We start from the raw sequence: 57,671 nt of genomic DNA, 5'->3' as shown, positions 1-57,671 counted from the left end.
AAAGCGGCCCGCGCAGCGCGTCGCGCTTGGCCTGGGACGAACTGCGCGCCTACATTCGCGGCAAGATGCGGGACAAGCGCCAGGATCCGGGCGACGACCTGCTGACGGATCTGCTCACGGCGGTCGACCAGGGCAAGGCAACCGAGGAAGAAGCGATCGGCCTGGCGGCGGGCATGCTGGTGGCGGGGCACGAGAGCACCGTCGCGCAAATCGAATTCGGCCTGCTGGCCATGTTCCGCCATCCGCAAGAGCGCGAACGCCTGGTCGGCGATCCATCCCTGGCGGATAAGGCGGTGGAGGAAATCCTGCGCATGTACCCGCCGGGCGCGGGCTGGGACGGCATCATGCGCTATCCGAGGACCGACGTGACCATCGCGGGCGTGCATATTCCCGCGGAGAGCAAGGTGCTGGTCGGCCTGCCGGCAACGTCGTTCGATCCGCGCCATTTCGACGACCCGGAAATGTTCGACATCGGCCGCGAAGAAAAGCCGCATCTGGCGTTCTCCTACGGGCCGCACTCCTGTATCGGCGGGGCGCTGGCCAGGCTGGAACTCAAGGCGGTGTTCGGTTCGATCTTCCAGCGCTTTCCCGCGCTGCGCCTGGCCGTGGCGCCCGAAGAACTGAAGTTGCGCAAGGAGATCATCACTGGCGGGTTCGAGGAGCTCCCGGTGCTCTGGTGATGCGCGGACGCCGCCGGGGATCGCGATCTTCTCAGCGATTTGCCGGCGCGCCTGCCGTGCGCCGGTCAGACCAGCCAGCCAACAGATAACCAAGATGGACGTGCAAGAAACCACGGCAGCATGCGCCGACGCCTTCGCCGAACTGGCGTCGCCGGCGCGCATCCAGGACCCCTATCCATTCATGCGGTGGTTGCGCGAGCACGATCCGGTGCATCGCGCGGCGTCGGGCCTCTTTCTGTTGAGCCGCCACGCCGACATCTACTGGGCGCTCAAGGCAACGGGCGATGCGTTTCGGGGACCGGCGCCGGGCGAACTGGCGCGCTATTTCCCGCGTGCGGCGACCAGCCTGTCGCTCAATCTGCTGGCCTCCACGCTAGCGATGCAGGACCCACCGACGCATACGCGTCTGCGCCGGCTGATCTCACGCGATTTCACCATGGGCCAGATCGACAACCTGCGGCCGAGCATCGCGCGCATCGTCTCAGCGCGCCTGGATGGCATGGCGCCCGCGCTGGAGCGCGGGGAGGCAGTGGACCTGCATCGGGAATTCGCGCTGGCCTTGCCCATGCTGGTCTTCGCCGAACTGTTCGGCATGCCCCAGGACGACATGTTCGCCCTCGCCGCCGGCATCGGCGCCATTCTGGAAGGCCTGAGCCCGCACGCCAGCGATCCCCAGCTCGCCGCGGCGGACGCGGCCAGTGCCAGGGTGAAGGCCTACTTCGGCGGCCTCATACAGCACAAGCGCACCGATCCCCGCCACGACATCGTGTCGATGCTGGTCGGCACACACGACGATGATGCCGACATGCTGTCGGATGCGGAGTTGATCAGCATGTTGTGGGGCATGCTGCTGGGCGGCTTCGCCACCACTGCTGCGACCATCGACCATGCGGTCCTGGCGATGCTGGCGTATCCCGAACAGCGACACTGGCTGCAGGGAGACGCCGTGGGGGTGAAGGCGTTCGTCGAAGAAGTCCTGCGCTGCGACGCGCCCGCCATGTTCAGCTCCATTCCGCGTATCGCCCAGCGCGACATCGAACTGGGCGGCGTGGTGATCCCGAAGAACGCGGACGTGCGCGTGCTGATCGCGTCCGGCAATCGTGACCCGGACGCTTTCGCCGATCCCGACCGCTTCGATCCCGCGCGGTTCTACGGCACCAGTCCTGGCATGTCGACCGACGGGAAGATCATGCTGAGCTTCGGCCACGGCATCCACTTCTGCCTCGGTGCGCAACTGGCCCGGGTGCAGTTGGCCGAGAGCTTGCCGCAAATTCAGGCGCGCTTCCCCACGCTGGCATTGGCCGAGCAGCCGACGCGGGAGCCCTCCGCGTTCCTTAGGACGTTCCGCGCGCTGCCGGTGCGGCTGCGTGCGCAGGGGGCTGAGATGCGCGTCATGGTCGACCAGGATCTGTGCGGAACCAGCGGGCAGTGCGTGCTGACGCTGCCGGGCACCTTTCGCCAGCGCGAATCGGACGGCGTGGCCGAAGTGCGCGGGGCGACAGTCCCGCAGGCGCTGCACGCCGCCGTGCGGCTCGCAGCCAGCCAGTGCCCGGTCGCCGCCATTCGGGTCATCGAAAGCGATGCTGGCGGTGACGAGCGCGCCAGCGCCAACAATGCGCCTTCTCCGACGAAGGCCGAGCGGCATGCCGCGAGAGACCAACGCAATCTGGAAGGACATGATGGGACGATTTGAAGGCAAGGTGGCCGTGGTGACCGGCGCCGGCGCCGGCATCGGCAAGGCATGCGCCCTCGCCATCGCGCGCGAGGGCGGCAGAGTTGTGGTCGCCGACATCGATGGCTCGGCGGCCACCGCCTGCACCGCGCAGATTGCGACCGAAGCGGGCCACGCGCTGGCTCTCGCCATCGACATCGCTGATGCGCAGGCGGTGGCAGCGCTGTTCGAGAGGGCGGAGCGGCACTTCGGTGGGGTCGACCTATTGGTGAACAACGCGAGCGCCATGCATCTGACCCCGCGCGACCGCGCAATCCTCGACCTGGATCTGGCGGTCTGGGATCAGACCATGGCGACCAATCTGCGCGGCACGTTGCTCTGCTGCCGGCAGGCCATCTCACGCATGATCGCCCGCGGCGGTGGCGCGATCGTCAACATGTCGTCGTGCCAGGGGCTTAGCGGTGACACTGCGCAGACGTCCTACGCCGCGTCGAAGGCGGCGATGAACATGCTATCGACCTCGCTCGCCACCCAGTACGGTCATGCGCAGATCCGCTGCAACGCGGTTGCGCCGGGTCTCATCATGACCGAGCGTCTCCTCGCCAAGCTGGACGAGTGCATGCAACGGCATCTGCGCCGGCACCAGCTCCTGCCGCGCGTCGGCCGCCCCGAGGACGTGGCGGCGCTGGTGGCGTTCCTGCTCTCCGACGATGCTGCGTTCATCACCGGCCAGGTCGTGTGCATCGACGGCGGCATGCTGGCACATGTGCCGACATACGCCGACGGTGGCAACAGCCGCGCCGCGCGGCCTTCCGGCGAGACCGCCGAAGCGGCCGCCTCGCCGCGCTGCTGATGGACATGCTGCTCAACCCGCTGAACCGTCGGCATCGGCTGCGGCACGACATCCCGGTCGTGCCCGGCGCTTTCCCGCTGGTCGGGCATCTTCCCGCCATCGTCTGCGACCTGCCGCGCCTGCTGCGGCGCGCGGAACGGACGCTGGGCACCCACTTCTGGCTGGATTTCGGCCCTGCCGGACAGCTGATGACCTGTCTGGATCCGGATGCGTTCGCAGTGCTCCGGCACAAGGACGTGTCCTCGGCGCTGATCGAAGACATCGCTCCCGAATTGTTTGGCGGAACGTTGGTCGCCCAGGACGGCGGCGCGCACCGGCAGGCGCGCGATGCGATCCAGGCGCCATTCCTGCCCACGGGGCTGACCCAGGCCGGCATCGGCGAGCTGCTCGCACCTGTCATCCAGGCGCGGGTGCAGAGGTGGCGCGACCGCGGCGACGTAACCATCCTGCGCGAAACCGGCGATCTGATGCTCAAGCTCATCTTCAGCCTCATGGGAATCACTGCGCAGGATCTGCCGGGATGGCGTCGCAAGTACCGGCAACTGCTGCAGTTGATCGTCGCGCCGCCGGTCGACCTGCCCGGACTGCCCTTGCGGCGCGGCCGCGCCGCCCGCGACTGGATCGATGCGCGGTTGCGTGAGTTCGTCCGCGACGCGCGCGAACATGCCGCGCGCACCGGATTGATCACCGACATGGTGAGTGCCTTCGATCGCAGCGACGATGCGCTCTCCGACGACGTCCTGGTCGCCAATATCCGCTTGCTGTTGCTTGGTGGTCACGACACCACCGCCTCGACGATGGCTTGGATGGTGATCGAGCTGGCGCGGCAGCCTCTTCTGTGGGACGCCCTGGTGGAGGAGGCGCAACGCGTGGGCACGGTGCCGACCCGGCACGCGGACCTGGCGCAGTATCCGGTCGCCGAGGCGCTGTTCCGCGAGACGCTGCGCGTGCATCCGGCGACGCCGCTCCTGGTGCGTCGTGCAGTACGTGAATTGCAACTCGGCCAACGGCGCATTCCCGCGGGCACCGATCTGTGCATCCCGATTCTGCATTTCTCGACCTCGGCGCTGCTGCACGATGAGCCTGATCAGTTTCGCCTGGCGCGATGGCTGCAACGCACCGAGCCGATCCGGCCGGTGGACATGCTGCAGTTCGGTGCCGGCCCACACCTGTGCATCGGCTACCACCTGGCATGGCTGGAACTGGTGCAGTTCTGCATCGCCTTGGCGCTGACCATGCACGAGGCCGGGGCGCGGCCGCGGTTGCTGAGCGACGCCGAAAAAGGCCGACGCTATTACCCGACCGCACATCCATCCATGACCGTTCGCATCGGATTCTCATGAGCTGGCATCGCATGCCCCTGTGGCGAGGCAGCGGTGCCGGCGATGCGCGGCATTGCTGCACTCGGCGTGCGCGGTGTGACGCCGACAACACCGCGGCGGCTCGCCTGTCAGGCACAAGGACATGATGCCGACCGGTTCGACGCCACAGGACGACAGAACTGGTGATTCCGCGCTCGGCGGATTGGGCGCGCAGGCGCGCGGCGCATCCACCGGGCTGCTGCCCGAAATCTGGATGCAGGACGGCGCAAAGCGGGTCGAACAGGTGCTGGCGCGTCTTCTCTGCGCCGAACATGGTGGTGAGACCGAACTGATGACGGCGATGCGCTACGCCACCTTGCATGGCGGCAAGCGCACCCGCGCCTTGCTCTGTCTGGCTGCCGGCGCACTGGCCGACGCGCCGGCGCAGATGCTCGACGACGTCGGCGCCGCCATCGAGATGATGCACGCCTGTACCCTGGTCCACGACGATCTGCCCGCGATGGACGACGACGTGCTTCGCCGCGGCCTTCCGACCGTGCACGTCAAGTTCGGCGAAGCTACTGCGATCCTGGTCGGCGATGCGCTGCAGGCGCACGCCTTCCTGACCCTGGCGAGCCTGGATGCGCCGGGCGACAACCGTATCGCGCTCGTGCGCGAACTGGCGCAGGCGGTGTCCGCCGAGGGTGCGGCAGGCGGGCAGGCCATGGATCTGTCGCTGGTTGGAAAGCACGTCGAGCTGGACAGGATCGTGGCGATGCACCGGATGAAGAGCGGAGCGCTCGTGCGCGCGTCCGTTCGCATGGGCGCGCTATGCGCTGTCGTGGAAGATGCCGCGCACGCTGCGCTGTACTGTGCGCTCGATCGCTACAGCGCCTGTTTCGGCCTGGCCTTGCAGGTGATCGACGACATTCTCGACGTGACAGCGGATACCGCGACGCTGGGCAAGACCCCCGGCAAGGACGCGGCGGCGCAGAAGCCGACCTGCGCGTCGATCATGGGAGTTGAGGCCGCACGCCAGTTCGCGCTGGATCTGTTGCGCGATGCCGGGGAGGCCATCACGCCGCTGGGGCCGGGTGCGGAACGGTTGGTGCAAATCCTACAGCGGGCCCAGGCGTATCTGTTCAAGCACGCGACATGCACATGAGCGCGCCCGTCCGCATGGAGATGCCCCTGTGCCGCGGCGATCGGCTGGCGGCAGCGGTGCATGCTGCACTGTGTCCGAGTCCGCCGCGCCGATCGAAGCGGTTGCCCAGCATGGCCCTCCGGGCCCACGCGGCGCGCTGCGCGCAAGCCTATGCGGCGGACCGGTGCCAGCATCGGGCGCCTCGCCGCGCCGGAGCAGGGCGGCCGTCCGGCGCTGCCTATGCGAGGGCCCTGCGGCGACATGCGCGGCGTCTGCCCGATCCCGGCTCTCGTCAACCGTTTGCAGAAGGAACATCCCGCGTGAACGCGCTGTCCGAACAGATCCTTTCGGAATTGCGCCGCCTGCTGAGCGAAATGAGCGATGGCGGCAGGGTCGGTCCATCCGTCTACGATACGGCGCGAGCGCTGCGGTTCCACGGCAACGTCGCCGATCGGCAGGATGCATACGCGTGGCTTATCGCGCAGCAACAGGATGACGGCGGATGGGGAAGCGCGGACTTCCCGCTGTTCCGCCATGCGCCCACGTGGGCGGCGTTGCTGGCATTGCAACGTGCCGATCCTCTTCCCGGCGCCGCCGACGCGGTTAAGGCTGCAACCTGGTTCCTCCAGCGCCAGCCCGATCCCTACGCGCATGCGGTGCCGCAAGACGCGCCAATCGGCGCGGAGCTGATCCTGCCGCAGTTTTGCGACGAGGCCTCATCCTTGCGGGACGGCGCGGCGTTTCCGCGGCACTCTGCGCTGTTGCCGTTGCGGCAAGCGCGCCTCGCCAAGCTTGGGGCGGAGGCGAGGTTGCCGAGCGGCCATCCGTTGCTGCACTCCTGGGAAGCATGGGGGACGTCGCCCCGCACCGCATGCCCGGATGAGGACGGCAGCATCGGCATCAGTCCGGCGGCCACTGCAGCGTGGCGTGCGCGCGCCGTGGCACAGGGGAGTACGCCGCAGGTCGGGCGCGCCGACGCCTATCTGCAGGCGGCATCGCGGGCGACGCGCAGCGGCATCGAGGGTGTCGTTCCCAATGTCTGGCCGATCAATGTGTTCGAGCCATGCTGGTCGCTGTACACCCTGCATCTGGCCGGGCTGTTCGCGCATCCCGCGCTCGCCGAGGCGGTGCGCGTGATCGTCGCGCAGCTCGACGCCCGCCTGGGCGTGCGCGGTCTCGGCCCGGCCTTGCACTTCGCGGCCGATGCGGACGACACCGCCGTTGCGTTGTGCGTCCTGCGCCTTGCAGGCCGCGACCCGGCGGTCGATGCCTTGCGCCATTTCGAAATCGGCGAGCTGTTCGTCACCTTCCCCGGCGAGCGCAATGCCTCGGTGTCGACCAACATCCATGCCCTGCATGCGTTGCGACTGTTGGGAAAGCCCGCCGCGGGCACCAGCGCCTATGTCGAGGCCAATCGCAATCCCCACGGTCTATGGGATAACGAAAAATGGCACGTTTCGTGGCTGTATCCCACCGCGCATGCGGTCGCTGCGCTGGCGCAAGGCAAGCCCCAGTGGCGCGACGAGCGCGCGCTGGCGACGCTGCTGCAGGCGCAGCGCGTCGACGGCGGCTGGGGCGCCGGTCGCGCGTCCACATTCGAGGAAACCGCCTATGCGCTGTTCGCGTTGAATGTGATGGACGGGAGCGAAGAGCCGACAGGCCGCCGGCGCATCGCGCAGGCGGTGGCGCGTGCGCTGGAGTGGATGCTCGCCCGCCACGCGGCGCATGCATTGCCGCAGGCGCCGCTGTGGATCGGCAAGGAACTGTATTGCCCCACCCGGATCGTGCGCGTGGCCGAACTCGCCGGCTTGTGGCTGGCGCTTCGTTGGGAGCGGCGCGTCCTCGCCGAAGGAGCAGGAGCGGCGCCATGATGAAGACCGAACGCGCGCTGCAGCAGGTGCTGGAGTGGGGCCGTTCCCTGACCGGGTTCGCCGACGAGCACGCCGTGGAAGCGGTCAGGGGTGGCCAGTACATCCTGCAGCGCATCCAGTCGGGCCTGCGCGACACCAGCGCCCGCACCGGCCGCGATCCGCAGGACGAAACGCTGATCGTGACGTTCTATCGCGAGCTGGCGCTTTTGTTCTGGCTTGACGATTGCAACGACCTCGGCCTGATCGCGCCGCAGCAGCTCGCCGCGGTGGAGCAGGCACTGGGGCAGGGCGGGCCGTGCGCGCGACCCGGATTCGAGGGCTGCGCTGTGCTGCGCGCTTCGCTCGCCGCGCTCGCCTACGATCGTCGCGACTATGCTCAGCTTCTCGACGATACCCGCTCCTACTGCGCGGCGCTGCGCGCCGGACGCGCGCAGGCGGCAGGGCCGGAACGCTGGTCCTACGCCGAGTACCTCCACAACGGTATTGATTCGATCGGCTACGCGAACGTGCTCTGTTGCCTGTCGTTGCTGTGGGGGTTGGACATGGCGACCTTGCGCGCGCGTCCGGCGTTTCGCCAGGTCCTGCGGCTCATCTGCGCGATAGGGCGCCTGCAGAACGATCTGCATGGACGCGACAAGGACAGGTCGGCCGGCGAGGCTGGCAACGCGGCGAACCTGCTACCGCAGCGCTATCCGGCTATGCCAGTGATGGAGTTCCTCAACGACGAGCTGGCCGGTCATACGCGCATGCTGCACCGGGTGATGGCGGAAGAACGCTTTCCCGCGCCGTGGGGATCGTTGATCGAGGCCATGGCGGCCATCCGCGCACAATACTACCAGACCTCGACCGGCCGCTACCGCAGCGACGCTGCGGGGGAAGGCCAGTGTGCGCCGGCCTGAACGCCGGCAGGCGGCGGCATGCGCGCGCTGCCGTCTGTCCGATCCGACGCAGCGCCGTCGCCCGATGCGACGTATGGAGCGAGCATGAGCGAGACCGCCCTGAGCCGGCGCAAGGACCACCATCTGGACATCGTGCTGGATCAGAGCACGCGCCGGGCACGATCGCCGCCGGCATGGCGAAGCGACACGAGCTGACGAATGCGCAGTGGCGGGGGGGTGGCTCCTTTTGCAAGGAGAGCGGTCCCGGACGCAGTGCGGCCGACAAACGCCTGTGTGTGAATGCCTGCCTCTAAGTGCCGCGCTCGCGCCGGAAGCGCAGGAACAACTTGCCTTCGCCGACATCATTCTCGTCAACAAGGTCGACCTCGTCGATGCGGGCGGCCTCGCAACGGTCGAACGACGCATCGAAACATCAACCCATAAGAGCTGCCTCGTGGTTAGAAGACGGGCCTGTCATGACCGTGTGAAGGGCGGGACTAAGGAACCGATCCTTCAGAAGGCCATGGCGATACGACGTCTTAAAGCTGACACACGCCGCGTACTTTTCGCGGGCGGCGAGGCTCGGAAGGTTGAACGGAAGCGCGACAACGACTTCACCAATTCGGCGTGACCTTGATGCCGTTCTAAGTGTCGACATCATCGAAGATCGAACGAGAACTTGGAGTCGCGACTTCTCCGCTGCTTCGATTGTAATAGTCGCCGTAATCGGGTTCTTCCGATCCCCGGGTCTCGAGAGTAGTGATCGCCTCGTCGACGGCTGCAAGAACGCGCTCGACGCGGGAAACCACGTCCAGGTCGTCCGCCATTGCGGTTTTGAACGCCGACAGTGCGCTCCTGAACGGTTCAAAGTAGTCGCCCGGGGTCTCGCGCGAAGAATAATTGTCTTTCCAATTTTCTATGTCGATGTCGACGAACGGAAGTAGCTAATCGCGGAAATCGGCAAGAATATCCTCTATCTCCTCCTGTTTTACGAACGAGATGATGCGACGGTCGAGAAATCCCGCATCAGGTGTCTAGATAGCAAATTTTCGGACGGTTGAGGCATGCACAGGCCAATGCCGAGGCCATCAAAGAGGCACAACGCGGCGGCATCGCCCTCGCGAAGGCGACAGCAGGTGAGACGAAGTACCGGGGGCGCAAGCCCAGCTACACGCGCGATCAACTGAGCCTTGTTTCGGACATACTCAGCCGGAGCGCACGGATTGGAGAGATTGCAAGGAGCACCGGACTGAGCCGTCAGGCGATCTATCGTATCAAAGCTGATCCTGCATCGGCTGAGGCTGCTCTCACGAGCTGGGCTGGGTGACCGGCCGGTCTGCGGCTATAGTACTTTTCAGGCCAGATCAGTGTTTTCCGCGTCGGTGCATGAGGGGGGGCCATGGATGATGTAGTGAAGCTGGTGAACTTGCCGTGGGCGACACTTGTAACCCTCGCAAGCGGGTATGCTGCGTACTACATCGCCAATGTAGGCGTGAGGGATCACCACAAACCCATCGACGTGGCCTTTTCGACCCTCGTATTCGGGTTCTTCTCGGCGTTCGCGTATGCGGTCTGCCGCAGACGATACGGTGCCGACCTGTTGGCGGCTTCGGTCTTCGCCTTTGGGGCCGCTCTCGTGATCGGGGCGTCGTGGAGCCTATTCGGCAGAGCAACGTTCGAGCGCCTATTGCGAAGATCGCAGGTTAGTCTTTCGGACGATCTTCCGAGCGCTTGGATGGCGCTCTTCAGAGCAAAGACCTACGCTACGCAACTTTCGGTCAAACTCAAGGATGGCTCTTGGGTCAAATGCGAGGACCTGAACGCCTTCACCGAGTGTCCGAACGGACCGTGCGTTCTCGGCGCTAAGGGCGACGTTCTAATGTACGTCACCCACATCAAGAGCCCAAGCGACGAGGACTTCGAGCCATGCACCGGACTGATCGACAAGGAGTGGGGAGATGAGGTGACCTACATCCCCGCCGATCAGATCATGATGATTGACTTCAGACGCCGAAAGAAGTGATCACTTCTTCTTCGGGCTCGGCGGCGGTGTGCTTGGCCTCTCGTTAGTAGTCGGAATGTGGTTGCCCTGCACTTCACGTCCGGTTTGCGGAACGAAGTTCTTCTTGATCGTTTCGGAGGTGTGGTTCCTCTGTGCGGGTGACGGTGTCGGTATCTGTGGCTTCTTCTCAGTCATCGGTCAGTTTCTCGGCTGGAATGGAAAGGTGAAAATCGGATCGAACTTGCCGTCCGTCAAAAAGCCTACACGCCAGCCGGCAAACACAAGGGCTCTCGCATGCGCTGGCGGCCTCTCCAACGCGCCGCTACGAACATTGAAAGTGTAGTAGTCGCCCAAGTTCAGGTAAGCACGCATGTAGAACTCGCCGGCAGCACTGATGATTGCTCCAGGGACAGACTGGTTGTCTGCTATGCTGGAGAGATCGCCTCTCATCACGGCCCGAGGGAAGCTGACGATCAGGTCATTCGGCAAGCCACCGACCGCGAGCGATACGGGTCGGCCGTGCTTTTCAGAGGAGAATACGATCGCGCTCTTGGTGTGGCCGTCAGTGACGCACATCCCGAAGACTGGTTCACTGCGCCTCGCCATGAAGAACCCGCCGAGCGGAAGATCGTCGAAACCGCAGCCCACGCCGGGAAGGTCGATATCCATCGCAAATTACCTCAAAATGACGAGCTACAATCGCACAGGAACGGGAGCAGATCGCAACTTGGGCGGGCATACAAGGGAATTGGCGGACGTGTTCTGGTTGTCCACCGAACTCATGACTTGATCACTTCGGGCGTTTACTCAGCCGCGTCAAGAATGCGCGATTCTTGGACTATTTGGTAGCGCCGCAGCTTGCAAACCTCGGCGTACAGACCTGCGGGATCGCCGTATACTCGCTCGTCTACACGCTCGCCAGCGTGGTCGGTGATCATGCGTCGCTTTTCCTGATCCAGTCCATGCTTTCGGCTCTTTGTGCTGAAGCGATGCCGCCAGCCGTAGTTCGGTGCGACACGCTTATCGGAGACGATACCCCGCACGAACTCCCCGAGCCGGTTCTTCAATGCCCGCAGCTTACCCTGCACTTCCGCATTCTTGGCGACAGTCAGGAATAGATAGCCTTTGGCCGACGACGTAACGAACTCGATGAAGCCCAACTCGATGAGATGGGGATGCAGCGGCACCTCCCGCGCCTCCTTGTTCTTCACCGGGCCAGCCTCTGGCGTGATCATCGCCACCCAGTGATCACCCTCGCGGCGAACGTCTCGCGCCGGAGCTGTGCCATCTCGCCAATCCGAGCGCCGCCGTAAGCGCACAGCCAAGGAAGCCACCGCTTTGCCGCAGCAGTCTTTGCGTGCTCTTGCGCAGCCCCACTGAGCGCCTTGGCTTGCCTCGCTTTGGCTTCCCGAGGATCGTGGGTCCGTAGCGACACCTTGATTGTGGCGGTGCGGCCGACCTGCACCGCCGCATTTCTCATTCCCCACGGGGACGCGCAGCACCAAGCCGACCGCCTTGTCGATCAGATCAGCGGGAACGCGCTTTCGGAGGTAATGAACGGACGAGCCGTCGCGGCAGATCGGAGAGGCCATTCGCAGAAGCATTGTGTACCGTCTCTGTGTACCAGTTGAGACGGTCGATCACCCTTGAATAACAAGGACTTCAGCGAAACCAACAACATCGCGGAGCGATGGTGCCCAGGAAAGGATTGGGGGACGATCCGTCAAACTGCAGCAAAAACAGCCACTTGCCTCTGCGCCAAGTGCGACGCTTGTACCACTGGACTGTGCTCGTGTCGACCCTGCTCTGATCGCCAACCCAGACGCACGGCCGGGGCAGCGAGACTGCGCCTGAAAGAGCGGCTTGGGACAGTCTGGCCTGGCTCGGCTCACTTCGTCCGAACGGCCTTCGCGCTCGCACCCTTCAGGATCTCGGCGATCCTCTCGGAATCCTCGCCAAGGAAGTCGACCGACACCCTGAGCGACCCCTCCAACTTTCTGGTGTTCCTCCGGCTCCGGCGCGGTCTTGGCCTCGGTGCCCGCAGGACGCGTCCCGGCCGAGTTCGTGCCGCCGGCGGGCTGAACGAAAACATCGCTTCGCGGCACGCCGCACTCCCGCATTCGAAGCCTCGCGCTGCATCGATGTATTTCCGTCACCGCCATGCGATCAGTATTCGCTCCTGGCCTGCAGGAAAGGCAGGATTCCCGGCCTGGCCAACGCGTGCCGACGGCCTGTCGCACGACGACAATTGACCAGCGTCACATCGGCCAGATCGAAGAAGCCGCCGTCGCGCACGGCCTGGCAAGCCTGTGCCACCTGGATTGCGGCCGCGGCGGCCTCGGTCGAAGGCACTGCAAGGCTGCGGCCGGCGATGGTGACGGCGGCGCATCGATCGATGCGACCAGCATCGACGAGCTCCTGAAGGGGCGGGTCGAGAGGCATTTCCGGTCGGGAGTCGGGTTCGGGCCACGCCTGCTTCGGCGAGCGCGTCCCCGGAAAGCCGTGGGTGCGAATGTCGAAAATCTCCGAAGGCGTGGCGCCGAGGCCGGCATCGAGCACGAGGTTGAAGTTCGAACCCGCCGCGGCGTGCCGCGCCGCCAGTTGTCCACTCCGACGCCAAGCCCGACTCTTCGGTCGAACGTTTCGTGCCCTCGACGAATCTGCTTTCGATTATCGTTGTCCGGAAACCGCGCTTCTCCCCCCACACCGCTGCGCTGCAGGCCTTCTTGCGGCCGATCCAACCCGGCTTGGTCAGGACCTGAATGGCGACATGGCAATTTTAGATTGAGCATCACGCATTTCGCGTGTATCTTGGTTGCCTTCATTTCGTGCTAGCTGTCTTTCGAATGACGCAGAATTTTTTGAGGATTGCAGTTACGGTTTTGAGCTGAGGTGATTGAAGAGTCCGGATCGCCAATCGTGTTCGAGCGATCGCGCTCGGTTTTGATTGATCCGGCATCATCGTCCGGGTCGCGAGCGCCGGCTCGATCCATTTGAGAAAGCGCAGGTGGTGAGCCGGCGAATTTCGCCGCGCGATACGCGGCGTATGCACAGATGAATCGCGAGACGATGAATGTTCGATTTTCAGCGCGCCAGAAACATATCTGAAACGGCATCGAATCAAGTCCACGATATCCTGCCCACGCTTGCGAATGAGATACCGGAATGTCGGTATTTGCCCGTTGCAAGACTTTGTAACGAAAGGAGGTGAATAAGATGGCAGAAGCGATCAAGAGTGCGATTGATATTCTTTCCGCCAAGTCCGTCACACAAGTGATGACAGAAGCCGTCACAAGAGACGTGACAGCCTCGGCGACAAAGAGCGCGACACTGGCTTTGACATCCGTCTTGCAGACAGCGTCCGTGACACAGAGCGTTACAGCCAGCGTTACACAATCCATGACACAGGGCTTCACACAGGCGTTGACACAGGCGCTGACACAGGCGTTGGCCACAATGGCCAAGCTGCCTGAGCTGGCTCTGACACTCGCTACAGAGATGTCAAACACACTGGCGGGCATGTTGCCGACCCGCGTGTCCGAAGCCCTGACATCGGAAGCTGTGACAGCTGCGATTCGTCGCTAGTCATCTTAGCCGCGGCCGATCGATCAGCCGTTATCGACAGGCCAAGGCGCAACAGACGAGATCGATCCGAGCGCCGATGGATCGACTCAAGAACAAGTCGAACGGTGCATCACCGCGCCAAGGTTGCACCGTTATCGCCTAACAAAGGCGAACTCCACCAGTTGCGGAAGTTTCGCCGCGAAGATCAATGCTCTGGAACTATACGCCCATAGCTCAATGGAAACGAGACGAGGCAAGAACATTCGGGTCGCTTCAACAATTTGGCCAGCTTTCGATGACTGGGCCCCACCCATGCTAGCTGGGTATCGAAGTCATCGTTGAGGGAACTCGCAGCTGGCGCGGCGCAATGCTGGAAGACTCGAAGCCTATTTCGACGCCAAGTCTCCAAGAGCCACGGTCTTGTAAACCGTAGATGCGGGTTCGAGTCCCGCTGGGCGTGCCAACATCGACGTAGTTCGCCACTGGCTGTGGAGTCGACGAGGATGTCTGTCCCGAGAGTAAAGTCGAGGACGCCATATGTGGAAGCGCCGCACCCGCTCGAGATTGCGGGCTGCCGGGCACTCGTTGGAGAGACTGTTACCCTCCACGGCTTTCTCGCGGATATTAGGCGATACCCGAAGGTCACCTTCCTGTCGCTCCGCGACCGTACCGGCGCGATCCAGATCGTATGCAAGCGACAGGATTTGCTGGAAGAAGTCCACTCACTGACCCGCAACAGCGCGATTCGTGTCAACGGCATCATTAAGGCCGGGCGCGGCGAGGAGATCGAACTCGAGGCGTTAGGTATTGCGGTGCTCACCGTAGCCGAGCCATGCGCGCTCCGCGAAGCATCAGCTAGGTCTCCCGCAATGCGGTTCCTGACGATGCGTGAACCGCGTGAGCAACTTATTTGCGCGGTCCGAACCACGCTGCTCAATGTGCTGCGCGGGACGCTGCTAGAGCAGGGGTATCGCGAGATCCAAACACCGAAGATCACCGCCGCTGGAAGCGAGTCGGGAGCGGCTGTGTTCAATCTCAGTTTTTTCGGAGAACCCGCCTGCCTCGTGCAGTCCCCCCAGTTCTACATGCAAATGGCGATGGCTGCCGGGTTTGGCCGCGTGTTCGAGATCGGTCCGGTCTTCCGCGCAGAGCCGTCGCAGACAAACCGGCACGCGGCCGAATTTTCCTGTCTCGACGTCGAACTGTCCTGGATCTCCTCGCATCACGACCTGATGGACGTCGAGGAGAGCCTGCTTTGCGGACTACTGGAGGAACTCGCGCGGCTCCATGGTCACGATATCGAGCGCCAGTTCGAAATACCGGTGAGCCGCATCGATGCGCCGATTCCGCGCATCTCGTTCGAAGAGGCGCTGTCGATAGCGCGCAACGGTTCACTCGCGCTCCGCACCGATCGACTGTCGCCTCAGGACGAGCAAATCATTTGCAAGAAGCTGAGCCAGCGTACTGGCTCCGACTTCGTGTTTATCACCGATTATCCGGCGGACGACCGGCCTTTCTACACGATGCGCGACGATGGCTCGCGCAAGGCGAGCCGCAGCTTCGATCTGCTCTGGCGCGGCGTGGAGATCACCTCGGGATGTCAGCGCGAGCATCGCTTCGGCAATCTAGCGACGCAAATCGAGACTGCTGGCATCGACGAGGAAACGCGAGCCCGCTATCTGGCTCCGTTCTACCTGACGATGTTCCGGCACGGCTGCCCGCCACATGGCGGCTTTGGCGTGGGCATCGATCGTTTCCTGTTCATGCTCCTCGGCTGTTCCTCCATCGCCGATGTCTCGTTCGTCTTCCGCGGACCGGAGGGCTTGATGCCATGACGGCTCAAAGTCCGCTCGCGAACAGGAGAGGTCCGATCCAAAGGGCACTGGCCGCGCACGTGGCGGCGCGCTTCGATCTCCCGTTGGCCGTCGGTGTTGCTGCGCGATCACCCCTTGGCTGCCGCGCGATCCGCATACAGCCTGTCGCCACCACCCCAGAGCGGTCGAGACAATTGTGCCGCGAAATGCATGGCTGGCTGACCCGGCAGCACTGGATCGCCGGCGCGATTGCAGCGCCAACCTGCGTCTATGTCCGACCGGACGATGAATGGTTGCTGAGCTCGTCAGTTCTACCGGGCGACGCCGCCGCCTTCGCGGTCACCTCGTCCGCGGTGCACACCGTCCCTCCAGCATGGAGCGACGTCAGGACGTTGCACGATTGGCGCGTTCTGCATGTCGGCCGCGCGGTGCGACGCCTGGTCCCGCTCGACGTAGGCTCGAGCGGCAACTCTCCTTCCAGACCTCTCACCGTGGGGGCAGGCCGGCGCGACGACGCTGGGCTCATTGCGGTTGCACCGGTCGATGTCGAAAATGGCGCCATGAAGGCAAGCAACGCCGGCGTGGTCACGCCGGATGACGTGTTGCTTGCCATTCGATCCATCGCACGTCGCGCCGACGATGCGGGCAGCCGCACGCTCGAGCGCGAGGCGGATCTCGCGCTCGCCTTCATTGTTGGTCGCGTGCCGCGTCTGGATCACGTACGGATCAGCCTGCAGCGCATTCAGAGCGACGTCGCGGCCTGCATGTCGATCGTAAGCGCCTTGACCGGACGGGTAGACGGGCCGCCAGGGATTCAAATCCACAAGAAGGCTGGCGGCGACGATCCTGCCGAACTTGCGATCGAACTCGACCTGCTCGGGGTTGCTCTGGATCAAGCGGCGGAGCGGCTCGATCCTGCGCCCTTGCTTCGATATGTCCATGCGCTGTCGCGGCGCATGCTTGATTCCAGCCCGTTTCTCCGCCGCGACGTCGCTTCGGCGGCTCGCGCAGCGCTGCATGCAGCCCTGAGCCATGCCGGTTGCCTCGAGGCCGACGCCTCCGCTCTTTCCGCAACATCCCAACCATGGAGCTAGATGATGTCGACCGAATTTGATGCTGCCTACACGTGGACCGCGGACGTGCTCGCTTCGCTGCGTCACTCGCTCAGCCGCGGCAAGTTCGACGAGATCCTTCCCGCCATCCTGTCCGACCGTTACGAACCCGGAGCGAGGCACAGCATCGCGGTCCTTGGCGACCGAACACGGCCGCAGGTGTCCAAGGGTCCTGACGGCGTCGTCGTCCGAGGCGCGGAGTTCTACTATCTCCCGGTTAGCCATTGCGTCGAGAAGCAGCTGTCGCTGGAATACCTTGATCGCGTGTACTGCGTGGCGCCTTGCGTTCGCCTGTTGATGGCCGGTGAGGACATTTCCCGGCGGCATCTTTACAGCTTCTTCCAGGTCGAGATCGAGTGGAAGACGACTGATGCCGATGATGTCTACACCGCCATCGAGACCCTGCTGCAGGATTTCTCCACGGATCTGTTGGCACGGCGCCGCGCCCGCGGCGAATTGCCGGAGGAAGCCGAGCGCCGGATCGCCCAGCTCGGCCGGGTGCCATATGAGCGACTGCCGTTCGCCGCGGCGCGACAGCGGGTCCAACATGTCGGAGGCGCAAGCAATCCTCATGCGGCCGGCGATCTCACCCATTCCGAGGAGACCGCATTGTCCAATGCGGCCGATGCACCGTTCTGGCTGACCGAGTATCCGGAGGGTGTTCGGGACTCATTGTATCTCCGGACTCCGAACGGGCTGTTTGCCACCTACGATCTGATCCTGCCGCACGGATATGGCGAGGTCGCAACCGGTGGTCTGCGTCCGGACTCCGCGGACGCGATTCTCGCCCAGGCGCGCACTCTCGGTGAGGAACCGCATCCGCACTACGCCGACTGGAAACGTCGCACTGCCATCCAGACCGGCGGCCTCGGCTTCGGCCTCGAACGCCTCGTTCGCTACTGCGCCGGGGCTGAAAGCATTCTCGATTTGCGGGTGGCGCACGACCAGGGGCCGAACGCCAAGATCGTCCCCCGGTTTGCAGCCGCTGCGGAGTAACGGCCATGGATATCGCGCGGGCGCTCGAAGTGGCGGATTTCGAACGAGCGGCGGAGGCATTAATGGCGCCGCAGTACTGGGCGTACCTAGCCGGCGGCGCGGGCAACGGTGGCGCGGTCCGCGCCAATAGCGATGCTTTTGGCCAGGTCAGCCTCGTGCCGCGCATAGCGACGGAGGATTGCTCCTCGCCGGCAACCAGCCGCAGGCTTTTCGGCCGCATCCTAACGATGCCCGTGTTGCTGGCGCCGACCAGTCCGCAACGCCTCTTTCATGAAGACGCCGAGCTCGCCTGCGCGCGCGCTGCCAGAGCCGCCGGAACACTCATGGTCGTCAGCACCGACAGCCATTTCGGGATGGACCAGATTGCCGCGGCCGCCGGCGGCGCCTGGTGGCTCCAGCTTTACGCCTACCAATCGCGCGAACATGTCGAACGCCTCGTCAGGATGGCGGAGCAGCATGGTGCAGAAGCTCTCGTCGTCACCATGGATGCACATTTTGCCGCGCGCCGCCTCGGCACCGAACGCGCAGGATTCGTGACGCCGGCATTCGTCGACTTCGGCATCATGCGCAGCATCGGTGTCGAAGGCAAACCGGGCGCGGGCCATGCGAGGATCGCCCGATTGCCGCTGACCTGGAAGGATGTCGAGTGGCTGCGCCGCCTGACGCGGATCCCGATCCTGCTCAAGGGCGTTCTGCATCCGGACGATGCACGGCGGGCCGTCGAAACCGGCGCTGACGGCATCGTCATCTCCAATCACGGAGGACGTCAGCTCGAGGCGGCAAGCGGGACGCTGAATGCCCTCGCCGACATCGCGCCTGCGGTACCCGGCCAGTTTCTGCTCCTACTCGACGGAGGCGTCCGCTGCGGAAGCGACGTCGTGAAGGCGCTTGCGCTAGGTGCACGCGCCGTGTGCATCGGCCGCCCCTATCTGTGGGGCCTTCATCTGGCCGGCGAACAGGGTGTGGCAGCTGTGCTGGCGCTGCTTGCGGCCGAGCTCAGGGGCACCCTTCAACAGTTGAATCTGCCGGGTATTGACGCCATCGACGCGTCGATCGTGCGTCCCGCGTATTCGCCGCGCTTCTGGTCCGGCTACAGATCCATGGAGGTACATAGCTATGCGTAGTTCGGCCAGTTTGTTTCGAAACCCCGCGTCGTCGCCCATCTATTTCACGCGAGGCGTGCCGCCATCTGAGGCAATTCCTTCGGAGGAGCTCGGTGTCATCGCGCGCAGTCTCGTCGACCGGCCGCCGCAGCAGCTCTTCCAGTACGCGCCTTCGAACGGATATCTCGGCGACCGCGTGTTGCGCGCCGCCATCGGCGAGGCAAACCGGGTGAGCCCGGATGAGGTCTTCATTGGAAACGGCTCGCTCCAGGTGCTCGACCTACTCGCCGCAATACTCGTCAAGCCCGAGCGTAGCACGGTCTTGGTCGAGCAACCGACCTATGACCGTTCGATACGCATCTTCGGCCGGCACGGCGCACGGGTAGTCGGCGTTCCCCTGCAGGGCGACGGCATCGACATTGCGATGTTGGCTGAGCAGATGAAGCGCCTTCGAGCGGCAGCGCTCTACCTGATCCCGGACTTCCAGAATCCGGCCGGAATTACCACGAGTCTTGTCAAACGTCGGCAGATCTTGGACTTGGCCGCCGAGTTCGACGTTCTCGTCATCGAGGACACGCCCTATCGCGAACTGCGCTTCGAAGGTGTTGCCCAGCCGCTGTTCAAGGATATTGCGGGACGCGCCCGTGTCGTCACAATCGGCTCCCTGAGCAAGACGCTGAGCCCCGGATTGCGGATCGGCTACGCGATCGGCTCGGGGGCCCTCATGCGACAACTCGCCGAGCTGGCGACCGACACCTACCTGTCGCCCGCCCCGATCTGCCAGTCGATTGCAGCGGAGTGCTTCCGCGCCGGCTTGGTCGAACGGAATATCGTGCGGGTGTGCGACCTGATCCGGCCGAAATGGGCGGCGGCGATCGGCGGTGCCTCCGAGATCTTCGGCCGCGACTGCATGTGCCTGCCACAGGGTGGCTACTTCCTCGGCATTACCGTGAATTCCGATCTTTCGGAGCCCGCTTTCATCGCCAGTGCATCGACGGCCGGTGTGATCATGACACCAGGCTCCGCGTTCTTCCCATCCGAGGGGCAGCCGGGAAGCGGGACGCTGTTCCTGCGTCTGCCGTTTCACGCGCTCGACCCGGGCGATTTCAGATCCGGCCTCGAGATCCTGCAGAACATCCTGGCAAACGGACGGCAGCGTTCGCGAGGCGCGGACTTGGAGGCTTCCAATGGCAAGTTTACTGGGTAGCGAACTCGAGTGTCGCACAGCAGGGGCGTTGGGCGGTCACTTGGCGGTTTACTGCGAGCCGCGCGCGAACGCAGCCTCACTGCCCTTGCTGTTGCACCCATCGCTCCGCAACGCGGGTACGGCGCATGAAGCGTTCATGGAGGCGGATCCCGATCGCGATCCCAAGCGCTGGGAAAGCGGCGCCGCGGCCAGGTTGCAACGAATGCTTGGGCAATCGCAGATCGGAGAGATCGCAACCGCCTTGCAGCGCGATGATGTGATCCACCTGCGCGGGCTTCCGAGGGATCCGATATCGCCTCCGACACCTTATGAAGGCGATCCTGACATGTCGTCGCTGCGCCTGACGCTGGCCAATGTGGTCGGTGTGATGGCCGTGCTAGGTCTGCAGGCATTCTCCTACGATTGCGAGAACGACGGCCGCATCGTTCGTCACGTCTGCCCGCGTCTTGCCGCGACCGGCGAGGCAAGTTCGCAAGGTTGGGCAAAGGAGTTGCTGTGGCATGCCGATGGCGCCTATCGCGCTATCGGCGACGAGCGCAACGCCGTCAGGTCGCCGGCGCCGCGGTGGCTGTGCTGGGCCGTCATCCATGATTCGCCGTCGATCCCGATTACATTCGTAAGGCTGGTCGATGTTCTCGCGAGTCTCGATCCGGCGACAGTTGAGGCGCTACTGCAGCCGCAGTTCGTGGTGGGCGCTCCCGATTCATTCCGCGATCGAACCGAGGCCCGCTCGGTGCCAATCCTGGTGCGGGACGGCAAAGGCGGCTTCTACTCCCGCTACAACCAGGCCCTTTGTCGCGGGACAACGGCTGCCGCATGTGCATCACTGGAAGTCATGGCGCGCGCGTTGGCCGACAGGAGGCTGGTCCACCACCTCCCGATCGAGACCGGCGATATCGTCATCCTGGACAACTGGCGGACTTTGCACATGCGTCCCGATTTCCAACCGCGCTGGGACGGCCGCGACCGCTGGCTCCTGCGCATCTACGGTGCCGAAGGTGGTACGTCTGCCGTTCGTGCGCGAGAGCATTTCCCATATTGTTGGAGGTAAAGCCATGCGTGCAGAAGCTCCCGTGAAGCTACGCCTAGCATCGGTTTCGAGACTTCAGGTCACCACTCCCCAGGAATGCCCCAGCGAAAGCGCGATCCCGGCCATCAACATCCGTCTATTCGGCACCTTCAGCCTGGGCGTCGGCGGCAACCGCGTCGACATCTCGGCGCGGCTGGCGGCGATCCTGGCGTATCTGGCGCGCCGGTCGGGCAGCGAGATTCCGCGTGATCGCCTCGCGGGACTATATTGGGGACGCATGCCCGGCGAGCAGGCGCGACGCAACGTTCGCGTAGCACTGTTCCGGATCAACCAGTTGCTGCATTCCGCACACCCGGCCGTGCCTGCGAGACTGATTCAATCCTTCGGCAATTTCGTCAGCCTGCCCCGACGTTCCTTTCTGCATATCGATGCCAACGAATTTGAGACCGTCTTCGACGATTGCTGTTCGCACCCGGAGATACTCGCCGCCGACTTGCTGAGGGTGCAGCGCGTTGTCGAGCTCTACAGGGAAGATCTGTTGCCCGACCTCGACGAAAGCTGGATCATTGAGGAGCGGGAAAGCCTGCGCTCGAAATATCTGTCGGCGCTGAAGTTCCTCATCCTCGCCTGCCTCAACGAGAACGACCGCAGGAGCGCCCTCTATTGGTGCGAGCGCGCGATGAAGGTTGACATTGGCGATGAGGAGACTACGGCGCTTGCTATGAAGATCGCTTCGCAAATGGGCAACCGATCGCACGCCGTAAAGACTTTCCGCGCGCTCGCACTGGTGCTGCGCCGTGAATTCGGCATTGCACCCTCTGCCGAAATGGTCGACCTGCTGCGGGGGCTCACGTCGGATCCGCCGAATCCTATCAGCTTCGAGATTGACGTCGGCGCGATAAAGCGCAGCTTCTTCGGGTACGCCAAACGTCCGGTACGGTGAGATGTCGGGTCCAATAGATGCCGCTGAAGCGGAGTTCAATGCAATGCCGTGCCTGTCGCCATCGTCGCGAGGCATGAGCTCCCTACTTCGCTCGCTTTCACAAATCGATCGGTGCGATTCGCAGTGCTCCAATCGGTATGCCCCTTGCGCAATATGAAGTCTGCTTCGTCAGACAACCTAGCGATATCCGCCTTACGAGCATTCCGACGGATGAAACAAGGAGTACCCTGCGCACAGTCGGACTGGATCAAGCGCGTGGTTCGAAAGCGGACGGCATTGTCGCCGGGGTAATTGCTTCTTGGCGACGTCAGTTGAGAGCAACCGCAGCTGGTCAACGAAACAGAATTGCAATTTGTGCCGGCCGTCACGGATCGCGAGGACCGGCACCCCCGCTTTCGATGCCGGCACACTCGCCAGCCGGCATGCAGCTAGCTATCCGCTGCAGATTTGGCCCCGACGCCACGACCGAACGCGAGCGACGGCCGACGCATCCGCGCCTTCACAGGAGGCGTCAATCACCAGCGGCCTGAAAGGCCCAGCTCACTGCATCCTTTGCGTCGTGATCGTCGACAAATGCTGCCCGTTGGGATTCCTGTAACGATTAGCGAGGCTTTGGAATAACGAAGCCATCTCGTCCGGATCTGATCGAACGGTAAATTCTCCATAGTTAGGATCGAAAAGCGTGGTCCTTCCATTCGAGGCCGACGTCGCCACTGTGTGTGCGCCGCCTTCGGCGAAATACAAGCTGAGCAAATGATTTGATCCATCTTCGTTGATTTCGTTCACCATCCGCTTGATGTTCGAAGACTTGCCGAATGCGAATCTCTTCTCTTCTCCAGCCGGTTCCAAGCCTGCGTCCTCCAACATGGTATTTTGTGCCTGAAGGTCGGCCTGAGAAGATCCTGCTCCCCTCCTCCGCAACAAATCCTTGAGAGTTTGATATTGCTGCTGCCGTTCAGCCGCTGAGGCATGCGTTCCCGATCCGGGTGTGAGCGCACTCATTCGGGTAGATGGGCTGTTGTTAAGATGGCGGAACCATTCCGCAGTCAGCCCAACGCAGATGCCGTCCACATTCGCATCACGCAGGCCGGCCGTTCTGTACTCGAACAAGGAGGTGGCCGAACTCTCTGAAGAGGATGTACTGGGGTCGGAGGCGCTAGAAGTGTGAACGTTTGCATCCGAGGTATGTGGCTTGCTGCAGCAGGCTCCCATCTTGTCAGGCAATTCCCCCGGTTGTGAGCTCCACTGAGGCGCGAGATCTGCAACTATCTTCGTAAATCTGCCGCTATCCACCGACTGGCTCGGTTCGTCAGCTTGTCTAACGCGTGTGGATAAGCCACTGATTCGATCATACATGACGATTCACCTTTCTGTGCTGCGCTAGTATCTACGCATCAATTCGGGCTGCTTAGGCCCTGCTGCGAGGATACCCAGACAAGCTGATGGCGAGCTGACGGGCAGCTGTCGTCCGGCTTGAAAAACGTCCTTTGTCGGACTTCTGACAATGTCTGATGTGGCGCGGCGGAGCGCTGTGCCAGATCCTCCCGCGCGCAGGCTGCCAGATTCCGGAACGTCACCGACAGGCTATCGCTGCGATGCTCTCGCGGCATGCCCTGCCGGGGACGGGGACGCCATGGCGATCCTGAACAAGCTGGTGCGAGCAGCCGGACTTCAGTCGGCACTGGTTGGTCCCGGGGGGACTTTCTTACCATCTTATGGCTTTCGCCACCAATGCCGTCGCGCGTTGGCGAGACTCATGATCGCTGGATACCGGCGAGACGAACGCTCGCCGGGATTATGTCCGTTCGATCATCGATGCAGTCGATGGCGAGGCCATCAGGATCATCGGCAGCAAGGATGTCCCGCAAGCAGCCACCGCCCGCAGACAGACCGAGAATGAAAATGTTCGCGGTTTTGTGCGCAAATGGCGCGCCCGACACGATACGTGACCTTCACCTTCTGAGGGGCACTCAAACTCAGGCGGAAAAGCGCAGCGCCTCCCAAAGGCGCTGCGGCTTCTATGCAAGGGCAAAGATAAGTCTGCTCATTATCCACGCTTTAGCCCTCCAGCGACCCAATGAAAGTAACCCGCTAGGCTTCTGTTGCGACATCGTCGTACCAGTGTTGCCGGTGCTCGCTGTCCTTGTCGTATCCTTGCTCCTCGGTTGGCGCTAGGTGATTTCAAAATCCTCAACGCCAGCGCGTTGGAGCTACCGCTCTGGAACACGTAGCCCATGCGCCGGCGCGAGCGAACCGGATCGACGTTACGGACGTCCTTGCGTTCCAGCATGAGGCGGCCGCTGCGGATCGAGCAGGCGGTTGACGAGCCACAGCAAGGTGGATTTGCCGGAGCCGGATGCGCCGACGATCCCCAGGAATTCCGCCGCGGCAACATCGAGCTGGACATCGTCGACGGCCACGACGCGTTCGGCGTCATGACAGTTGGTAAAGCTCTTCCCGACATGGGCGCAAGCGGTCAGGGTGCGAGTGCCATGGTTGGACTGGACCACTGCGCTAGTGTCGCAAATCCAAAGCTCGCTTTATTCTGCGGGAAGCACCTTCGCGACTCTACGCGGATTTAGGACCCGCTGAGCGGACATACAGCCGTGGAGTATCCAGGGCGCGATTATGGCTCGCCATCGAGGCAATAGAAGGCAGCGGCCTTACAGTCATGGCGCGCCAGTTGCTCCACTCGCCAACTTTTGTAGCTGAGGATGGCGATTGCGACGGAGGCAAGGACCGCTCCGCCGACAATCTTGGTTGTGTCCGCGCCTCTGAACGAATTAGCGGCCAAAGCGACGGCCAGGGCCGACACCAAGAGATAAATACCGCGAGATTCGAACATCCTAGTCGTTCTTTTCTCCAGTACTATTGATCTAGAAAATTGAGCCATGGAGAACAGCTAGAGTCGACCTACGGCCCGGGCCATGGCAGAGAACTCAGCGTCAAAGGTGGCGATGCGCCGGTCCAGTTCCTTCCCAGCGTATGTGCATATCTCCGAGCAGGAACGTCATGCGCCGGCTCAACGTGCCGGAGCCGCAATCCAGCAGTCCGCCGAGCAAGGTGGCGTAGTCGAGCGTGGCCCTGCGCCACGATGTGCCTACGCTCTAGCAGAAGGCTCCCGATCTGGTTCGTCAATGACGTGCGTTCGGCGACCAGGCGGTCGCGCGCCCGATGCAGCGTCTGAACGTCAAGCTGCTCCTCGCGTTCAACGAAGCGCACGATGGGGCGGGTCGCAGCTTCAGCGATAGCCTCGGCATCGCGATGGTCGTTCTTCTGGGCCTTGACGTAAGGGCGCACATACTCCGGCGACAGCAGCCGAACCTTGTGCCCAACGCCGCCAGCCACCGCCCCGTATGATGGGCGCCGCAGCATGCTTCGATCGCCATTGTGCAGGCGCCAGCTTGCGGCGAACGCGATCACCCCGTCGCGACGCATCCGCCGCCGCACAACGATGGTCCCGCGCTCGTCCAACCCGACGACACTGCAGCTGTGCTTGCCCAGGTCGATGCCAAGGATCACTATGGTCCGTTCCCTCTATTTCTGAACACCGACATCCTATACCGACGTCGGCGGGAGGGGCGGGCCATCCATAAAGGGCGCGCGACCAGGCTCTGGGGCGTTCCAGAGGCGGATTAACCCACCGAGGTCCACACGCTCGCCGACGCGCGGGCGGCCACTCAGGGTGATAATCACCCCCGGTCAGCAGTGCGAAATCACCGCGGCACCCGAACTCCTCGAGGGCGTCGTGGCCCATCATGTCCTCGCCGACAAATGATGCGCTAACAGATCGTGACATTGACAAATGCAAGCGGACTTTGATACCTTTACGTTTCTTTTAGGCACTAGAAGATACGAAAACAGATCATGGAGCGGAACTCAGAAGCAATCAAACAGCTAGGACGGCTCCTCCGGGACGCAAGAAAGCAAGTGGGCCTGACCCAAGGGCAGGTGGCCGAACGCGCGGGCATTTCTCGACCGCGATACCGCGATATTGAGTTGGGCGACGCCGCTGCACGGGCGACCACGCTGATTAACGTCGCGCGCGCGCTCGGCATGGAGCTGATGCTGATCCCACAGGCGACGGTACCCGGCGTCAATGCACTCCTTCGTCCATCCGAAGACGAAGATCGGCCGGCATTCACTACCGACATGGATGATGATGATGAGCACCCGGGTCCGCGCCCCTGACACCATTCAGTCGCTGGACGTGTTCCTTCAAGAACTCAAGGTTGGAACGCTCGTGCGCACGCCGGGTGATTTCAATGCGTTCAGTCTGGATCCGACCTATCGAGCTATGGCGCGGCCCCCGATATTGAGCCTCTCGTTCCGCTCCGCTGATGGCGGCCTTCGTAAAGATCCGAAGCCCGCAGCACACATACTGCCGGCATTCTTCGCGAACATGCTGCCCGAGGACAAGCTTCGCGAGGCGATGGAAAAGCACCACGCGGGCACAGTGAGGCAAGGAAACGATTTCGACCTCCTGGCGGCGCTTGGCGAGGACCTGCCAGGCGCGGTGCGTGTCGTGCCGAGCGACGGCAGCACAACGATAGCGGTTCAAGAAAACCCACATGAGATCAAAGCTCGGTTCTCCTTAGCGGGAGTTCAGATGAAGCTTTCTGTGATGAAAAACACGGACAAGGGCCGACTGACTTTGCCCATCGGCGACGAGCAAGGTCAGTACATCGCAAAATTCCCTTCGGCCAACCTTATCGGATTGTCGGAAAACGAGTTCGCCATTTTGGCAATGTCCGAAATCCTCGGAATGGATGTGCCCGAGCGCGAGCTTGTCGATAAATCCGATTTCGAGGGAATTCCCGAAGAATTCAATACTCTGTCGACCGGCAAGGTCTTGCTGGTGAAGCGTTTCGACCGGCGGCCGGAAGGCGCCCGAATTCACATCGAAGATTTCGCTCAGGTCTTTGGCCGGCAGCCATCCAAAAAATATGATGCCGCATCATACCACGACATCGCCTCAGCGCTGAACGTGGCGGTTTCGACCGACGCCGCACTCGAATTCGTTCGTCGACTGGCCCTTGCCGCGCTCGTCGGCAATGGCGACATGCACTTGAAGAACTGGTCCACAATATACCCGGGTGACGGTTGCACCCCGGCTATCGCCCCCGTTTATGACGTCCTATCGACCACTGCTTACTTTCCGAAGGACGATATGGCCCTCTCTCTCGGAGGAGAGAAGTCTTTCAAAGCGCTTACTCCGGACTGCTGGCGCAAGTTCGCCAACCGCGCGCGTCTACCCGAACCGGCGGTCATCTCGGCTGTCGAGGAAGTCGTATCGTCGCTAAACGACCATTGGTGGAATCTCCCAGAGCGGGATGTCGTTCCGGCCGCCGTTCTCAAATTGATCGATGCTAAAATTGAAGAAATGAGCCCGATTCTAGATCCCGTCCACTTTCCAAGGCCTTCCCTATCTAACTCCTAAGCTTGGCGTTCCTCGGCTCTAGTCCGCGGGCTCGCCGATTGCGCTTCTGAACGCTCCGTGTACGTCGCGTCGGCCCGGTGGATTCTGTTGTAGTCGTCTCCGCCGGTTTGCATCTTTCACCTCGTTCTCTGAAGTCGGCGACCGCGACGGTCGTATCAAAGATGCCTTCTGTCGTATCGCCATCGCAAAAGGCAATCGCGATTGCCCGAGATATTCGTCCCGCTAGCTTCGGTATGCTTGTGTTTTGGAGTGATCCTAGTCACTCCGGCAAAGGCGCAAACTATCTGGACCTGGACCACCAACCAATAAGCTCAGCATTGAGCGTCAACAGCTTTGACCGGGATACAGGCCCAATCTCCGGCACTTGCACGAATGACCTGCCACTGCGTAGTCCCACCAATGCCGATCCTAAGACGCGCTTCGGTGTTCCGATCTGGCCAGCCGGCGTCGTCGGATCTTTGGCACACCACGATACAGTCGTAGCCGCCGCTATGGCAGCGACGAAAAGGATTGCAGCTCTCGGCATCGATATTGAGCCTAATGAACCTCTGCCGGAGAACCTGATCGAATTGATCGCCACCCGCACGTTTTCGCTCGAGCTAGTTATTTCCAAGAATGTAATCGGGTTGGCGTATTCACGGCCGAGTAAAGTGGACGGGGCCGACTACCCAATCAACCTCCGAGGGCTGAGATCGTCAATCGAAGATGGCGAAGTTGTCTTTGTTTTTGGCGGTCAGCCCTTCAGCCTTGAACCCGCAGTTGCTGACGTGGCGGCAAGGTCGATCAAGTCGCCGCGATTGGTGGACGCCTTGACAAAGACGAAGACTGCCTGCGCAGCTGCAAAACTCTGACAAGTTTGAGGCTTGTAGCATCGCTGTTCTAAGTTGACTGGAGTGCATCGGGCCCGCAAGTTCCCGACTTCGAGAAATTGATCGCGGCCGTCAGCTTTTGGTCAGGCAATGGGGTTAATCAGCCGCTGCCTGAAAGGTGCCTGGGCAGCCGCACGAAGTTCCTTCACGGGTCATGCTCGATCAGGTGGAAGGGCAATGTCGTAGCGTTTGACGAACACGTATCGCACCTCGCGCGCCACGTTTGATCGGCAGCGCGTTGATAGACCAATCACATATCTAGGTGTCCAAATGCCGCATGAATATCGCAGCCTTAGTGTTATCGTTCGCTCCCCGTCGGGCGCGAAGGGCGATACCGGCGAGATAGCGGAAGGACAATACAAGGTCGAGGATGGATACGTGCTGCTTAACAAGTTCAAAGATAGTGGCGTTGCGTATCAGGCCGCCCTTGGCGACGACGATGATCCCACCGCGGTCGCGAAACGACTCTTGAAATCCTGGTGGCAGGCGCAGGACGTTTCGGGCGGGAGCCTGGAGCCGCCTAAGCGGATTGCTTGAGCCTATCTTGGCGCGCTCCGGACCGGCACGCCGTGTGGCTGGACCGCACCTGGCGCAAATGAATCCGCGATGGCCGCCGTTCCTGAGGGCGCTCTAATGGTCCAATATGCCGTCACGGCAGACGATGCCGATATCTATCTGTCATTCGCCGCCGAGCTTGCGGATTCGGTCAGGCCCATCGTGCTGTCCTATTTCCGCACGCCGCTGGATGTCCTCGCCAAGTCTGATGCCAGCCCGGTGACGATCGCCGATCAAGCCGTTGAGTTGCGTCTCAGGGAAAGGATCGAGGCGCGCTTTCCGGAGCATGGCATCATCGGCGAGGAGATCGGAGCCAAGCCCGGCGGAGCGTTCACGTGGATCGTCGACCCGATCGACGGCACCAAGAGCTTTATCAGCGGCTTTCCCTTGTTCGGCACGCTGATCGCGTTGACCTATCAGCAGCGACCATTCTGCGGCCTGATCGACGTCCCCTTTACGAGTGAGCGGTGGATGGCGAAGCCCGGCGTGGCGTGGTTCGGCGATGGATTGGCACGGACCAGCGCATGCGAGAGCGCCACCGACGCGCGTTTCTACACCACATCGCCTGACATGTTCCGCAAAGGCGAGATGGAGCCATTCGAGCGGCTATCGCGAGCTGCACGGATGCGCCGTTTCGGCGGCGATTGCTACGTCTATGGCCTGCTTGCGTCGGGACACTGCGACATCGTTCTCGAAGCGGGGCTTCAGCCATATGACTACATGGCACTGGTGCCGATCGTGCAGGGCGCCGGCGGCTGCATCACCGATTGGGAGGGATGCCCGCTCTCGATTCGCTCGGAAGGGCGCATCTTGGCAACCGCAACTCCGCGGCTTCATGCCGAAGCGCTCGCCTTGATCCAGGGATAACCACCGATCCTGCCCTACAGGACAACCATCAAAGTGACGGTCTTCGGCTTTGCCGACCTCAGGGATCTCATGACCAAGGCGACGCCCGAGCGGTCGAGCGATCAGCTTGTCGGCTTCGCCGCTGACGGTCCGGCCGAGCGGCTTGCGGCCCAGATGGCGCTGGCCGATTTGCCGCTCACGAACTGATCCGGCCGATACTAACGGCGCCTGACCTTGGATCGACATGATCCGGCGGTCTTTGCGATCGTCTCATCGCTCACTGTCGGCGAATTCCGCGAATGGCTGCTGAAGCCCGAAACCGGCCAACAGCAGCTTGAGGCGGTGGCGCCGGCCTGACGCCTGAAATGGTCGCTGCGGTCTCGAAGATCATGCGATTACAGGATCTGATCTCGGTGGCGTCGAAACGGGAAGTGGTCACGACATTTCGCTCGACGATCCGGCTCATGGGACGGCTTTCGACGGGCAATCCAACCACCCAACCGATGATGCCTATGGCATTGCCACGTTGGCCGTCGATGGGCTCGGTGACGCAGTGATCGGGGTCAATCCAGCTACCGATACGGTGGATGACTATATCCGGATCGTTTCTCTGCTGGACCAATTGCGCAGCCGCCTATCGATCCCGACGCAAACCTGCTGTCTGGCCGTGTGACGACGGCCTTGAAGGCCGTCGCAGCGAACGCGCCTGTCCATATGCAATGGCGAGTTCGCGACAAGGTTGGCGGGCGCCGAACAGCTGGTGCCTGCTTTCACACACAAGGGCTGCCGCGCGTGCATGGTGCGTTCGGCCCGTTGCACGTGTGCGCAAGCGTGAGGGGATTGGCCCGGCTTTTGCTCCACTGCCGCCCGATTGCGTGCAGGATGCTGTTTTGTCGGGAGTCTCCCCTGCGGAATACAGGACCTTCATGCGATCGGAGATAATAGGAGCTCGCATTGTTGACGGTACCGTGGAAACGACCGACGCCGCGCCGGCGACGCAGGCATCAGGCGGTGATATCCGCTCATCGCGAGCCGCAGCTTAGCGGTTTGCAAATGGCAAGCGTGATGCGTCCAGAGTCTGAGCTCCAGGAAGTTGCTGTCAAAGACATCGGAGATAGCAACGACGCGCCTCTTGGATCTCGATCCATCAAGGTCGCCACAGAGGAGCGGCCGCTTTGATATTGCGGCGCTGCCGTCAGGTTATGGCCGCGAAGGCTCGCGGCCAATGTTTGACCAATGACGGCCGCGCTTCGCTCGCGCATCAGCGCGCACTCGCGCCCGAAGATGGACGACATAGCACACCTGCAACCAAAGCTCTGAAATAGAACGTGTAGTATGAGAACGAAGACGATCACAATCACCGTGCTGGCGGTTCTCGCGTTGCTCGGCTCGCCCAGCAGGGCCGTTGAAATTTACGATGTCGGTGATTCGAGCGGTGTGCCGTTCATGCGGGTCCGCATACTCAGTGCCGACGAGGCCGATCCGGGATCTTCATCGCGCAATTTGTCCCGTTGGGAGATAGATCAGGTGCTTACCGGGATTCAGTATTGGGCTGAAATCATCAAGGTCATCCCTGGTCAATCGCCAGCGATTATTAGTATCAGCGCGAACTACGATAACAATGCCTGGGGCATGTCTCCTTCTCATGGAGCCGGCACGAAGGTGCAGGCTGCGCTCACCGGTCAGGATCCGGGCGAACTTGAATCTGGTGCTCATGGCGCGATCGGCATCGGCCAGATGGGATTTTCACCGCACACTTACATCCCGTCCCAAGTGTCTATGACACCGAGCACAAACCTTTCAGCCGTTAGCGTGCACGAGAACGCGCATCTGCTCGGCATGACGGGTGCTGACTTCATTGGTCGTGCCGGCGGGCTGTATTTTCCCGAAACGATAAATCGGTGGACGAGTCATTTGTACGATGACAATGGCAAACAGGCTCAGCCGGGGCAGGCGATTCATTGTTCCCAATGCCCGAACCAGCCAGCTGCCGACGTTTTCGATCTGCGACGTGATCAAGGCTATTTCAAAGGGGAGCATGTGAGCGAAGTGATGGCCGGTGCCATGCCAGGTATTCCGCTGCGATCGAAGGACAGCATGACGCACAGCGAACTAAAGAACAGTTTGATGAGCCATCAGCGATACCGGAACTACACCGCCCTGATGGAAGCGGAGATCGCCGCGTTTCAAGATATAGGTTACAGTATCGATCGGCGCAATTTGTTCGGGTACTCCATCTATGGAAACGGCCAGAATCTGGTAAACGACAATCCCTTCTTCGCTCGCAAAGCCGACCGCACCGCCTATCTGCCAGATACATACAACACGGCCACGCGCGGACTCGGACTGCACGTCTATGGCAGCCACAACACTCTGCTCCAGAGCGCCGACCTGCTTTCGAAAGGAGCAGGGGGGGCCGGCATCCGCGTCGACGGCGAAAACAATCACATCATGGTTCCGCCCGGAACCCGCGTGTACGCCGACGGCGCCTATGGGCGCGGCGTCATGTTCGCCTATGGTAAGGATCACACACTGACTCAGCGTGGCGACGTGCAGGCTCTCGGCGAGCATGGCATCGCGGCAAGTTTCGACTTTGGCAACAATGTGTTGGGCAATGACCGTGAATATCGTGGCTCGTACATTCACACGATTGGCAATAGTCCGGCGCCGATGCTGAACGAAATCGACGGTCCGCTCGTCAGCACGTATGATCTGACCGGGCGCCTAGCCGGTAGTTATGCCGCGATGTACATGTCGAACAATGGTTATGTGGGCCAGATCAATGTGATGCGTGGCGCAACATTGTCAGGGGACATCCTGTCTGATTACGCCCAGCCTGACGAGAACGGTTCTCCGCGCCTGACCAAATTAACCTTCGGCATGGCGCCTGACGCGAATGGTCATTCCACGGGACGGCCCGACGCAAGCTTTGCAATCCGCTATGAAGGAAACATCGTTGGACGCAACAACCTATCGCTGGAGCTGTCTGGTGGCGCCGTGCTGTTTACCGGCAATCACGAAGTGTACGGCGCAACCGTCGCGCAAGGCGCAACCTTGTCCGGCAACGGCAGTTATCTCCTCAATACCAATGGCCGCTTCACCAATAATGGCGCGGTCGCGCCGCTCATCGATGGTCTTGACAACAGCATCACGGTGAATGGCGACTATCTGCAAACCTCGACCGGTCGCTTACAGGTTGCGGTGAACGATATCGGTGCGTTCAGCCGCCTCGTGGTGAGCGGCAATGCGACGCTCGACGGTGCGCTCGCGATCACGCCCCTGCGTGGCTGGTATGGCAACGATTTTAGCGTTTCCTCTAATCGATGGTTGAATGCAACAAATCTGACGGGTTCGTTCACGAACGTGACGGCATCGCTGCAATCGCCAACCTTGCTGGCGAGCGCTACAGCCCAGGGCGACAATACCTACGCGTTGACACTCTCCCGCCCAACCGATGCCTATTCGCGTTATGGGGCTGATGCCAGCAGCCGCCAGGTGGGCGCGGCGCTCGACCGAGTAGCTGGCAACGCTGCTCTGGGACTGCACCCGCTCGTCGCGGCGCTCGACTTCTCCGCCTCCGACGGCACGGTGGTGACATCTGCGCTGGGTCAGCTTTCGCCGTCCGTCTATGCGTCGGAGAAGGGCAGGCGTGTCAATGACAGCTTCTATGCACGTTCGGCAGTCTATAACCGTCTCGAACAGGCGTTTGGCGGGGCGCCGTCGTCGCCGATGGCGGTGATGGGTTATGGTGCCGGGCAGAGGACAGGCGGCAATTCTGCCTCTGCCATCGGTGCTATCGGCGCTGCTTCCCTTGACCTGCCGTCCTATGACTTGCAGCCTTATGCAGCGTGGGGTTCTACCTTTGGCGGATGGGCGACCCAATCAGGTGATCGCAATGCTGCAAGCACCAGATCCAGCATTAGCGGCGTCATGACCGGTATCGACGCGTCGGTACTTGACGACTGGCGTTTCGGTGTATTTGCAGGCTATAGCCGTTCTACTTTCAACGCTAGCGGTCGTTCGTCGTCGGGCCGCAGCGACAATTACACGTTCGGCACCTATGCCGGCACCGAGTGGACCGTTCCAGAAGGGGCCATCGCCTTCCGCTCAGGTCTTGCCTATACATGGCACGATCTTGAGATGAGCCGCAATGTTAGGTTCCCGGGGTTCAATGACAATCTGATCTCGGATTACGATGCAGGCACTTTCCAGATTTTCGGAGAGCTGGGCTACAAGGTCCATGTCGGCAACGGGTCGGTGATCGAGCCTTATGCCAATCTCGCCCATGTTCGTGTCGCGACGGATGGTTTTAGCGAGAGGGGTTTGGGCGGAGCGGCGCTAAATATTCAAGCTAACACGATGGAAACGACGCTCTCCACCCTCGGCGTCTACGCGACCAGGCGTTTTCAACTTGGCCAAATCGCCACGACTGCCCGAGCCGATATTGGTTGGCGCCATGCCGTTGGTGATCGCATTCCACTGTCGACGGCCAGCTTTGCTGCCGGGTCCAGCGCTTTTGCAGCTTCGGGCTTATCCATCGGCAAGGACGTGGCACTCGTTGAATCGGGTCTGGACTTCCAGCTTTCCAGCAATAGCACCCTTGGCATCGCCTACCAGGGCCAGTTTGGCTCCGGCATTACCCAGAACGGACTCAATGCCATCTTCAGCGCGAAGTTCTGATGCGCATGGTCAATCGATTTTTCGCCAGGCGCGCGACACGCAGTGGAGTCATGTTGGTTACCATCCAGATATCGTCGACAAAAAACGCCGCCGGCGATTCGGGGCTAGGCTGCATGAACGAAGCGCTGGCTGTCCAGGCGCGATGCCCGTGGGAATCCAGGGTCTGCGGCGGACAGACCTATGCCGCCGATGCATGGCATTTCAGGGGCCAGAAATTGCTCATGGCGAGCTGACTTGCCTGAGCCAGGCGCCCATTCGCCCGACACGAAGGAGAAACGCAATGAATCAGCGGGATGTAGCCGAAGTCAATCTTCACGACTTACAGGTATCGGATCCGCTGATTGGGAACTTCCAGCAAGTGGTGATTGAAGTGGCGATTCCCTATCAATGGGACACGCTGAACGATCGCAATCCCGAAGTAACACCGAGCCACGCGGTCGAAAATTTCCGTATTGCCGCCGGACGTTCGAAGGGTGAGTTCTACGGCACGGTTCTTCAGGACAGCGATGTCGCAAAATAGTTGGAGGCCGTTGCCTGGTCGCTGTGCCAGACGCCCGATCCGGACCTGGAGAAAGCCGCCGACGAGCTGATTGAATTGATTGCGGCCGCGCAATGCGGCGACGGCTATCTCAACACTTATTTCATGCTAAAGGGCCCTCAGGAGCGCTGGAGCAATCTCGCCGAATGTCACGAGCTCTACTATGCCGGCCACTTGATTGAAGCCGGCGTCGCTTTCTTTGTGGCTGGAGGCAAACGACGCCTGCTTGAGGTCGTTTGCAGGCTTGCTGACCACGTCTGCACGGTTTTCGGCCCTGAGCGTGATCAGTTACACGGTTATGATGGTCATCCAGAAATCGAACTTGCGTTAACGCGCCTCTACGAAGCGACGCAGGAACAGCGATATCTGACGCTCGCCAATTATTTGGTGGAGCAACGTGGCACAGAGCCGCACTTCTATGACATCGAATACGAGAAGCGGCGGCAATCCGGCCACGTCAAATCATACGGCCCGCCCTGGGCGGTGCGCAATAAAGCCTACAGCCAGGCGCACCTGGCAGCTTCGAAACAGCGGATCGCAACCGGTCATGCGGTTCGATTTGTATACCTCATGACCGCGGTCGCTCACCTCGCGCGTCTAAATCAGAATGAGCAACAACGCCAGGCTTGCCTGAGGCTATGGCAAAACATGGTGCAGCGGCAGATCTATATTACCGGAGGTATCGGCAAAGCCTGGGCGAAGCGTTCAGCTGCGATTGCGATCTGCCGAACCATACTGCACATGCGGAAAGCTGCGCGTCGATTGGTCTGATGATGTTCGCGCGCCGTATGCTGGAGATGGAAGCGGACGGCCGCTATGCCGATGTGATGGAGCGCGCACGCTACAATATTTTTACGCTAACCCGCTCGAAACTCATCCGAAAACGCTGACGTCCAATGGCTTTTACAATCATGTCGCGCCGGTGCGGCAGCGCTGGTTTGGCTGCGCGTGCTGTCCGCCGAACATTGCGCGCCTTTTTCACATCCCTTGGACACTACATCTATACGCCACGCGCTGACGCGCTCTACATCAATCTCTACATTGGCAATAGCGTGGCACTATCGGTCGGTGGGCATACGCTGCGGTTGCTGATGAGCGGAAACTATCCCTGGGAGGGCGAGGTGTTAATCGCTGTGGAATCTGCACAGCCGATTGCCCACACGCTTGCTCTGCGCCTGCCGGAATGGTGCAGCGCGCCGCAGGCGAGCCTGAACGGAAGGATGACTTCAATCTCGGGCCGGAAAGCGCCTCCTGGTGAAAGGCGGGAAATTCAACCAAGCCTATCAAATCACCATACCGGAGGACCGAAATGGCGTTCGCTGAAGCCTCTACAGCACGGATGGCGATTTCGCCCCGCTCAAGGACCTGGTCGCACTCGCAGACCGGCACGATGCATTCCTGATGGTACTGAAGCTCATGCCACGGGGAGGGACGAGGGCTCACCGCGCCCTACGAGACGTTCGAAAATCTCCTGGTCGTCCATACCTGCGGCAAGGCGCTGGGTGCTGCTAGGAGCGCTTGTTCCCGCCTCCGGTGTGCTCCGTCATGATCAATCGTTGCCGTCCGTTCATTTTCGCCACCGCGCCCTCACCGTTGATGGCCGTCACCATAGGAGAGGCACTATTGATCCTGCAGCAGGAGCCCGAGCGTCAGCAACGGCTAGCCGAGCTGGTCGCCGTTCACGCATCGGGCGATCGTTGCGCGCGGTGAGCGAAGTCCTCGGGACTCGCGGATCGTGCCATACGACAACGCGCGCGCGATGAAGCTTGTCGTTGCATTGCAAGTTCGCGGCTCTGATGCCCGCGAAATCCAGCCACCAACAGTGCCTGCTGGCACGCCCCGTTGGCGGATTTCACTGACACTCAATGTCGCCGAGGGCGGCATGCGTGGAAATGCTCGATGTTCTATCGCGCGATTTGGCTGGCCGACCTCGTCGGACCGTATCGGCAAGCGGATTTTTTGCGATAAAGGATGGAACCACTTGGAGTACGAGAGGGGTCAAAGATGAGCGGGGCGATCCGTGCCGTGTCGTCTTGCTGAATAGCAACGTTTAGCCTGCACGCGTCTCCGTCCGAAAGCGGACGGGCTTCATGCATACAGCCCGCCACCCCTGTTACGAACCTGACATTGCGTGTCCCGAAAACACGCGCGTCTACCGCTGCGCGCAGTGGCCCAAATCCTGCACGCTAGGTGGCCGTACGCTCGAGCCGGTCGTGAGACGCCGGAGTTGCAGGACAATGGAATCGCAAGGCTATGGGCTTCGGGAGTCACCTAGTCCGAAGCTTCTTAACCTCATTTCCACTGCGGCTTCGTTCGCCTTGCGATCGTAGCTGTCCGTATGGCTTTGGAGAGAGGAGTAATTATGCAATCCGCGTCAAGTGAGAACGGATCGATCAAGATCGTCGCCCCTGAGGACCGCTCGAGGGTCATCGCCGTTCTCACGACAGCCTTTACGATGTGTCCACTGCTGAGATGGTTATATCCCGAGCCAGAGCGTTACTTGCGCCATTTCGTCGGCTTCCTTGAGTATTACGCCGGTGATCCGTACACGGATCGAAGTGGCGCGTGTTTCGAGGACGGCATTAAAGGCGCGCTTCTGTGGCTAACCGACAAAGTGCACCGCGATGACGCGCGCATGATGAAGTACTTGCTCGGGAGCGTTCCAGAGTACAGACGAACGGAAACTGAAAGGATATTCGAAGAGTTCGGCAAGTATCACCCTACGGAGCCGTACTGGTATTTCACCATGCTGGGCATCGATCCCATGCACCAGCGGTCCGGGTGGGGAGGCCTTCTATACCGATACGGTCTTGCCATCCTGGATGAGGCGAATGGATTGGCGTTTACAGAAGCCACCAGCCTTAGCTCGGCACGCCTATATGAACGCCTGGGATGGAAGATCGTGGGTGAGGTTCAGGTCGGCAGTTCGCCGCCGTTTTTCCCGATGCTCCGCCGTCCTTCTTGAGAGGGAGCGCCGGTTGGCCCGGTGCCCAAGGCGGGCCTTTGTCCACACGTGAACCAGAACCGGAACAGGCCGCAGGATCTAGTGATCCTGTCGCCTGCAAGACGCGCATCATGCTACAATCCCAGGATCTCAAAAGACTGGATAAATTATTCTCCTCCATGCAGGAGGCGAACGGATGTTTTCTAGGCTACCCGTTTGCGAGGGGCTTCGATTATGAGCCGTTGTGGCGCTTCATGCGCCTCACAGGCAACAACCTCGGAGATCCGTTCGAACCAGGGACCTATCGTGTCAATTCGCATGAGTTCGAATGCGAAGTTATCGATTTCTTTGCCCAGCTGTTTCGCGCGCCTGCTCGCGAATTTTGGGGGTACATCACCAATGGAGGGACCGAGGGGAACATTTATGGGCTGTATCTCGCCCGCGAGCTCTATCCGGATGCTGTCGCGTATTTCTCGCAGGACACACACTATAGCGTGAGCAAAGGGGTTCGTCTGCTCGGGCTGGATCACTGTGTGGTGCGTTCGCAGTCAAATGGAGAAATGAGCTATGACGATCTAGCGCAGAAGGCGACCCGTACCCGAAATCGCCCGGCCGTTGTCGTCGCCAACATTGGCACTACAATGAAGGAAGGCAAAGACGATACGCTAAAAGTTCGTGCGGTCCTTCGCGATGTCGGCATCGGCGCGATCTATATCCATTCCGACGCGGCTCTGTGCGGGCCGTACGCGCCCTTCTTAGATCCGAAGCCCGCATTCGATTTCGCGGATGGAGCCGACTCGATCACGCTCAGCGGACACAAGTTTCTTGGCGCGCCGATGCCTTGCGGCGTCGTTCTCTCGCGCAAGCGGCACGTTCAGCGCGTCATGCGCGCCATCGATTACATCGGCAGCTCAGATACGACATTGAGTGGATCGCGCAATGCGTATACGCCGATCATCCTTTGGTATGCGATCCGCAGTCTGGGTATCGAAGGAATCAAACGGATGTTCCACCAATGTGAGCAACTGGCTGCCTACACAGCCGATGAGCTTAATGCCCGTGGCGTCAGCGCGTGGCGGAATCCCAATGCGCTTACGGTTGTGTTCCCACCCGTCGAAGGAAGCATCAAGGCCAAATGGCAAATTGCGACTCAGGACGTTAGCCATTTGGTGATCACGCCAGGCACGACCCAGCGCCAAACAGACGCGCTGATCGAGGCGATCACGAATAGAGGCGGATGATCTTGGTGGACGCGGCGGCGCGCTCGGGCAAGCATGCCGGTACTCACTAATACCGAACCGGAATATGCCCCCGAGCAGATGCATGATGCCACGGAAGATCACATCGTGACTGATGACCCTCACATTTGCCGTGGCGGCCACAGCTTCCAACTGGCACGTATTCTCACGGAGTTTAGCCGTAGTGCGGTCTTCCCGGCCGGATCCGTCGTCGACGCCATGCGCAAAAATGCTCTGGAGCTCATTTCTTACACGACCACTCGTTGTGGGAGATCTTGGTTTGCGTAAGGTTGGGCAATCGGATCAGAAGCGTCGAGGAGCTCTCAAGGGAAGACCCGCGCCGCAACAGCGTTTGCATGCCGCGATGGGGATGGAGACGCCGCCACTCGACGAGAGAATCGGCGGTGTCATTCGACGTATTCGGCTCGAGCGGGGGCTTACGCTTGGTGATGTCGCATCGGCAGCAGGTATTTCGGTCCCGATGCTCAGTCGGTTCGAGACTGCGCACTCTAGCGCCAGCCTGTTGCTGCTTGCACGTATCTGCGCGACACTCGGTATGAACCTTTCGACCTTGTTCAGTGAGGTCGAGCAAACGAGGGGGGAGGCCGGACTCATCAAGACCTCCGATCAGATGGAGGTCGTTCGCTCAGGCACTAAGTATGGGTACACCTATCGATTGCTGTCCCATTGGCCACGGAGGGTGTTTGAACCCTTCCTCATCAACATAGACAAGAGAAGCAAGACCTATCCGCGCTTTCAGCATCAGGGAACGGAATTTGTCTACATGCTGAGAGGGAGGATGCAATATCGATTTGAAGATAAGACGTTACTGCTCGAGCCGGGTGATGCATTCACGTTCTCTGGGTATGTTCCTCATGGTCCGGAAAAGCTCTTGGACGATGACATTCAATTTATCACGATGATCATTTATCCAGAATAGTTGCGGGGGCCCCCAGGAGCTGCGACAGGTCATACGCAGGAGCATCGGGTCTGGTACTGGGCCCGAAGCTGAAGTTGGGTGTCGAGTGGGATATAATGGCAAGCGTCGCCTCGGCGTGTGAGTTGCCGATCGAACTGAACTGCGATCGCGCAACTCCGCCGCTGCGCCGGCGGTCGCCAAAGCCCAGTGCTCCGCGACCGCTAGTGGTCCGGCGGAACACGCAAGACGGCCCATACACCTTCGCAATTGTCACCTGCACGTCCTTCGACCGGTGCCTTCATTCGGCCAAAGAGGGGAGCGGCTATTTCGAGAACTTCATCCGGCGCGAACTTCGTGCACATTGCGAGCAGCTCGCAAGTCACAAAGGATCATCGAAAAGAGCCCGGAGCTCGTTGGAGCTTCGGGCAGTGGAGTGAGGAGCGCCCGATAGGGCACCTGCCGCCATTCGCTAGATGTATTTAGCTCGCTAGGGGCAAGCGAATTACAAGCCCAGTCAGGCTTGCGTCAAATGTCGACCTAGATATGATCGTCTGATTCCCGCAGGATCAGATGAGTACCTCATCCAATTAACGCATACGCCTCGATCTCAACCAGTTGCCAAGCGCGCAACATCGATGTGACTTGCACCAGAGTTGAAGCTGGCCGAATGGAGCCGAACGTTTCCACGTGAGCTCTTGCGACTTCGTCCGCGTCAGCAATGTCGCGAACGTACACGACGGTGCGTACGACATCGCTGAGCTCCGCTCCCGCAGCCCTAAGCGCCATCGAAATTGTCCTTATAGCGGCTGTTGCCTGCTCATAAGCGCTGCTGTCTTGGAAGTCGGCCGGGGCGCACGTGCCGGACACGTGAACTTGACCATTCTTCGCCACAGCTCTCGAATAGCCAAAGACGTTTTCGTAAGCTCCGCCCGAAGATATGTTTTGTCGCTGCTGTTGTGCCTTCACGTAAGTGGTCATTTCACCTCCTTCTAAAGTCCTGTGAAATCGCGCGCGCGATACCATGTTTCAACGGCGGGTACGGCCGGTCTTGCGACAGCGTGGAACATATGAGTTGGGAAGGTCAGCTCGTCGAACGCCGATCGACCTTCCGTCTCGCCGAGCATTTGGAGCGCAATCTTTCGTCCAAAATGCGTGGAGCGCGAAACGCCCGTTCCGCAATATCCCATTGCGTAATGGATGCCAGCAGGTGTCCGGCCCAAGTGCGGAAACTCGTCGAATGTGTAACCGATGAGACCGCTCCAGGCGTAGGAAACTCTTACGTCTCTCAATTCCGGAAAGGTACGCAAAACGTCACGCGCCAGGTGCGAGTACGCCGCGAGCACGGTGTCGCCGGCAAAATGGTTTGCGCGCCCACCCCAAATCAGCCGGTTTTCGTCTGGCGCCGGACGAAAATAGAAGAACACGCGATTGCTGTTCCCGTAGACGCGCCGTCGTGGCATCAGTTGATCAAAGAGTTGCGCGGGAATTGTCTCGGTCGCGAGCTGCGCCGACCGGATCGGGACGATCCGCTTTTTAAAATATGCGCCGACATTTTTGGTGTAGCCGTTCGTCGCAACGAGGACGTCTTTGGCCTGAATTTCGAAACCATCGAAGTGTAGCGTGTGCTGAGCGCCTTCACTCGTGATTCCACGTACCGGTGCACCGCCGTGAACCGCGGCCCCAGCTTGAACGACTCGGTCCAGGAGGCCCGCATGGTACTTGCCCGGATGAAGGCTCGCATCGTTCGGTAGCAGCGATCCCCCATAAAACAAATCCGAGCCAATCTCGCTGTGCTGCTCGGATCGAGTGATCATGCAGGACTCGACACCGACGTAGCGCCTCAGATCCTCCATGTCGCGAGCCATATTTTCGTAATGCTCTGGCCGCATCGCGCCGCGGAAGCGCCCGCAGCGCGTAAACGAGCAGTCGATCCTCTCTCGCTGCGTGAGAGCTTCCAGTCCGTCGAGCATTTCGATCCCTTCACGAAGCAGCTCGACAGCCTTCCGCTCCCCTTTCATTTGGATGAGGGTCTTCACGCGAACCTTCTGATTGCCGCTGCCAACCTGTCCGCCGTTGCGAGTGCTGGCACCAACGCCGGGCGCGCCAGCGTCAACGACCACAACCTGGCGCCCTGCGCGAGCGAGGACCAAGGCGGCAGAAAGGCCGGTAAAGCCGGCTCCAATGACGACAACATCGGCTCTCTCGGCCGGAGTTGGCCAGGGACCAGCCATCGGCGGGGCCGCGCGCCACCAGAACGGAGCGGCCGGCGTCGACCAGTACTTTGCCCAGCCTTCAGCAAGCTCACACAGGCGAATTCCCATGGGCTCATCATCTGAGTTGGCACTCTTGATGGAGTTCGACACGTGGCACCTTACTTACGACTTGCATATAATAAAAAGAAGTTGCATGAAATGCAATAAGGCAATACAAGCATCTTTGCCGGCATGGGCAACTCGCCAGACCTGGTGCAACATGGCGGGGCTGCCAACCAAAGGAGAAGTTCGAATGCATCTCCCGAACGCGTGGACGGGCGCAATGTCACCAGGAAGCCTCGCGACCCCTAAGGGGTTGGACCTTGGCGGGGCTCAGGCTTTCCTGAAGCAGGCGGGTATCCGCTACGTGCTTGCGCAGTTCGTCGATCTGCATGGCGTCGCGAAGAGCAAAGCCGTTCCGGTCCAGCACCTTGAAGACCTCTTGAAGGAAGGGGCCGGATTTGCTGGTGGGGGCGCTTGGGGGCTTGGCCTGCTTCCCCATGAAGCCGAATACATGGTGGTCTGCGAACTCGATACCCTGTTGGTGACCCCATGGGCCCCGGGATATGCACGCATGATGGGTGTCGGCACGGTGAAAGGGACGCCTTATCCAATCGACACGCGTAATGTCCTCAAGAGGCAGGCCGCGCGACTTGCGGAGCGGGGCTGGACATTCAATACAGGCCTGGAGCCTGAGTTCATTCTCCTACGACGCGAGCCGGATGGGAAGCTGTCGCCGTTCGACGGCACGGACACGCTCGCCAAGCCTGCTTATGATTATCGCGGCCTCATGCGCGGGCGAAGCTTCCTTGAGCGGGTGACGGAATGCCTACAAGCGGTCGGGATCGACGTCTATCAAATCGATCACGAAGACGCGAACGGGCAGTATGAAATCAACTTCAAATACGCCGACGCACTGAAGACAGCAGACCAGATCGTCTACTTCAAGATGGCGGCCTCGGAAATCGCGCATGATCTCGGCGCAATCTGCTCGTTCATGCCTAAGCCGCGCAGCAATTCGACCGGCAGTGGTATGCATATCCACTGCTCGATTGCCGATCGAGACGGGCAGAATCTCTTCCACGATGACGCGGACCCGCGTGGAATGGGCTTGAGCAGGCTCGCCTATCATTTCCTGGGCGGTGTGCTTGCCCATGCAAAGGCGCTGACGGCGCTTCTGGCGCCAACCGTGAACTCTTACAAGCGTCTTGTCGTCGGTCACACGGTGTCCGGCGCGACATGGGCTCCCGCCTTTATTGCTTATGGCGACAACAACCGCACCGCGATGGCGCGGATTCCCTACGGCAGGCTCGAGATTCGCACTGGCGACAGCAGCATGAATCCGTACCTCGCAACCGCGGCCCTCATTGCCGCCGGTCTCGATGGCATTGAGCGCAAGCTCGAGCCAGGCGCGCCCAGAAATGTCAACTTCTACGGTCTCTCGCTCGAGGCCATCAAGGAGATGGGCGTAGATCTTCTTCCGCAGACGCTCACTGAAGCGCTCGATGCGCTTGAGTCCGATCAGCTGTTTGCAGGCGCTCTCGGGGAGCAAGTCATCAAAGAGTTCACCTCGCTGAAGAGGTCGGAGTGGCTGGAATACCACCGCCACGTGTCCGACTGGGAAGTTGAAAGATATCTCAGCTTCTTTTGATCTCACCTGTGCCGGAGAGAAACATGTGTGGAATTGCAGGCCTGTTTATCAAAGGAACGCGACTTCAGCCGCGCCTCGGCGAGCTGCTTGCGTCAATGACGTCGACCTTGTGTAGCCGGGGGCCCGACTCTGCCGGTTTTGCGCTGTATACGGACGGAACCCCAGAAAAAGCGAAACTTACGCTGACCTCTGTGGAAGGAAGATCCGACTTCGAGGCGCTCGGAGTGATGCTCTCACGATCAATTGGTGCTCCGCTTTCGGTGACGAGCCGTTACACGCACGCGGTTGTGACCGTGCCAACCGATCTCGTGAGACTGTGCCGCGATTGGCTCTTCGAGAACGCTCACGACGTTCGGATTCTGAGCGAGGGGTTCAATCTCGAGATCTACAAGGAAGTCGGTTATCCCGACGATGTCGCGCGTTCGTTCGACATTGCCTCGCTTTCTGGCACGCATGGCATCGCGCACACCCGCATGGCCACCGAGTCCGCAGTGACCACGACGGGCGCTCACCCGTTCTCGACCGGCCCCGATCAATGTCTGGTTCACAACGGTTCGCTCTCCAATCATGCATCTCTTCGGCGTGAGCTTAAGCGCGACGGTATTGCCCCCGCGACCGAGAACGACACCGAGGTCGCCGCCGGCTATCTGACCCGTGAGTTGAAGCGGGGCAGAACGCTTGGAGAGGCGTTAAAGTCGAGCGTGGACGATCTGGACGGATTCTTCACCTTTGTGGTCGGGACCAAGAACGGCTTCGGCGTGCTGCGCGATCCAATCGCGTGCAAACCTGCGGTGATGGCAGAAACCGACGACTATGTGGCGTTTGCCTCCGAGTATCGGAGCCTGACATCCCTGCCGGGAATCAAAAGCGCGCAGGTTTTCGAGCCGAAGCCCGCAACAGCTTACTTCTGGGAGCACTAGGGAATGAACCAGATCGACATCGGCAACTGGTCGCAACGCGATCTGAATCAGCTCCGGTCGTCTAGCTACACCCGGAAGATTGATCTTCTGACGACGCCGCTTCGTGATCTCAACGCGATGTTGCAGGCGCTCGGCAGCGATACGAAGACCGACCAGACGTCCGTTCGGGTCTTGAACCCCAACGGAGCACACGCGATTGCGGTCGGGATCGACGCGCCGCTCGATGTCGAGATCGCCGGCCATGTCGGCTACTATTGCGGCGGCATGAACAAGTGGGCCAGCATTGTCATCGATGGAAATGCCGGCCAGGGAGTCGGCGAAAACATGATGTCCGGTCTGATCCACGTCAAGGGCGATGCCAGCCAGTGTGCCGGCGCGACGGCTCATGGTGGCCTCCTTTTGATCGAAGGCAATGCGAGCGCCCGCTGCGGCATCTCCATGAAGGGGGTGGATATTGTCGTAAAGGGCGGTATCGGCCACCTGTCAGGCTTTATGGGCCAGGCCGGCCGCCTGGTTGCGTTTGGCGATGCCGGCGAAGCCTTGGGCGATTCGATCTACGAGGCCCGCATCTATGTTCGCGGTAAAGTCGAGAGTCTCGGCGCCGATTGCATCGAAAAGGAGCTGACGGACGAACATCGCGCCGAGCTTTTTGCGCTCCTCAAGCAGGCTGACGAGGCTCACAAGGTCGATGTATCGGACTTCCGGCGCTATGGGTCTGCTCGCAAGCTCTACAACTTCCACATCGACAATGCTGGGGCCTATTGATGAACACGATTGAGAAGACGTGGGGCTACATTCCGCCGCGCCCGTCCGCTACCTTTGACGAGCATGCGATTGCGGAAATCCGCCGCGCGGCCGCGACCGGCATTTACGACATTCGCGGTGGCGGCACCAAGCGGAAGGTGCCGCATTTCGATGACCTTCTATTCCTCGGCGCATCAATGTCGCGCTATCCTCTGGAGGGCTATCGGGAACGCTGCGAGACCAGCGTGGTCCTTGGGACGCGTTTTGCCAAAAAACCGATTGAGCTCGCGATCCCCGTGACCATCGCAGGCATGAGCTTCGGCGCTCTTTCGGCCCAGGCCAAAGAGGCGCTCGGCAGAGGAGCAAGTCTGGCCGGCACGTCCACCACGACAGGGGACGGAGGCATGACGCCGGAAGAGCGGGGCCAATCCAAGACACTTGTCTACCAATATTTGCCCTCAAGATACGGCATGAGCCCGGACGACCTGCGCAAGGCGGATGCAATCGAGATTGTCGTCGGGCAGGGCGCCAAGCCGGGGGGCGGCGGCATGCTGCTCGGGCAGAAGATCTCCGATCGCGTTGCCAAGATGCGATCTTTGCCCAAGGGAATCGATCAAAGATCGGCCTGTCGGCATCCGGACTGGACGGGGGCGGACGACCTGGAAATCAAGATACTCGAGCTGCGCGAACTGACAGGCTGGGAAAAGCCGATCTACCTGAAAATGGGCGCAAGCCGACCCTATTACGATGTTGCTCTCGCCGTGAAAGCCGGGGCGGACGTCGTGGTTCTCGACGGGATGCAGGGCGGTACCGCTGCGACACAGGATGTCTTCATCGAGCATGTCGGGATTCCGATTCTTGCGGCGATCCGGAGCGCGGTTAAGTCCCTGCAGGATCTTGGCATGCATCGAAAGGTACAATTGATTGTCTCGGGCGGGATTCGTAGCGGTGCCGACGTCGCCAAGGCTCTTGCACTGGGAGCGGATGCGGTCGCAATTGGGACCGCCGCGTTGATCGCACTCGGTGACAACGACCCCCGTTATGAGGACGAATACCGTGCGCTGGGGACCACCGCCGGCTGCTACGATGACTGGCACGAGGGCACAGATCCGGCCGGAATCACCACTCAGGATCCCGCTCTCTCGAAGCGGCTCGATCCGGTGCTCGCGGGCCGTAGGCTAGCGAACTACCTCAGGGTCCTCACGCTTGAAGCGCAGACGATCGCGCGTGCGTGCGGCAAGAGCCGCCTGCACAATCTGGAGCCGGAGGATCTTGTCGCGCTGACCGTCGAGGCAGCCGCCATGACACGGCTTCCGCTGGCGGGGACAGATTGGATACCTGGATACTAATCTGGCTTTCCTTTTAAGCCTGAGCTCGTGGCCTACCAGAGATCGCGACCACGGGCACACTTGGCAGGTGTCTGAGCAAGCAACCGCCCCTCGGACATGGTTTCGCCAGCGAGCTGGGCCCGCGAGACACATCCCATCTTTGCAAGGATGTCCTCGATGTGAGTCGAGGCCGTGCGCGGCGAAGTGTAACACTCTGATCACTTTGATGATTGACGAGACATTTCAGTCAGCTTCGTCAGGATGTCACCTTGGTTGTCGACCGCCTGCCTGCATGAACTGAGAGCTTCCCTAATGGCGACAAGAAACTTCCCGAGGGTGCTTGGAATTGAAGTTTTCCTGATGAGGTCTAGGTCCTGTAATGAGAGGACTAAGTATCTCGATTTTCCAAGCCTTTTCAGTCGCTCATCGTGTTTTAGCACCATGCGATTATAGTAAGCATTAGCTTCCTCTTGGTCTTTTCGTGTCGCGACGAGACTCGACAGCGCGATGTTCAGTATCTCGTTCTCGTACAATCCTCCGATAGTCAGAAGTGCCACGCGTGGGCCCACCCAGCCGAGGTTGATTGTAGGTAATCCGTTCGGCTGAATTTGCATAAGGATAGTGCCGACATGCTCTTCAACGAAGGCGACAGGATCATTTTGGAGCGCTTGTGCTGTGGCTGAGTTGGACACTCGTTCCAATGTAGGGATGATCCATTCCCGCTCGATCAATCCGCGGTTGATTGCGAAGGCCATGCTGATGACGTCGTCGGTATTCCGGCGCGCTATGCTATCCAGTAGAGCTTTCGCGCCAACGGCTGGACTGCGCGAAATAAACAGCGCAGCAAAATACTCCTGAAATGAGCGGTGGGTGAAAGCGTAATCAGTTCCTTCGATTTGAATGAGACAGGTCGACTCGATCATATCGCTAGTAAGATCGTCGATATTGATTTCGAGTCGTTCAAGCTCAAGCGCTTTTTGCAGGGCGGCCCTGAACTGCGACTTGGTGAAGATAAAGAGCTCCTGCAGATAAGTTACCATGCAGAAGGCCGACATGCAGTTTCGGAATTCATCTACCGAGAGGTTTGAATAGGTCTTTCTTTTATAGACGCCTTCCTTTGCGGCGTCGTGTATTGAGAACAGGGCGTCAAACGCTTTCTCGTAGAAGACGTGACGCTTCGTTGGAATGTGACCCGTCTGTTCAAAGGTCACGAGCATCATGATGCACAGGAGAGGATTGGACAAGAAAGTCTTATGAGTAACAAAGAGCCGGCTCTTCGCTTCCTTTAAGAATTTTTCCTTGATCTTTGCGTCATACTCAAGCTTGTCGATCAGTTCGGTCGCTTGTGGCTCCTCCAGGGGCTCAACGTAGACTGTGTCGAACGCTTCCCAACTTTCCAGTCTGCGGTCGGCATCTGGCCTACTAGATACAATGATCTGGAGGTCGGGGCACTGTTCTCTGAGCTTTATGATCTGCGTTTCGATTTCCTTGCGGTCTTTGTGATTGATTTCGTCGAAGCCGTCGAGGATCAGCGAGAAGACGCCAGCCTTGAGGCTGTCCAAGAATTGCGATTCCGTAATCGTCGCATTTGAGCCGATGAGATTGTAGTAGAGGAATTCCTTTATATCTTTCTTTTCAGATGCGTTAATTTCCCTCAGCTCGAAGAAGAGTGGAATCTTGGAGCGTTCTGCCTTGCAAAGCTCGAGAAATAGATGGCGCATGAACATCGATTTCCCGCTGCCAGCATTGCCAGCAATCACAAAGCTGGCCCTATTGGACAAGCCAGCGATGAACGTCCTGTCGGTGACCAGGTTGCGGCGCATCCGTAATCTGGTTTGGACATAAATGTTGTAGATGTGGGTGGAATGGTCGCGGTTGATGATCGGTGTTCGAACATAGGAACACTTCCTGATTTTTGCTTCGGTGTATTTCGTAAGGTCCTTGGTGATGGTCGCAAGGACTTTGGCGACTACGCTTCTGATGCCCTTGGAAGCGGCGGCCACGGCGTTGTTGATTTGACCTTGGATGACCGAGGCGGCGAGCTTCGCGAAATCGATTTCCGGCGTCATTGCTTCTCTTGAATAAATAGAACGGACTAAAATGCGCGACTGATTCGGCTTCGTAGTGTTACGAATTCAACCAACAGGAGCAACAAAAGAGCGCGGTTTCCCGCGCCTCTTTGGTCTAAAGCGATGCTGCATTTCTCAGTATATCGGCCCATGCTCTAGACCGGCGAGCATCACGTGCGCCCAGATGCTAGTCGGCCAGATGTTGCCATGCTCGCCGAGGTAGACTTTCACCTCGTTGTCGGTCACGACGCCACTGAATGGACAAACGTTCGAGTTTGGCGAACCGTTCGGCCAAGCTCCCGAGGGGCCGGGCTCGAAAGGCCGCTCGCGCTCACTAATCGAGCTTGCTACGGTGCAGCGCCTGTCCCACGCCGCCTTGGAGGCACAAATCCAGGCGTCAGAGGCGCCCTCCGAGAGGCTAGAGCTGAAACGGATTCGGTAAGGGACGACGCGAACACCATGACCGAGGAGGTCGAGTCGTTGGCGCTCCGCAGTGCGGAGCTGGAGGAGCAACTCGATGTCGTGGCCAATGAGCGCGCTCTTCTCGACGCCAAGCGTCAAGAGACGAAGTCTTCGCTGAAGAATCGCGAGCAAGAAATCGGGTACATGCAGACCCGCATGACCAACCAAGGGCGTCTGGAAGAATTCGTGAGGCTGGAGCTGGAGACAAAATTACCTCGCTGGAAGAGCGTCTCTTCGGAACCGTCCCTTAGCTTGATGGCTGGGGTATAGAACAGCAAAAGTATCAGGCTAAAAGTCGGCGGCACACGGCAGAAGCTGCTGTTTCCTTAACTTCCGTTCGATAAGTTAGTGATCTTTTCGATCTCGCGAATGGCCTGATCTACCATTCGTTCAAGCCTCATAGCCTGTCGAACAATTTGCTTGGCGCCGAAAGCGTCGGCTGCGTACCGCGCATACTTGGAGAAGTTGCGGGCTCCGACCGGAGCAAAACGCTTGCGCAACCTCTTAGTGAAGATCTTGTTCGCGCGACCTTCCGCGATCGCCTTTTCACCAATCTTTGTTGTAGTTGTGATGGCGCGTTTGGCTTTGCGCCACTGCCGCGCCATCGACGAAGGCCGGATCGAAGCCCCACTCTTCGACATGTCAAAGCCTAGATACTGAAAGCTCTTATCGCTCCCGGTCCCGAACTCGGCGCGCTCGGTCTTCTCGTCCTTGATCTCAAGCTTGTGGTCAGCAATGACCGCTTTCAGTGTTTTCGTGATCTCGGTTTCCTGATGGACCGGACAAATCACAAGAATGTCGTCCGAATACCGCTGATACAGGCCGCCGATCTTCGCGCAAGCACTGGCCATCGTGGCATCCACATCCATCATGTAGAGATTCGAAAACGCGCTACTGATGGGCGTTCCTTGCGGAATACAAAATTTGTCGGGATTGGTGACGATCGCGATGCCCGCTTTATGGAGCTCCGCGATCGTCGCAATCGGCTCGCGACCGCCTCCCTTGATCCTCTCGGAGAACACCGGATGGGCCTCCAGCGTCTTCCGGTCAACCTTGCTGAATTTCGTGACGTGCCGGAAAACAGCGTACCAATCCGAGGGAAGTTCCTTGACGCCAAGCAGCCGCTTCAGCCGGCTTTTAAGGATGGCATGGTCAAGATTGTCAAAGAATCCGGTAATGTCGAAGCAAAGCACCACGCAAGGCTGATGGTCCTGGACGAAACGGTAAGCCTTCGCCGAGAAATCGTAGTTGGCCTGCCCAAGCCTACGATAGGCGATAACGTGATCACTTAATTTCGAATGTTCGTAGTGCTGATCAAGCAGTTTGCCCGTCTCATGGGCGTATTTGGCAAGGATGCAGGTGTCGCGGTGCGACGCGAACATGATGTCGCGATCCTTGTAGACCGTCTTGCCATCCTTCGGTTTGTAACGTTTGACGCGCTTGACGTAGTGAATCAGTGGAAGCCAAGAATGCTTCGCGACAAACGCCGGACTGCACACTGAAGACACAAAAGAAAGACCAACTGGCGCGTCAAAGTGGCGATAGCCCCGCTTCTTGAACCATTCGTGCCCCAAGCAATTCCCCAATTTCGCAGTGATTGGGAGGCTGGCTCGAACCCTGAACCTCGGCCTGTGGCCGAACGCCCCCCAATCGCACGCATCAATCCGTCGGCTTCTTTCCCATTGTCTCGAACAGGCTTTCCCCCAACGCGGGTTTCAAAAACGCGATGCAGTATAGTCTAGTCGTCGAGGTGCGAAGCATGTTCACAGTCTCATGGCGCGACTTCGCCGGACCGACGATGTTAATCGTCGTGGCCTGCGCAGCAGTCATGCTACCAGTTGACATTCCAAACGACCGTGCCAACTGGCCAATTCCAGCGGCGATGAAGGACATGGGAGCACCTACGTTCTTCCGCAAGTGCGCTCGAATCCTTTTCCGTAGTTGACACGCGCTTTAGCGTGTGATCATGACGAATCGTATCGGCTGATTCGCGTTGGTTCGGCCCCCTTTACACGAGCTCGGGCTCTTCGATGATCGCTGTTTGACCAAAACTTCGCGGCGAGTCCCGCCAAGGTCACGTTTTCCAGCATCGCATCATGCGGGATAAGCACATAGCACCATGGCTTGCCGCCGTAGGTCTTGGCGTGATCGTTGGCGTGCCCCACCCATGTCCGGGCGGCCTTCGCCTTGGCCTTCACCGTCCCATCCTCGAGATCGCGCCGGACCTTGATTTCCACGATGAGCTTTTCGGCTTTCGTCTCCACCACAAAATCGGGCTCGTAATGCTCGCCGCGCCGGAGTTCGATTTGGAATTGTTTGCCACCCGGCTTTACCCACCGCAGCACGCCGGCTCATGGTCGGAGTCGATCAAGCTTGAAGCCGCCATAGACATAGCGCCGCGTGTCGCTTGGTGGCACGACAGGCGCGGAAATCGCGCACCGCCTTGGCGTCACCGACTCGGAAATCGATGCTTTGCAGCACCTAAGAACCACTTGAAACCCGCGCGCGATATTTCTTCGGCGTCTCGATGTAATGGCCAACCTCGGCGGCAAGGATCGCGCCGCGCGGGATCGGCGGCTGCAAGGCGAACAGCGCGGCGTCGACCTGATGCGGGTTCATGTCCACGCGCGCCGTCGAAAGGGATTTCGCGAAGGCGTCTTCGTCGACGCCTTCGAGCGTGATCCGGTGCGCAAGGTACCGGCTGTGGTATGCGGTGTAGTCGTTCATCTGCCCCTATCGGCGATCCGTACGGATTACCGATCTCAACCCAGTTTCTTGTTTGTTCTAGCCCGCTTCGCCACTCGCGCAAGAGGCCATAGCCTCTATACTCGTCCAAAACGAGTGATTCTTTCGGGCATTACACGCGCTTGGCAGGCGGCAGGGCCTAGCCGGTCAAAATCGCAAGCATCGGCGCAGGGGGATGGGCGTTAAGGCGTGCTGAAACGTATCTCACCGATCCAATTCGACCTCGCACCGAAACAGGGCCGCACCAAACCGTCGTTCATTACCTGTGAATTGGCGAGCGGGGAACCAATCGAAGTGGTCGCTAAGTTCGCTGGCGGTTGCGACCTTGGCAATGTCAGCCTCGCAAGAGAGATCATTGGCGCGTGTCTCGCGGGCGACCTCCGCTTACCAGTGCCAGAGCCATTCTTGATTGAAGCGACTACGGAATGGGTCGACACGATTCCCGACCCCGAACGACGCGGCAAAGCACGACGCGGATCGCTTATCGGATTTGGCTCTCGTCTCGTTATCGGGCAATTCGACATTTGGAAGCCCGGCAACGTGATTTCGGACGCGATGCTGCCGGCCGCAGCCGCCATCTTCACCTTTGACGGGATCATCCAAAACCCTGACCGAAGGTCGGATAACCCGAATTGCCTCGTTCGCGGCGACGACTTGCGTATTTTCGACCACGAGTTGGCTTTTTCTCATGATCTACCTATCTTTGGGCAGCAATGGAGCCCCCCTTGGGTCATAGGCGGTCTTAAGTCTATGGAAACGAATGGGAATCATATTTTCCGGGCGGGGCTCAAAGGGCGTTCCATCGACTTCGGGCCAATCCGTGCCGCATGGTCAGGCTTGTCGGACGCCCAGATCACGGATTATGAAAAGGCACTTCCAGCCGAATGGACCGACGTAGCGAGCGCTGCGGCAAGCGCGACCAAGCTGATTCGGGACGCACGAGACAACATTGATGCAGTTTTGGAAGAAGTGAAGCGGGTGCTCTCATGACAGACAAGGCAGCATACAGCTACACGCTACTCCGGTACTTTCACGACGTACTGACGGGCGAGTTCGTCAATGTTGGCGTGGTTCTCTTCGTGCCGTCCAAGGGTCTTGTTCGCTACAAAATGCGCGGCACGATTGGACGCCTGAAGGGCGTTTTCCCGGACATTGATCGCAAAGCCTTCCTGTCGTCGATGACCGCCGTGCGCAAGGGCTTGCAACTGGTCACCAAGCACGAAAGGGAAGCTGGCCTCCTGAAGAGTGAAGGCGACGCAGCCGCCATCGCGCGCCGTGCCGTGCCGCCCGACGATAGCTCTCTTCAATGGTCACCATCTGGCACCGGGTTGACCGCAAATCCAGATGAGGCATTGGATCGTCTCTTTGATAGACACGTGTCGCGGTACGATACGCATCATCGTTCCCGCCGCTCCGACGATGATGTTTGGCGTCCGGTTCGCCAGAAGCTCGAAGAGCGCAACCTCGCGCAACATCTTCAGGAAAAATCCATCAGCGGCACCGTGGACGACATTGTCTTTAAGCACGCGTGGAAGAATGGCCAGTGGCATGTCTATGAGCCACTGTCCTTCGACCTTGCCGACGCTGACGGCATCAAGACGAAGGCGCGCGAATGGCTCGGGCATCTGTCCGCTGTCGTTGCCGATGGCAAGGCCGAACAATTCAAGCCGCACTTTATCGTTGGCGCTCCCACTAATCCGACATTGCAGGATGCTTATCGCAGCGCCATAGCCATCCTCGAACGGGCTCCGAACCATCCGGAAGTTTTCGAAGAGGGGCAGCTTGATAAGCTCGTTGCCCAAATCGAGGATGAAGTGCGGGAACACAACGCCCGCGCTTGACGCGCGGTGTGCACAACTTCCGGCCAAGAATTCCAGCTTTTAACGAATTCGATCTTAGACTAGGCCCAGTACCAGCCCCAGATGGTGGACAATGCAATCGAGCCGTGCGGTCCGGTGCCACCGGGACGGGAGAGCATTTGTCCCCGAACCGTCCAGCGAAAATCCGCCGCCGACAATGAGGCACCTCGCAAACGAACCTCCGTGTGATCACGCGGAGGCGTATTCCCCTCAACACGGGCAGCGGTTGGGCAGGACCGTTGGTGCGGGAGCGCGGTCGCTCCTCGCCTCGGTTCAGCGCAAGTCGTGGGTACGCAGATTGGCTTGCGGTGCCATTAAGCGTCTGATTTATTTGCTATTTGTTGCGTGCTGGAAATCTGGCTGGGGAGCCTGGATACTAGCCCTTCTTTTCAAGCTTGAGGTCGCGGCCTACCAGACATCGCGACCACGGGCGCGCTTGGCAGGTGTCTGAACAAGCAATAGTCCCTCGGACATGGCTTTCGCCGCGAGCTGGGTTCGCGAGACACACCCCATCTTTGCAAGGATGTGCTCGATGTGCGTCGAGACCGTACGCGGCGAGACGAACAGCTGGTCCGCGATTTGCGGATTTGACGCGCCGGTTGCAACCAGATGCAAGACCTGGATCTCTCTGAACGAGAGATCGTATGGCCACGAAATCTGTTCCTCCGTGACCAGGACCATGTTGCGCTGACAAGGTATGATTGAAACCCGGTGGCAATGGCCGGCATCATCGCTCCACAGGAAGCGCCGCGGCATCCACGGCCTGAGCATTTCCAGGAGCTGTTGACGCAATGCGCCGCCTTCGCCGAGGTGGGGTCCCGGTGCGCGTGCCAGCAAATTAAAAGTTGCGCCACTCGAAGATATGACCAGCGCGAACGAATTAGGAGCTACGCCTTCGGCGAGCAGACGCGGCGTTCTCAGCCGGTCGCACAGCTCAGCCAGAATGGGGCGAAATCGCTGAGTGATCTCTCTGCGCTCATCCGTTGCGGCGCTCGAAGCCGTCCAGTTCATATGGAAGGCGCCGACGTAGCGTCCATCCGGTAACCGCAGGCACATGGTCGAGCCTTCGTGGAAGCCTGACGGAATGAGATATTCGCGGGCCGTCAGAGTGTCGGGAAACCAAAGATCCCAGTCCTGCTCACAGTCCCGCCACCTGAGAGAGCGCGGATCGTCGCGATGCGCAATGGCGAAGGCAGGATTGCCCGTCACGAAATCATCGTTGATGTGCTCGAGCAGTTTCTCGCAGTAACCGTCACTTGCAAGCGTCTGATGGAGATGGGTCTGAGACAGAGGATCCCAGGCCGTCAGAGTGAAAGCAGAGCACCGCACCAGGTCGCGGATAAGTCGCGTTACCTCCGAAGTTCTGTCAATCAGCTGCGCGCGTGGATCGACGGATGCCGCATCCCACGGAACAATCACCGAACTCTCTAAGTGTGCTCTCACTGCTTCCCCCTGAGATATTATTCCGGAAGGAGCCAGCCGGTAGCGTTCGGTTTGATGCTAATTTTCTTTTGAGCGGCTGTCGTGCCGCCTTATTGCTCTCGGCGGCTCGAATTGGCTCGTTTTGCTGACGAGCTTACGACAGATAAGACCTGTTGGCACCGGCTATTTTGCCTGTCCGACGACCGTAAAGGGCTGGCCGATTCGCTTGGGCCCGGCACTTCGGGGCCAACAATCATAAGTTGTTCTATGATGTCGGAGCTACATGAACTCGATGGCGCCTCGAGGGCTGCCGCATCGAACGGGCCAGTTCTTTCCGATCCAATGAGCCGTGCGCCACCCGCGCTGCCCCGCGCAAAATCGGTCAACTGACGTATTGAAGCAAGGTGTTGCGCGTCCGAAGCTTGGCAATGGCAGCACTTGATTTCGCAATGTCTGGCGACGGCGTTGGCAGGGAGAAGGTCTGCGGTGGGAGGCATCACACGCTCATCGATACGACGGCGAGAGGATGATCGGAAAATAGCTGCGATAAAGCCAAGAGGAGACGACAATGCCCAACTGCTCGGAAAGTCTCAGAAATGGCAGAGCCACGCGATGCGCAGTCTGTAATGGCAGGTTTGGCCTTATCCGGCACTACTCATGGCGGACCCCTCTTTGTTCAAAGAAGTGCGTCGATCGCTTCAGAGCTCGCCGGGAAGCCGACGGCAATTGGGTGGGCAAGCTACTCGCCGGCAAATCGATAACACACTCGGACGTTCAAACAGGGCCCGCGTGATTGTCTGCCGGCAGTGGCGCGGATGACCCTCCATCGGACGATCGGACCACGCTGGCGGCGATCGAGGAGCCTGGCAGGCGGATGGTCCGGCTGCGCAAAAAAGCTTAGTGCCGATATCAATTGACTTGCATAGAATAAAAATAACTTGCATGAAATGCAAAGCAGCGATACCGTTTTACGTATCGGTAAGCGCAGCCGGATCCATCAAGCCGATCTCGATAAGCGCAGGAGGAGGACTTGAAATGACTTCAAAGCTGACCAGACGGACAGTGACGGCAGCCCTTGGCGCGGGCTTGGCCATGCCCTGGATTTTGCGCTCACATGCCTTGGGCGGACAGCCCATCGTGATTGGAATTCCCGCAGCGCAGACGTCAGCCGCGGGGGTGGCTGATCATCTGGACTTCGTCCAGGGGACAACGCTCGCGGTCGAAGAGATAAATGCCACCGGTGGCGTGCTCGGCCGCGAGCTCAAGATCTTCACAGTCGATATTGATGTGCTCTCGCCGGAAAGCAGCAAGCAAGCGATTGCTGCATGTATCGATGCGAAAGTCGATGCCATCTCCTTTGCGTTTACGCTGGTGCCAGTGCCGGCGATGGATGCCTCCGTCAAATACAAGTGTCCTTGGATCCACGGCAGCGCACAACGTGCCGGGAGCGAGGCCGTCAAAAACAATCCCGAAAAGTATAGCCACGTCTTTCAGACGCCTCCCTCGGAAGTCGATTACGGCTGGACCTATCCAATCTGGCTCGAGCACGAAGAAAAACGAGGAGTCTGGAAACCCAAAAACCGCAAGGTTCACATCGTCCAGGAGCAGGTCGCTTACTGCCAAACTATTTCCAAAGCGGCGCAAGAGGCGTTCAAGAAGCGCGGCAACTTTGAAGTGGCGCGGATCACCGATATTCAATTTCCGGTCCAGGACTGGGCGCCGGTCATCCGCGAGATGAAGGAGGTCGGAGCTGCGGCGATCATGGTCGATCATTGGGTCGCGGCCGAATATGCGGCGTTCTGCAAGCAGTTCGTTGCCGATCCCGTGCCGGACTCTCTGGTCTACCTCCAGTACGGTCCTTCTCAGCCCGAGTTTCTACAGCTGGCCGGCAGCTCTGCAAACGGCTTCGCCTGGTCGACGACCATGGGTCTTTATGCAGACGAGAGGGGGCGCGCGTTCGCGCGCAAATACAAGACGCGCTTCCCGGGAATCATGGGATTTGCCTATCCGAGCATCTCGT

52 protein-coding genes, 1 tRNA gene and 6 pseudogenes (2 of these 59 only partly in view) are annotated in these 57,671 nt (G+C 60.2%); 44 read left to right on the top strand and 15 right to left on the bottom strand.

Annotated elements, in window-relative coordinates; genetic code table 11:
• From MTX23_RS27885 to MTX23_RS27840, 9 genes and pseudogenes are all read left to right on the top strand, one after another.
• A protein-coding gene (locus MTX23_RS27885) for a cytochrome P450 (RefSeq protein WP_280973348.1) crosses the window boundary here: on the top strand, positions 1 to 680 show its 3' portion. It extends 523 nt beyond the left edge of the window; 680 of the gene's 1,203 nt are visible here — the last part of the coding sequence; its start codon lies off the left edge, out of view; it ends in the stop codon at positions 678 to 680.
• Positions 681 to 774: 94 nt separating this feature from the next.
• Complete coding sequence (locus MTX23_RS36465) at positions 775 to 2,373, top strand: cytochrome P450 (RefSeq protein WP_348637524.1); 1,599 nt, start codon at positions 775 to 777, stop codon at positions 2,371 to 2,373.
• A complete protein-coding gene (locus MTX23_RS27870; RefSeq protein ID WP_280973347.1) occupies positions 2,360 to 3,205 on the top strand; it encodes an SDR family oxidoreductase in 846 nt (281 codons plus the stop codon). The genes MTX23_RS36465 and MTX23_RS27870 overlap by 14 nt, the downstream gene beginning before the upstream one ends.
• Complete coding sequence (locus tag MTX23_RS27865; RefSeq protein ID WP_280973346.1) at positions 3,205 to 4,548, top strand: cytochrome P450; 1,344 nt, start codon at positions 3,205 to 3,207, stop codon at positions 4,546 to 4,548. Before MTX23_RS27870 ends, MTX23_RS27865 begins: the two co-directional genes overlap by 1 nt.
• A gap of 124 nt (positions 4,549 to 4,672) precedes the next feature.
• A complete protein-coding gene (locus MTX23_RS27860) occupies positions 4,673 to 5,671 on the top strand; it encodes a polyprenyl synthetase family protein (protein WP_280978219.1) in 999 nt (332 codons plus the stop codon).
• A gap of 299 nt (positions 5,672 to 5,970) precedes the next feature.
• Positions 5,971 to 7,521 carry a hypothetical protein gene (locus MTX23_RS27855; protein ID WP_280973345.1) on the top strand — a complete coding sequence of 517 codons (1,551 nt, stop codon included), beginning with the start codon at positions 5,971 to 5,973 and terminating at the stop codon, positions 7,519 to 7,521.
• The gene (locus tag MTX23_RS27850; RefSeq protein WP_280973344.1) at positions 7,518 to 8,420 is read left to right on the top strand and encodes a hypothetical protein; all 903 of its coding nucleotides are present in this window, start codon (positions 7,518 to 7,520) and stop codon (positions 8,418 to 8,420) included. Before MTX23_RS27855 ends, MTX23_RS27850 begins: the two co-directional genes overlap by 4 nt.
• An 18-nt stretch (positions 8,421 to 8,438) precedes the next feature.
• A pseudogene (locus MTX23_RS27845) lies at positions 8,439 to 8,570 on the top strand (type 2 isopentenyl-diphosphate Delta-isomerase); the annotation flags it as partial.
• Positions 8,571 to 8,724: 154 nt separating this feature from the next.
• Positions 8,725 to 8,826 (top strand): annotated as a pseudogene (locus MTX23_RS27840) (GTP-binding protein); the annotation flags it as partial.
• Positions 8,827 to 9,043: 217 nt separating this feature from the next.
• On the opposite strand, the gene MTX23_RS27835 reads toward MTX23_RS27840, so the two are convergent.
• Complete coding sequence (locus tag MTX23_RS27835; RefSeq protein ID WP_280973343.1) at positions 9,044 to 9,226, bottom strand: hypothetical protein; 183 nt, start codon at positions 9,224 to 9,226, stop codon at positions 9,044 to 9,046.
• A 230-nt stretch (positions 9,227 to 9,456) separates the two neighbouring features.
• Between MTX23_RS27835 and MTX23_RS27830 the strand changes: the two genes are divergently transcribed.
• A complete protein-coding gene (locus MTX23_RS27830) occupies positions 9,457 to 9,726 on the top strand; it encodes a helix-turn-helix domain-containing protein (protein WP_280973342.1) in 270 nt (89 codons plus the stop codon).
• 72 nt (positions 9,727 to 9,798) lie between these two features.
• Complete coding sequence (locus MTX23_RS27825; RefSeq protein ID WP_280973341.1) at positions 9,799 to 10,422, top strand: hypothetical protein; 624 nt, start codon at positions 9,799 to 9,801, stop codon at positions 10,420 to 10,422.
• A gap of 177 nt (positions 10,423 to 10,599) precedes the next feature.
• Here the strand turns inward: MTX23_RS27825 and MTX23_RS27820 are convergent, their stop codons facing one another.
• From MTX23_RS27820 to MTX23_RS27805, 4 genes are all read right to left on the bottom strand, one after another.
• Positions 10,600 to 11,070 carry a hypothetical protein gene (locus MTX23_RS27820; RefSeq protein ID WP_280973339.1) on the bottom strand — a complete coding sequence of 157 codons (471 nt, stop codon included), beginning with the start codon at positions 11,068 to 11,070 and terminating at the stop codon, positions 10,600 to 10,602.
• A 134-nt stretch (positions 11,071 to 11,204) separates the two neighbouring features.
• Positions 11,205 to 11,642 (bottom strand): hypothetical protein, encoded by a 438-nt coding sequence (locus tag MTX23_RS27815; RefSeq protein WP_280973338.1) that lies wholly within the window; start codon positions 11,640 to 11,642, stop codon positions 11,205 to 11,207.
• Positions 11,643 to 12,567: 925 nt separating this feature from the next.
• Complete coding sequence (locus MTX23_RS27810; RefSeq protein WP_280973337.1) at positions 12,568 to 12,960, bottom strand: hypothetical protein; 393 nt, start codon at positions 12,958 to 12,960, stop codon at positions 12,568 to 12,570.
• Between the two features lie 272 nt (positions 12,961 to 13,232).
• Entirely contained in the window at positions 13,233 to 13,517 is a 285-nt protein-coding gene (locus MTX23_RS27805; RefSeq protein WP_280973336.1) for a hypothetical protein, read from the bottom strand.
• 100 nt (positions 13,518 to 13,617) lie between these two features.
• Between MTX23_RS27805 and MTX23_RS27800 the strand changes: the two genes are divergently transcribed.
• The 9 genes from MTX23_RS27800 to MTX23_RS27760 all read left to right on the top strand — a co-directional run bounded on the left by MTX23_RS27800 (position 13,618) and on the right by MTX23_RS27760 (position 22,170).
• On the top strand, positions 13,618 to 13,986 hold the full coding sequence (locus MTX23_RS27800; RefSeq protein WP_280973335.1) for a hypothetical protein: 369 nt from the start codon (positions 13,618 to 13,620) through the stop codon (positions 13,984 to 13,986).
• A gap of 373 nt (positions 13,987 to 14,359) precedes the next feature.
• Positions 14,360 to 14,428, top strand: a tRNA-Thr gene (locus MTX23_RS27795).
• A 76-nt stretch (positions 14,429 to 14,504) separates the two neighbouring features.
• Positions 14,505 to 15,800, top strand: a complete 1,296-nt coding sequence (gene aspS / locus MTX23_RS27790; RefSeq protein WP_280973334.1) for an aspartate--tRNA(Asn) ligase — start codon at positions 14,505 to 14,507, stop codon at positions 15,798 to 15,800.
• A 59-nt stretch (positions 15,801 to 15,859) separates the two neighbouring features.
• Positions 15,860 to 16,873 (top strand): hypothetical protein, encoded by a 1,014-nt coding sequence (locus MTX23_RS27785; RefSeq protein ID WP_280973332.1) that lies wholly within the window; start codon positions 15,860 to 15,862, stop codon positions 16,871 to 16,873.
• Positions 16,874 to 16,876: 3 nt separating this feature from the next.
• On the top strand, positions 16,877 to 17,887 hold the full coding sequence (locus MTX23_RS27780) for an amino acid--tRNA ligase-related protein (protein ID WP_280973331.1): 1,011 nt from the start codon (positions 16,877 to 16,879) through the stop codon (positions 17,885 to 17,887).
• 5 nt (positions 17,888 to 17,892) lie between these two features.
• Positions 17,893 to 19,011, top strand: coding sequence for an alpha-hydroxy acid oxidase (locus MTX23_RS27775; RefSeq protein ID WP_280973330.1), 1,119 nt, complete (start codon positions 17,893 to 17,895; stop codon positions 19,009 to 19,011).
• Positions 19,004 to 20,197: a PLP-dependent aminotransferase family protein gene (locus MTX23_RS27770; RefSeq protein WP_280973329.1), complete on the top strand. Its 1,194-nt coding sequence runs from the start codon at positions 19,004 to 19,006 to the stop codon at positions 20,195 to 20,197. The genes MTX23_RS27775 and MTX23_RS27770 overlap by 8 nt, the downstream gene beginning before the upstream one ends.
• Before the next feature lie 136 nt (positions 20,198 to 20,333).
• Positions 20,334 to 21,248 (top strand): TauD/TfdA family dioxygenase, encoded by a 915-nt coding sequence (locus MTX23_RS27765; protein WP_280973328.1) that lies wholly within the window; start codon positions 20,334 to 20,336, stop codon positions 21,246 to 21,248.
• A 4-nt stretch (positions 21,249 to 21,252) separates the two neighbouring features.
• Positions 21,253 to 22,170, top strand: coding sequence for a BTAD domain-containing putative transcriptional regulator (locus tag MTX23_RS27760; protein WP_280973327.1), 918 nt, complete (start codon positions 21,253 to 21,255; stop codon positions 22,168 to 22,170).
• A 540-nt stretch (positions 22,171 to 22,710) separates the two neighbouring features.
• Here the strand turns inward: MTX23_RS27760 and MTX23_RS27755 are convergent.
• The 3 genes and pseudogenes from MTX23_RS27755 to MTX23_RS27745 all read right to left on the bottom strand — a co-directional run.
• On the bottom strand, positions 22,711 to 23,280 hold the full coding sequence (locus MTX23_RS27755) for a YopT-type cysteine protease domain-containing protein (RefSeq protein ID WP_280973326.1): 570 nt from the start codon (positions 23,278 to 23,280) through the stop codon (positions 22,711 to 22,713).
• Positions 23,281 to 24,434: 1,154 nt separating this feature from the next.
• Positions 24,435 to 24,590, bottom strand: coding sequence for an ATP-binding cassette domain-containing protein (locus tag MTX23_RS27750; protein WP_280973325.1), 156 nt, complete (start codon positions 24,588 to 24,590; stop codon positions 24,435 to 24,437).
• A 555-nt stretch (positions 24,591 to 25,145) separates the two neighbouring features.
• Positions 25,146 to 25,695: pseudogene (locus MTX23_RS27745) on the bottom strand (transposase); the annotation flags it as partial.
• A gap of 342 nt (positions 25,696 to 26,037) precedes the next feature.
• Between MTX23_RS27745 and MTX23_RS27740 the strand changes: the two are divergent.
• The 16 genes and pseudogenes from MTX23_RS27740 to MTX23_RS27675 all read left to right on the top strand — a co-directional run bounded on the left by MTX23_RS27740 (position 26,038) and on the right by MTX23_RS27675 (position 40,220).
• Positions 26,038 to 26,361 (top strand): helix-turn-helix domain-containing protein, encoded by a 324-nt coding sequence (locus MTX23_RS27740; protein ID WP_280973323.1) that lies wholly within the window; start codon positions 26,038 to 26,040, stop codon positions 26,359 to 26,361.
• A complete protein-coding gene (locus MTX23_RS27735; protein WP_280973322.1) occupies positions 26,336 to 27,610 on the top strand; it encodes a HipA domain-containing protein in 1,275 nt (424 codons plus the stop codon). Before MTX23_RS27740 ends, MTX23_RS27735 begins: the two co-directional genes overlap by 26 nt.
• A 77-nt stretch (positions 27,611 to 27,687) precedes the next feature.
• On the top strand, positions 27,688 to 28,461 hold the full coding sequence (locus MTX23_RS27730; RefSeq protein WP_280973321.1) for a hypothetical protein: 774 nt from the start codon (positions 27,688 to 27,690) through the stop codon (positions 28,459 to 28,461).
• A 288-nt stretch (positions 28,462 to 28,749) separates the two neighbouring features.
• On the top strand, positions 28,750 to 29,016 hold the full coding sequence (locus MTX23_RS27725; RefSeq protein ID WP_280973320.1) for a hypothetical protein: 267 nt from the start codon (positions 28,750 to 28,752) through the stop codon (positions 29,014 to 29,016).
• Positions 29,017 to 29,112: 96 nt separating this feature from the next.
• Complete coding sequence (gene hisN, locus MTX23_RS27720; RefSeq protein WP_280978218.1) at positions 29,113 to 29,901, top strand: histidinol-phosphatase; 789 nt, start codon at positions 29,113 to 29,115, stop codon at positions 29,899 to 29,901.
• A gap of 33 nt (positions 29,902 to 29,934) precedes the next feature.
• Positions 29,935 to 30,087, top strand: a complete 153-nt coding sequence (eutB, locus tag MTX23_RS36460) for an ethanolamine ammonia-lyase subunit EutB (protein ID WP_348637523.1) — start codon at positions 29,935 to 29,937, stop codon at positions 30,085 to 30,087.
• A 27-nt stretch (positions 30,088 to 30,114) separates the two neighbouring features.
• Positions 30,115 to 30,237 carry an ethanolamine ammonia-lyase subunit EutB gene (gene eutB / locus MTX23_RS36455; RefSeq protein ID WP_348637522.1) on the top strand — a complete coding sequence of 41 codons (123 nt, stop codon included), beginning with the start codon at positions 30,115 to 30,117 and terminating at the stop codon, positions 30,235 to 30,237.
• Between the two features lie 8 nt (positions 30,238 to 30,245).
• Positions 30,246 to 30,553, top strand: a pseudogene (gene eutB, locus MTX23_RS36450) (ethanolamine ammonia-lyase subunit EutB).
• Positions 30,554 to 31,215: 662 nt separating this feature from the next.
• Positions 31,216 to 34,560: an autotransporter domain-containing protein gene (locus MTX23_RS27710; RefSeq protein WP_280973319.1), complete on the top strand. Its 3,345-nt coding sequence runs from the start codon at positions 31,216 to 31,218 to the stop codon at positions 34,558 to 34,560.
• The gene (locus tag MTX23_RS27705; protein ID WP_280973318.1) at positions 34,560 to 34,793 is read left to right on the top strand and encodes a hypothetical protein; all 234 of its coding nucleotides are present in this window, start codon (positions 34,560 to 34,562) and stop codon (positions 34,791 to 34,793) included. The genes MTX23_RS27710 and MTX23_RS27705 overlap by 1 nt, the downstream gene beginning before the upstream one ends.
• A 47-nt stretch (positions 34,794 to 34,840) precedes the next feature.
• Complete coding sequence (locus tag MTX23_RS27700) at positions 34,841 to 35,080, top strand: hypothetical protein (RefSeq protein WP_280973317.1); 240 nt, start codon at positions 34,841 to 34,843, stop codon at positions 35,078 to 35,080.
• Positions 35,081 to 35,996, top strand: a pseudogene (locus tag MTX23_RS27695) (beta-L-arabinofuranosidase domain-containing protein); the annotation flags it as partial.
• A 425-nt stretch (positions 35,997 to 36,421) separates the two neighbouring features.
• Positions 36,422 to 37,152: pseudogene (locus MTX23_RS27690) on the top strand (aminotransferase class I/II-fold pyridoxal phosphate-dependent enzyme); the annotation flags it as partial.
• A gap of 308 nt (positions 37,153 to 37,460) precedes the next feature.
• Positions 37,461 to 38,063, top strand: a complete 603-nt coding sequence (locus MTX23_RS27685; RefSeq protein ID WP_280973315.1) for a GNAT family N-acetyltransferase — start codon at positions 37,461 to 37,463, stop codon at positions 38,061 to 38,063.
• 110 nt (positions 38,064 to 38,173) lie between these two features.
• Complete coding sequence (locus MTX23_RS27680; protein WP_280973314.1) at positions 38,174 to 39,283, top strand: histidine decarboxylase; 1,110 nt, start codon at positions 38,174 to 38,176, stop codon at positions 39,281 to 39,283.
• Positions 39,284 to 39,560: 277 nt separating this feature from the next.
• Positions 39,561 to 40,220: an XRE family transcriptional regulator gene (locus MTX23_RS27675; RefSeq protein ID WP_280973313.1), complete on the top strand. Its 660-nt coding sequence runs from the start codon at positions 39,561 to 39,563 to the stop codon at positions 40,218 to 40,220.
• Between the two features lie 558 nt (positions 40,221 to 40,778).
• On the opposite strand, the gene MTX23_RS27670 is transcribed toward MTX23_RS27675, so the two are convergent.
• Positions 40,779 to 41,177, bottom strand: coding sequence for a Rid family hydrolase (locus tag MTX23_RS27670; RefSeq protein ID WP_280973312.1), 399 nt, complete (start codon positions 41,175 to 41,177; stop codon positions 40,779 to 40,781).
• An 11-nt stretch (positions 41,178 to 41,188) separates the two neighbouring features.
• Positions 41,189 to 42,520: an FAD-binding oxidoreductase gene (locus MTX23_RS27665; RefSeq protein WP_280973311.1), complete on the bottom strand. Its 1,332-nt coding sequence runs from the start codon at positions 42,518 to 42,520 to the stop codon at positions 41,189 to 41,191.
• Positions 42,521 to 42,704: 184 nt separating this feature from the next.
• Between MTX23_RS27665 and glnT the strand changes: the two genes are divergently transcribed.
• The 4 genes from glnT (at position 42,705) to MTX23_RS27645 (ending at position 47,115) form a co-directional block, all read left to right on the top strand.
• On the top strand, positions 42,705 to 44,102 hold the full coding sequence (gene glnT / locus MTX23_RS27660) for a type III glutamate--ammonia ligase (RefSeq protein WP_280973310.1): 1,398 nt from the start codon (positions 42,705 to 42,707) through the stop codon (positions 44,100 to 44,102).
• A gap of 23 nt (positions 44,103 to 44,125) precedes the next feature.
• A complete protein-coding gene (locus MTX23_RS27655) occupies positions 44,126 to 45,022 on the top strand; it encodes a glutamine amidotransferase family protein (RefSeq protein WP_280973309.1) in 897 nt (298 codons plus the stop codon).
• 117 nt (positions 45,023 to 45,139) lie between these two features.
• Complete coding sequence (locus tag MTX23_RS27650) at positions 45,140 to 45,787, top strand: protein glxC (RefSeq protein WP_280978217.1); 648 nt, start codon at positions 45,140 to 45,142, stop codon at positions 45,785 to 45,787.
• Complete coding sequence (locus MTX23_RS27645; RefSeq protein ID WP_280973308.1) at positions 45,787 to 47,115, top strand: FMN-binding glutamate synthase family protein; 1,329 nt, start codon at positions 45,787 to 45,789, stop codon at positions 47,113 to 47,115. The genes MTX23_RS27650 and MTX23_RS27645 overlap by 1 nt, the downstream gene beginning before the upstream one ends.
• Before the next feature lie 197 nt (positions 47,116 to 47,312).
• Here the strand turns inward: MTX23_RS27645 and MTX23_RS27640 are convergent, their stop codons facing one another.
• Positions 47,313 to 49,163, bottom strand: coding sequence for an NACHT domain-containing protein (locus MTX23_RS27640; RefSeq protein ID WP_280973307.1), 1,851 nt, complete (start codon positions 49,161 to 49,163; stop codon positions 47,313 to 47,315).
• Between the two features lie 459 nt (positions 49,164 to 49,622).
• Between MTX23_RS27640 and MTX23_RS27635 the strand changes: the two genes are divergently transcribed.
• A complete protein-coding gene (locus tag MTX23_RS27635; RefSeq protein ID WP_280973306.1) occupies positions 49,623 to 49,895 on the top strand; it encodes a hypothetical protein in 273 nt (90 codons plus the stop codon).
• A 56-nt stretch (positions 49,896 to 49,951) separates the two neighbouring features.
• Here MTX23_RS27635 and MTX23_RS27630 read toward each other — a convergent pair whose 3' ends face one another.
• The 3 genes from MTX23_RS27630 to MTX23_RS27620 form a co-directional block, all read right to left on the bottom strand.
• Entirely contained in the window at positions 49,952 to 51,199 is a 1,248-nt protein-coding gene (locus tag MTX23_RS27630) for a reverse transcriptase domain-containing protein (protein ID WP_280973305.1), read from the bottom strand.
• Between the two features lie 390 nt (positions 51,200 to 51,589).
• Positions 51,590 to 51,970 (bottom strand): hypothetical protein, encoded by a 381-nt coding sequence (locus MTX23_RS27625; protein ID WP_280973304.1) that lies wholly within the window; start codon positions 51,968 to 51,970, stop codon positions 51,590 to 51,592.
• A gap of 136 nt (positions 51,971 to 52,106) precedes the next feature.
• Positions 52,107 to 52,352, bottom strand: coding sequence for a hypothetical protein (locus tag MTX23_RS27620; protein WP_280973303.1), 246 nt, complete (start codon positions 52,350 to 52,352; stop codon positions 52,107 to 52,109).
• Positions 52,353 to 52,559: 207 nt separating this feature from the next.
• Here MTX23_RS27620 and MTX23_RS27615 point away from each other — a divergent pair, with 207 nt between their 5' ends.
• The gene (locus tag MTX23_RS27615) at positions 52,560 to 53,360 is read left to right on the top strand and encodes a HipA family kinase (RefSeq protein WP_280973302.1); all 801 of its coding nucleotides are present in this window, start codon (positions 52,560 to 52,562) and stop codon (positions 53,358 to 53,360) included.
• On the top strand, positions 53,357 to 54,211 hold the full coding sequence (locus tag MTX23_RS27610) for a DUF3037 domain-containing protein (RefSeq protein WP_280973301.1): 855 nt from the start codon (positions 53,357 to 53,359) through the stop codon (positions 54,209 to 54,211). Before MTX23_RS27615 ends, MTX23_RS27610 begins: the two co-directional genes overlap by 4 nt.
• Before the next feature lie 426 nt (positions 54,212 to 54,637).
• Here the strand turns inward: MTX23_RS27610 and MTX23_RS27605 are convergent, their stop codons facing one another.
• Complete coding sequence (locus MTX23_RS27605; RefSeq protein WP_280973300.1) at positions 54,638 to 55,648, bottom strand: helix-turn-helix transcriptional regulator; 1,011 nt, start codon at positions 55,646 to 55,648, stop codon at positions 54,638 to 54,640.
• A gap of 1,038 nt (positions 55,649 to 56,686) precedes the next feature.
• On the opposite strand from MTX23_RS27605, the gene MTX23_RS27600 reads away from it, so the two are divergent.
• Positions 56,687 to 57,671, top strand: the 5' portion of a protein-coding gene (locus MTX23_RS27600; protein ID WP_280973299.1) for an ABC transporter substrate-binding protein. Its footprint extends 302 nt past the window's final position; 985 of the gene's 1,287 nt are visible here — the first part of the coding sequence; it begins with the start codon at positions 56,687 to 56,689; the stop codon falls past the right edge of the window.

This window comes from Bradyrhizobium sp. ISRA436 (assembly GCF_029910015.1).
Classification (GTDB): Bacteria; Pseudomonadota; Alphaproteobacteria; order Rhizobiales; family Xanthobacteraceae; genus Bradyrhizobium.
This window is presented reverse-complemented; position numbering and strand designations above follow the sequence as displayed.

Bases quoted from the DNA above. Each gene is read 5' to 3' on its own strand.
- MTX23_RS36465 (WP_348637524.1), top strand. From the start codon at position 775: ATGGACGTGCAAGAAACCACGGCAGCATGCGCCGACGCCTTCGCCGAA.
- MTX23_RS27870 (WP_280973347.1), top strand. From the start codon at position 2,360: ATGGGACGATTTGAAGGCAAGGTGGCCGTGGTGACCGGCGCCGGCGCC.
- MTX23_RS27865 (WP_280973346.1), top strand. From the start codon at position 3,205: ATGGACATGCTGCTCAACCCGCTGAACCGTCGGCATCGGCTGCGGCAC.
- MTX23_RS27860 (WP_280978219.1), top strand. From the start codon at position 4,673: ATGCCGACCGGTTCGACGCCACAGGACGACAGAACTGGTGATTCCGCG.
- MTX23_RS27850 (WP_280973344.1), top strand. From the start codon at position 7,518: ATGATGAAGACCGAACGCGCGCTGCAGCAGGTGCTGGAGTGGGGCCGT.
- MTX23_RS27835 (WP_280973343.1), bottom strand. From the start codon at position 9,226: ATGGCGGACGACCTGGACGTGGTTTCCCGCGTCGAGCGCGTTCTTGCA.
- MTX23_RS27825 (WP_280973341.1), top strand. From the start codon at position 9,799: ATGGATGATGTAGTGAAGCTGGTGAACTTGCCGTGGGCGACACTTGTA.
- MTX23_RS27820 (WP_280973339.1), bottom strand. From the start codon at position 11,070: ATGGATATCGACCTTCCCGGCGTGGGCTGCGGTTTCGACGATCTTCCG.
- MTX23_RS27805 (WP_280973336.1), bottom strand. From the start codon at position 13,517: ATGCCGTTTCAGATATGTTTCTGGCGCGCTGAAAATCGAACATTCATC.
- MTX23_RS27800 (WP_280973335.1), top strand. From the start codon at position 13,618: ATGGCAGAAGCGATCAAGAGTGCGATTGATATTCTTTCCGCCAAGTCC.
- MTX23_RS27780 (WP_280973331.1), top strand. From the start codon at position 16,877: ATGTCGACCGAATTTGATGCTGCCTACACGTGGACCGCGGACGTGCTC.
- MTX23_RS27775 (WP_280973330.1), top strand. From the start codon at position 17,893: ATGGATATCGCGCGGGCGCTCGAAGTGGCGGATTTCGAACGAGCGGCG.
- MTX23_RS27770 (WP_280973329.1), top strand. From the start codon at position 19,004: ATGCGTAGTTCGGCCAGTTTGTTTCGAAACCCCGCGTCGTCGCCCATC.
- MTX23_RS27765 (WP_280973328.1), top strand. From the start codon at position 20,334: ATGGAGGCGGATCCCGATCGCGATCCCAAGCGCTGGGAAAGCGGCGCC.
- MTX23_RS27760 (WP_280973327.1), top strand. From the start codon at position 21,253: ATGCGTGCAGAAGCTCCCGTGAAGCTACGCCTAGCATCGGTTTCGAGA.
- MTX23_RS27740 (WP_280973323.1), top strand. From the start codon at position 26,038: ATGGAGCGGAACTCAGAAGCAATCAAACAGCTAGGACGGCTCCTCCGG.
- MTX23_RS27735 (WP_280973322.1), top strand. From the start codon at position 26,336: ATGAGCACCCGGGTCCGCGCCCCTGACACCATTCAGTCGCTGGACGTG.
- MTX23_RS27725 (WP_280973320.1), top strand. From the start codon at position 28,750: ATGCCGCATGAATATCGCAGCCTTAGTGTTATCGTTCGCTCCCCGTCG.
- hisN (WP_280978218.1), top strand. From the start codon at position 29,113: ATGGTCCAATATGCCGTCACGGCAGACGATGCCGATATCTATCTGTCA.
- MTX23_RS27710 (WP_280973319.1), top strand. From the start codon at position 31,216: ATGAGAACGAAGACGATCACAATCACCGTGCTGGCGGTTCTCGCGTTG.
- MTX23_RS27705 (WP_280973318.1), top strand. From the start codon at position 34,560: ATGCGCATGGTCAATCGATTTTTCGCCAGGCGCGCGACACGCAGTGGA.
- MTX23_RS27700 (WP_280973317.1), top strand. From the start codon at position 34,841: ATGAATCAGCGGGATGTAGCCGAAGTCAATCTTCACGACTTACAGGTA.
- MTX23_RS27685 (WP_280973315.1), top strand. From the start codon at position 37,461: ATGCAATCCGCGTCAAGTGAGAACGGATCGATCAAGATCGTCGCCCCT.
- MTX23_RS27680 (WP_280973314.1), top strand. From the start codon at position 38,174: ATGCTACAATCCCAGGATCTCAAAAGACTGGATAAATTATTCTCCTCC.
- MTX23_RS27670 (WP_280973312.1), bottom strand. From the start codon at position 41,177: ATGACCACTTACGTGAAGGCACAACAGCAGCGACAAAACATATCTTCG.
- MTX23_RS27665 (WP_280973311.1), bottom strand. From the start codon at position 42,520: ATGGGAATTCGCCTGTGTGAGCTTGCTGAAGGCTGGGCAAAGTACTGG.
- glnT (WP_280973310.1), top strand. From the start codon at position 42,705: ATGCATCTCCCGAACGCGTGGACGGGCGCAATGTCACCAGGAAGCCTC.
- MTX23_RS27655 (WP_280973309.1), top strand. From the start codon at position 44,126: ATGTGTGGAATTGCAGGCCTGTTTATCAAAGGAACGCGACTTCAGCCG.
- MTX23_RS27650 (WP_280978217.1), top strand. From the start codon at position 45,140: ATGTTGCAGGCGCTCGGCAGCGATACGAAGACCGACCAGACGTCCGTT.
- MTX23_RS27645 (WP_280973308.1), top strand. From the start codon at position 45,787: ATGAACACGATTGAGAAGACGTGGGGCTACATTCCGCCGCGCCCGTCC.
- MTX23_RS27640 (WP_280973307.1), bottom strand. From the start codon at position 49,163: ATGACGCCGGAAATCGATTTCGCGAAGCTCGCCGCCTCGGTCATCCAA.
- MTX23_RS27635 (WP_280973306.1), top strand. From the start codon at position 49,623: ATGACCGAGGAGGTCGAGTCGTTGGCGCTCCGCAGTGCGGAGCTGGAG.
- MTX23_RS27620 (WP_280973303.1), bottom strand. From the start codon at position 52,352: ATGAACGACTACACCGCATACCACAGCCGGTACCTTGCGCACCGGATC.
- MTX23_RS27610 (WP_280973301.1), top strand. From the start codon at position 53,357: ATGACAGACAAGGCAGCATACAGCTACACGCTACTCCGGTACTTTCAC.